Origin of the sequence: Microbispora sp. NPDC088329, from assembly GCF_040685655.1 — a bacterium.
Lineage (GTDB): Bacteria > Actinomycetota > Actinomycetes > Streptosporangiales > Streptosporangiaceae > Microbispora.
In genome coordinates this window covers 55,477-113,147 of record NZ_JBFBIP010000005.1, presented here as the reverse complement: position 1 = coordinate 113,147, position 57,671 = coordinate 55,477, and the positions used below count along the sequence as shown (strand labels likewise).

The 57,671-nt window shown below is 72.1% G+C and carries 46 protein-coding genes (2 of these 46 only partly in view); 18 read left to right on the top strand and 28 right to left on the bottom strand.

The window, feature by feature from the left end:
• Positions 1 to 351, top strand: the final stretch of a protein-coding gene (locus AB0O28_RS12650; RefSeq protein WP_363639357.1) for an FtsX-like permease family protein. It extends 2,277 nt beyond the left edge of the window; the window shows 351 of its 2,628 coding nt (coding positions 2,278-2,628); its start codon lies off the left edge, out of view; the stop codon is at positions 349 to 351.
• 120 nt (positions 352 to 471) lie between these two features.
• Here the strand turns inward: AB0O28_RS12650 and AB0O28_RS12645 are convergent, their stop codons facing one another.
• The 4 genes from AB0O28_RS12645 to AB0O28_RS12630 all read right to left on the bottom strand — a co-directional run bounded on the left by AB0O28_RS12645 (position 472) and on the right by AB0O28_RS12630 (position 4,453).
• Complete coding sequence (locus AB0O28_RS12645) at positions 472 to 1,308, bottom strand: TIM barrel protein (protein WP_363639355.1); 837 nt, start codon at positions 1,306 to 1,308, stop codon at positions 472 to 474.
• An 84-nt stretch (positions 1,309 to 1,392) separates the two neighbouring features.
• Positions 1,393 to 2,226 (bottom strand): carbohydrate ABC transporter permease, encoded by an 834-nt coding sequence (locus AB0O28_RS12640; protein ID WP_363639353.1) that lies wholly within the window; start codon positions 2,224 to 2,226, stop codon positions 1,393 to 1,395.
• Positions 2,223 to 3,101 (bottom strand): sugar ABC transporter permease, encoded by an 879-nt coding sequence (locus tag AB0O28_RS12635; RefSeq protein WP_363639351.1) that lies wholly within the window; start codon positions 3,099 to 3,101, stop codon positions 2,223 to 2,225. Before AB0O28_RS12635 ends, AB0O28_RS12640 begins: the two co-directional genes overlap by 4 nt.
• A gap of 26 nt (positions 3,102 to 3,127) precedes the next feature.
• Positions 3,128 to 4,453, bottom strand: a complete 1,326-nt coding sequence (locus AB0O28_RS12630) for an extracellular solute-binding protein (protein WP_363639349.1) — start codon at positions 4,451 to 4,453, stop codon at positions 3,128 to 3,130.
• Between the two features lie 331 nt (positions 4,454 to 4,784).
• Here AB0O28_RS12630 and AB0O28_RS12625 point away from each other — a divergent pair, with 331 nt between their 5' ends.
• The 3 genes from AB0O28_RS12625 to AB0O28_RS12615 all read left to right on the top strand — a co-directional run bounded on the left by AB0O28_RS12625 (position 4,785) and on the right by AB0O28_RS12615 (position 7,913).
• Entirely contained in the window at positions 4,785 to 5,789 is a 1,005-nt protein-coding gene (locus AB0O28_RS12625) for an SIS domain-containing protein (RefSeq protein ID WP_363639347.1), read from the top strand.
• Between the two features lie 105 nt (positions 5,790 to 5,894).
• Entirely contained in the window at positions 5,895 to 6,794 is a 900-nt protein-coding gene (locus AB0O28_RS12620; protein WP_363639345.1) for a PfkB family carbohydrate kinase, read from the top strand.
• Between the two features lie 12 nt (positions 6,795 to 6,806).
• Positions 6,807 to 7,913: a LacI family DNA-binding transcriptional regulator gene (locus AB0O28_RS12615; RefSeq protein ID WP_363639343.1), complete on the top strand. Its 1,107-nt coding sequence runs from the start codon at positions 6,807 to 6,809 to the stop codon at positions 7,911 to 7,913.
• Between the two features lie 101 nt (positions 7,914 to 8,014).
• Here AB0O28_RS12615 and AB0O28_RS12610 read toward each other — a convergent pair whose 3' ends face one another.
• Positions 8,015 to 9,055, bottom strand: coding sequence for a sulfotransferase (locus tag AB0O28_RS12610; RefSeq protein WP_363639341.1), 1,041 nt, complete (start codon positions 9,053 to 9,055; stop codon positions 8,015 to 8,017).
• Between the two features lie 124 nt (positions 9,056 to 9,179).
• Positions 9,180 to 10,070 carry a CDP-alcohol phosphatidyltransferase family protein gene (locus AB0O28_RS12605; protein WP_363639339.1) on the bottom strand — a complete coding sequence of 297 codons (891 nt, stop codon included), beginning with the start codon at positions 10,068 to 10,070 and terminating at the stop codon, positions 9,180 to 9,182.
• A 155-nt stretch (positions 10,071 to 10,225) separates the two neighbouring features.
• Between AB0O28_RS12605 and AB0O28_RS12600 the strand changes: the two genes are divergently transcribed.
• Entirely contained in the window at positions 10,226 to 11,806 is a 1,581-nt protein-coding gene (locus AB0O28_RS12600; RefSeq protein ID WP_363639337.1) for a stealth family protein, read from the top strand.
• Here AB0O28_RS12600 and AB0O28_RS12595 read toward each other — a convergent pair.
• Both AB0O28_RS12595 and AB0O28_RS12590 read right to left on the bottom strand, forming a co-directional pair.
• Complete coding sequence (locus tag AB0O28_RS12595) at positions 11,773 to 13,323, bottom strand: hypothetical protein (RefSeq protein WP_363639335.1); 1,551 nt, start codon at positions 13,321 to 13,323, stop codon at positions 11,773 to 11,775. The two genes, AB0O28_RS12600 and AB0O28_RS12595, sit on opposite strands and share 34 nt — an antisense overlap.
• Positions 13,324 to 13,394: 71 nt before the next feature.
• Complete coding sequence (locus AB0O28_RS12590; protein WP_363639333.1) at positions 13,395 to 16,343, bottom strand: bifunctional glycosyltransferase family 2 protein/CDP-glycerol:glycerophosphate glycerophosphotransferase; 2,949 nt, start codon at positions 16,341 to 16,343, stop codon at positions 13,395 to 13,397.
• Positions 16,344 to 16,531: 188 nt separating this feature from the next.
• Here AB0O28_RS12590 and AB0O28_RS12585 point away from each other — a divergent pair, with 188 nt between their 5' ends.
• The gene (locus tag AB0O28_RS12585; RefSeq protein ID WP_363639331.1) at positions 16,532 to 17,074 is read left to right on the top strand and encodes an RICIN domain-containing protein; all 543 of its coding nucleotides are present in this window, start codon (positions 16,532 to 16,534) and stop codon (positions 17,072 to 17,074) included.
• Between the two features lie 195 nt (positions 17,075 to 17,269).
• On the opposite strand, the gene AB0O28_RS12580 is transcribed toward AB0O28_RS12585, so the two are convergent.
• Genes AB0O28_RS12580 through AB0O28_RS12570 form a run of 3 tightly spaced genes read right to left on the bottom strand, consistent with a single transcriptional unit; the run spans position 17,270 to position 24,334 of the window.
• Positions 17,270 to 20,815 (bottom strand): glycosyltransferase, encoded by a 3,546-nt coding sequence (locus tag AB0O28_RS12580; protein ID WP_363639329.1) that lies wholly within the window; start codon positions 20,813 to 20,815, stop codon positions 17,270 to 17,272.
• A gap of 10 nt (positions 20,816 to 20,825) precedes the next feature.
• Entirely contained in the window at positions 20,826 to 22,418 is a 1,593-nt protein-coding gene (locus AB0O28_RS12575; RefSeq protein WP_363639327.1) for a glycosyltransferase, read from the bottom strand.
• Entirely contained in the window at positions 22,415 to 24,334 is a 1,920-nt protein-coding gene (locus AB0O28_RS12570; RefSeq protein ID WP_363639325.1) for a glycosyl transferase family 2, read from the bottom strand. The genes AB0O28_RS12575 and AB0O28_RS12570 overlap by 4 nt, the downstream gene beginning before the upstream one ends.
• Positions 24,335 to 24,553: 219 nt before the next feature.
• On the opposite strand from AB0O28_RS12570, the gene AB0O28_RS12565 reads away from it, so the two are divergent.
• The gene (locus AB0O28_RS12565) at positions 24,554 to 25,294 is read left to right on the top strand and encodes a polysaccharide deacetylase family protein (protein WP_363639323.1); all 741 of its coding nucleotides are present in this window, start codon (positions 24,554 to 24,556) and stop codon (positions 25,292 to 25,294) included.
• On the opposite strand, the gene AB0O28_RS12560 is transcribed toward AB0O28_RS12565, so the two are convergent.
• The 4 genes from AB0O28_RS12560 to AB0O28_RS12545 all read right to left on the bottom strand — a co-directional run bounded on the left by AB0O28_RS12560 (position 25,230) and on the right by AB0O28_RS12545 (position 29,788).
• Complete coding sequence (locus AB0O28_RS12560; protein ID WP_363639321.1) at positions 25,230 to 26,450, bottom strand: acyltransferase; 1,221 nt, start codon at positions 26,448 to 26,450, stop codon at positions 25,230 to 25,232. The genes AB0O28_RS12565 and AB0O28_RS12560 overlap by 65 nt on opposite strands.
• 48 nt (positions 26,451 to 26,498) lie before the next feature.
• Positions 26,499 to 28,046, bottom strand: a complete 1,548-nt coding sequence (gene guaA, locus AB0O28_RS12555; protein WP_363639319.1) for a glutamine-hydrolyzing GMP synthase — start codon at positions 28,044 to 28,046, stop codon at positions 26,499 to 26,501.
• A 167-nt stretch (positions 28,047 to 28,213) separates the two neighbouring features.
• Positions 28,214 to 29,083 carry an SAM-dependent methyltransferase gene (locus tag AB0O28_RS12550; RefSeq protein WP_363639317.1) on the bottom strand — a complete coding sequence of 290 codons (870 nt, stop codon included), beginning with the start codon at positions 29,081 to 29,083 and terminating at the stop codon, positions 28,214 to 28,216.
• Between the two features lie 39 nt (positions 29,084 to 29,122).
• Positions 29,123 to 29,788, bottom strand: coding sequence for a helix-turn-helix domain-containing protein (locus AB0O28_RS12545; RefSeq protein WP_363639315.1), 666 nt, complete (start codon positions 29,786 to 29,788; stop codon positions 29,123 to 29,125).
• 101 nt (positions 29,789 to 29,889) lie between these two features.
• On the opposite strand from AB0O28_RS12545, the gene AB0O28_RS12540 reads away from it, so the two are divergent.
• A complete protein-coding gene (locus AB0O28_RS12540; protein ID WP_363639313.1) occupies positions 29,890 to 31,887 on the top strand; it encodes an AAA family ATPase in 1,998 nt (665 codons plus the stop codon).
• On the opposite strand, the gene AB0O28_RS12535 is transcribed toward AB0O28_RS12540, so the two are convergent.
• The 4 genes from AB0O28_RS12535 to AB0O28_RS12520 all read right to left on the bottom strand — a co-directional run bounded on the left by AB0O28_RS12535 (position 31,823) and on the right by AB0O28_RS12520 (position 36,620).
• A complete protein-coding gene (locus AB0O28_RS12535) occupies positions 31,823 to 33,550 on the bottom strand; it encodes a GMC family oxidoreductase (RefSeq protein WP_363639311.1) in 1,728 nt (575 codons plus the stop codon). The genes AB0O28_RS12540 and AB0O28_RS12535 overlap by 65 nt on opposite strands.
• A 14-nt stretch (positions 33,551 to 33,564) precedes the next feature.
• Positions 33,565 to 35,121 (bottom strand): succinic semialdehyde dehydrogenase, encoded by a 1,557-nt coding sequence (locus tag AB0O28_RS12530; RefSeq protein WP_363639306.1) that lies wholly within the window; start codon positions 35,119 to 35,121, stop codon positions 33,565 to 33,567.
• A gap of 72 nt (positions 35,122 to 35,193) precedes the next feature.
• Complete coding sequence (locus AB0O28_RS12525; RefSeq protein ID WP_363639304.1) at positions 35,194 to 36,030, bottom strand: alpha/beta hydrolase; 837 nt, start codon at positions 36,028 to 36,030, stop codon at positions 35,194 to 35,196.
• Positions 36,027 to 36,620: a WHG domain-containing protein gene (locus AB0O28_RS12520; protein ID WP_363639827.1), complete on the bottom strand. Its 594-nt coding sequence runs from the start codon at positions 36,618 to 36,620 to the stop codon at positions 36,027 to 36,029. Before AB0O28_RS12520 ends, AB0O28_RS12525 begins: the two co-directional genes overlap by 4 nt.
• Positions 36,621 to 36,735: 115 nt before the next feature.
• Here AB0O28_RS12520 and AB0O28_RS12515 point away from each other — a divergent pair, with 115 nt between their 5' ends.
• Both AB0O28_RS12515 and AB0O28_RS12510 read left to right on the top strand, forming a co-directional pair.
• On the top strand, positions 36,736 to 38,676 hold the full coding sequence (locus AB0O28_RS12515) for a beta-propeller domain-containing protein (protein WP_363639302.1): 1,941 nt from the start codon (positions 36,736 to 36,738) through the stop codon (positions 38,674 to 38,676).
• Positions 38,677 to 38,732: 56 nt separating this feature from the next.
• Entirely contained in the window at positions 38,733 to 40,211 is a 1,479-nt protein-coding gene (locus AB0O28_RS12510; protein WP_363639300.1) for an ATP-binding protein, read from the top strand.
• Positions 40,212 to 40,230: 19 nt separating this feature from the next.
• Here the strand turns inward: AB0O28_RS12510 and AB0O28_RS12505 are convergent, their stop codons facing one another.
• Complete coding sequence (locus AB0O28_RS12505) at positions 40,231 to 41,979, bottom strand: glycerol-3-phosphate dehydrogenase/oxidase (protein WP_363639298.1); 1,749 nt, start codon at positions 41,977 to 41,979, stop codon at positions 40,231 to 40,233.
• A 211-nt stretch (positions 41,980 to 42,190) separates the two neighbouring features.
• Positions 42,191 to 42,544, bottom strand: a complete 354-nt coding sequence (locus AB0O28_RS12500; protein ID WP_363639296.1) for a DUF6223 family protein — start codon at positions 42,542 to 42,544, stop codon at positions 42,191 to 42,193.
• A gap of 224 nt (positions 42,545 to 42,768) precedes the next feature.
• On the opposite strand from AB0O28_RS12500, the gene AB0O28_RS12495 reads away from it, so the two are divergent.
• The 3 genes from AB0O28_RS12495 to nagA all read left to right on the top strand — a co-directional run bounded on the left by AB0O28_RS12495 (position 42,769) and on the right by nagA (position 45,762).
• Positions 42,769 to 43,884 carry a histidine kinase gene (locus AB0O28_RS12495; RefSeq protein ID WP_363639294.1) on the top strand — a complete coding sequence of 372 codons (1,116 nt, stop codon included), beginning with the start codon at positions 42,769 to 42,771 and terminating at the stop codon, positions 43,882 to 43,884.
• Positions 43,881 to 44,543 carry a response regulator transcription factor gene (locus AB0O28_RS12490; protein WP_363639292.1) on the top strand — a complete coding sequence of 221 codons (663 nt, stop codon included), beginning with the start codon at positions 43,881 to 43,883 and terminating at the stop codon, positions 44,541 to 44,543. The genes AB0O28_RS12495 and AB0O28_RS12490 overlap by 4 nt, the downstream gene beginning before the upstream one ends.
• Before the next feature lie 73 nt (positions 44,544 to 44,616).
• The gene (gene nagA, locus AB0O28_RS12485) at positions 44,617 to 45,762 is read left to right on the top strand and encodes an N-acetylglucosamine-6-phosphate deacetylase (RefSeq protein WP_363639290.1); all 1,146 of its coding nucleotides are present in this window, start codon (positions 44,617 to 44,619) and stop codon (positions 45,760 to 45,762) included.
• A gap of 53 nt (positions 45,763 to 45,815) precedes the next feature.
• Here the strand turns inward: nagA and AB0O28_RS12480 are convergent, their stop codons facing one another.
• Both AB0O28_RS12480 and guaB read right to left on the bottom strand, forming a co-directional pair.
• Positions 45,816 to 46,934, bottom strand: coding sequence for a GuaB3 family IMP dehydrogenase-related protein (locus AB0O28_RS12480; protein WP_363639288.1), 1,119 nt, complete (start codon positions 46,932 to 46,934; stop codon positions 45,816 to 45,818).
• Between the two features lie 33 nt (positions 46,935 to 46,967).
• On the bottom strand, positions 46,968 to 48,449 hold the full coding sequence (gene guaB, locus AB0O28_RS12475; RefSeq protein ID WP_363639286.1) for an IMP dehydrogenase: 1,482 nt from the start codon (positions 48,447 to 48,449) through the stop codon (positions 46,968 to 46,970).
• A 648-nt stretch (positions 48,450 to 49,097) separates the two neighbouring features.
• Here guaB and AB0O28_RS12470 point away from each other — a divergent pair.
• The gene (locus AB0O28_RS12470; protein WP_363639284.1) at positions 49,098 to 50,102 is read left to right on the top strand and encodes a helix-turn-helix transcriptional regulator; all 1,005 of its coding nucleotides are present in this window, start codon (positions 49,098 to 49,100) and stop codon (positions 50,100 to 50,102) included.
• An 83-nt stretch (positions 50,103 to 50,185) separates the two neighbouring features.
• Positions 50,186 to 50,563: a DUF5319 family protein gene (locus tag AB0O28_RS12465; RefSeq protein ID WP_363639282.1), complete on the top strand. Its 378-nt coding sequence runs from the start codon at positions 50,186 to 50,188 to the stop codon at positions 50,561 to 50,563.
• Here the strand turns inward: AB0O28_RS12465 and AB0O28_RS12460 are convergent.
• The 5 genes from AB0O28_RS12460 to AB0O28_RS12440 form a co-directional block, all read right to left on the bottom strand.
• Positions 50,524 to 50,739: an anti-sigma-D factor RsdA gene (locus tag AB0O28_RS12460; RefSeq protein ID WP_346225596.1), complete on the bottom strand. Its 216-nt coding sequence runs from the start codon at positions 50,737 to 50,739 to the stop codon at positions 50,524 to 50,526. The genes AB0O28_RS12465 and AB0O28_RS12460 overlap by 40 nt on opposite strands.
• On the bottom strand, positions 50,736 to 51,362 hold the full coding sequence (locus AB0O28_RS12455; RefSeq protein ID WP_363639280.1) for a sigma-70 family RNA polymerase sigma factor: 627 nt from the start codon (positions 51,360 to 51,362) through the stop codon (positions 50,736 to 50,738). The genes AB0O28_RS12460 and AB0O28_RS12455 overlap by 4 nt, the downstream gene beginning before the upstream one ends.
• Positions 51,363 to 51,683: 321 nt before the next feature.
• On the bottom strand, positions 51,684 to 53,309 hold the full coding sequence (gene groL / locus AB0O28_RS12450) for a chaperonin GroEL (RefSeq protein ID WP_363639278.1): 1,626 nt from the start codon (positions 53,307 to 53,309) through the stop codon (positions 51,684 to 51,686).
• Between the two features lie 66 nt (positions 53,310 to 53,375).
• Positions 53,376 to 53,690 carry a co-chaperone GroES gene (gene groES, locus AB0O28_RS12445; RefSeq protein ID WP_111699864.1) on the bottom strand — a complete coding sequence of 105 codons (315 nt, stop codon included), beginning with the start codon at positions 53,688 to 53,690 and terminating at the stop codon, positions 53,376 to 53,378.
• 167 nt (positions 53,691 to 53,857) lie between these two features.
• Positions 53,858 to 54,700 (bottom strand): NAD-dependent epimerase/dehydratase family protein, encoded by an 843-nt coding sequence (locus tag AB0O28_RS12440; RefSeq protein ID WP_363639276.1) that lies wholly within the window; start codon positions 54,698 to 54,700, stop codon positions 53,858 to 53,860.
• 137 nt (positions 54,701 to 54,837) lie between these two features.
• Between AB0O28_RS12440 and AB0O28_RS12435 the strand changes: the two genes are divergently transcribed.
• The 3 genes from AB0O28_RS12435 to AB0O28_RS12425 form a co-directional block, all read left to right on the top strand.
• Entirely contained in the window at positions 54,838 to 55,443 is a 606-nt protein-coding gene (locus AB0O28_RS12435; protein ID WP_363639274.1) for a MarR family transcriptional regulator, read from the top strand.
• 106 nt (positions 55,444 to 55,549) lie between these two features.
• The gene (locus AB0O28_RS12430; RefSeq protein WP_363639272.1) at positions 55,550 to 56,809 is read left to right on the top strand and encodes a class I SAM-dependent methyltransferase; all 1,260 of its coding nucleotides are present in this window, start codon (positions 55,550 to 55,552) and stop codon (positions 56,807 to 56,809) included.
• 156 nt (positions 56,810 to 56,965) lie between these two features.
• Positions 56,966 to 57,671, top strand: the 5' portion of a protein-coding gene (locus AB0O28_RS12425; protein WP_363639270.1) for a hypothetical protein. 275 nt of this gene lie beyond the right edge of the window; 706 of the gene's 981 nt are visible here — the first part of the coding sequence; it begins with the start codon at positions 56,966 to 56,968; the stop codon falls past the right edge of the window.

Below are 57,671 nucleotides of genomic sequence, written 5' to 3'. Positions count from 1 at the left end.
GCCCGGCCCGACCTGGAGGTCATGGCCGCGGTGGGGGCGGACCCGCGGGTGAGGCGGGCCGTCGTCGCGGGCCAGGCCCTGGTGATCGCGCTGCTCGGCACCACCGTGGGAGTGCTGGCCGGTTTGCCGCCCGGCATCGCCGCGACGCGGATCCCCTCCCGGCGGGACGCCTGGATATTGGTGCGGCCCGACGGGGTGCCCGTGCTGATGCACGGGGAGAAGACTCCCGCGCTCGTCGTCCCGTGGCCGCTCATCGGCCTGCTCGTCGTGGCGCTTCCCCTGCTGGCCGCGCTCGGCGGCGCGCTGTTCACCCGATCACGCCTGCCACTCCCCCGGCGGAGGGCGACGTGACGGTGACCGCGAGAAGCAGCGACCTCTGGGCGGGGATCCTGCTGCCCGCCCAGGCGGCGGGAACGGCGTCGGGCGAGCGGGAGTGGCCGGTCCGCTCGCGAGACTGACCGTGCCAACCGGCTACGGAGCCGCCGTGAGGGCGGCCTCCACGGCGGACAGGCAGCGTTCGACGACGGGCCGGGGGGCGTAGGCGTAGGTGCCGTCGCCGAACAGCTCGAAGGTCATGAACCCGTCGTAGCCCCGGCGGGCGAACGCGGCGAGATACTCGGCGAGCGGCAGTTCCCCGTCGCCCCACGCCAGGTGCCCGGCCGGGCTGCCGTCGATGAGGTGCACGTGGCGGACCCGGTCGCCGAGCGCGTCGAAGTAGTCGTCCACGCTCTCGCCCGCGACCGCCATGCCCACGGTGTCGAGCACGGCGGCGAGGTTCGGCGCGCCGACCTCGTCCAGCATGCGGGCGAGCGCCCGCGAGTCGTTGAGGAGGTTCGACTCCACCCGCTGGAGCGCTTCGAGCACGACCGTCACCCCGAATCCCTCGGCGTACCCGGCGATCTCGCCGATCGCGTCGGCGGACCGGCGCCACGCCGCCTCCACCGGCTCGTCCTCGTATCCCCGGCCCGGCGTGAGCAGGAGCAGCTCGGCGCCCAGCTCCGCGCACAGCTCGGCCGCCCGGCGGAACATCGCGACGCTGGAGGCGCGCAGCCGGGTGTCGGCCGAGGCGATGTTGACCGGGTACATCACCTGCTCCGGGGTCAGGCAGCGCACCCGCAGGCCACGGGAGGCGGCCCGGCGGCGTACGGCGCGGGCCTCGGCGTCGCTCACCTGCGGCACGTGGAAGTGGGGGGCGATGCCCCACAGCTCCACCTCCTCGCGGCCGAGGCCGGCCGCGTCGTCGAGGAACCGGTCGAACGGCAGGTGCTGATAGGAGAAGTTCGATCCGGTGATCCGGGGCAAGGACATCGGCACTCCTGTCGTACGCGAGGATTCCACGATCATTCTCCGGCTCCGACGGAGGAGCTCATTTGCCGACTCCGTCGGCAGTGCTCATTTGCCGACTCCGTCGGCGAGGCCCTTCACGATGTAGCGCTGGCCGGCGAAGAACAGCAGCACCACCGGGACGGCGGCGATCGTCATGCCGGCGAACACGACGGGAAACTCCGTGCCGTGCTTGCTCATCAGGCTCATCAGGCCGACGGGAAGGGTCTGCACGCCGGCGCCGCTGGTGAACACCATGGCGAACAGGTACTCGTTCCAGGCGAACAGGATGTGCAGCAGGACCGTCGAGACAATGATCGGCTTGCACATCGGGAGCGTGATCCGCCAGAACGCGGTCCAGCGCCCGCAGCCGTCCATCTCCGCCGCCTCGTCCACCTCGCGCGGCAGGTCCAGCATGTACGCCCGGATGAGGAAGGTGGTGAACGGCACCCGGAAGGCCGTGTAGAGGATGAGCAGCGCCCAGAAGCTGTTGTACAGCCCCATGGCCTGGAACATCTTCACCAGCGGCACCAGCGCCACGCTCGGGGCGAGCATCAGCCCGCCCAGGATCACGCCGGTGACCAGCTTGCCGAACGGGATGTTCACCCGGGTGAGTCCGTACGCCGCCCACGCGCTGACGAACACGGTCGCGACGGTCGACGTCACGGTGACCAGGACGCTGGTGGTGAGGTAGTTGCTCACCCCGCGGTTCCACGCCTTCCGATAGCTGTCGAAGCTCCAGTGGGAGGGCAGCGCGAAGGGGTTGCCGAAGATCTCCGAATTGGTCTTGAACCCGTTGACCAGCATCCACAGCAGCGGATAGATCACCACCACGGCGAGACAGATCAGGAACGCCCACAGGAACAGGCGGGCGATCACCCCGAGGAAACCGAGACGGCTCACCACTCCACCCTTCTCCTGCGCGCGACCCACAGTTGCGCGACGGCGATGACGAGCGTGATCACGAAGATGACCGTCGCGATCGCGGCCGCGTAGCCGAAGTCGTTGCGGACGAAGCCGCTGCGGTACAACCAGGTGCCCAGCACCTGTGTCGAGTTGTCGGGCCCGCCGCTGGTCATGACCATGACCTCGTTGAAGACCTGGAACGCCCCCGAGATCGTGATCATGATCATCACGCCGGTCATCTCGCGTACCAGGGGCAGGGTCACGTGCCAGAAGCGGCGGACCGGGCCGGTGCCGTCGAGCGCCGCGGCCTGGTAGATCTCACGCGGGATGCGCTGGATGGCGACGGCGAACAGCAGGGTCGAGTAGCCGAAGCCCTGCCACTGGCTCATCGCGATGATCGCCGGCATGGCCGTGCCCTCCTCGCCGAGCCAGGAGTGGCGCAGCCCGTCGAGGCCGATCGCCTGCAGCAGGTGGTTCAGCAGCCCGAGGTTGGGCTCGTAGATGAAGTAGAAGAGCAGGCCGGCGACGGTCAGCGAGATCGCGCTGGGGATGAAGTAGACCGCCCGCAGAGCCCGCTGCCATCGTTCGCTGCGCACGCCCTCGATGAGGGCGGCCAGCACGATCGCGCCGAACACCTGGAACACGATCGACACCACCGCGTAGAGCACGTTGTTGCCGAGCGACTTCCAGAAGACCGGGTCGTCCACGAGCTTTGCGTAGTTGCCGAGCCCGACGTACTTCTGGCTCCCGCTGAAGATGTCCCACTTGAGCGTGCTGAACCCGAAGTTCTCCACCAGCGGGAAGTACACGAACACTCCGACCAGCGCGAGGGCGGGGACCACCCACGCGAGCCCGGCGGCCCGTCTGCTCATGGCGCGCACCGGCCTGCCCTCCCCGGCTACTTCGCCGCAGCCGAGGCCTGGCGGACGCTCTCGACCACCTGCTCGGGGGTCTTGCTGCCGGTGATCAGCGCCTCGCCGCCGGACAGCCACGCGTCGGCGACCTCGGGGACGGTGACCGTGTCGAGCCAGACGGCCAGCTTCGGCGCCTTGTTGACGAGTTCGATGCCCTCGTACACCGCCTTGCTCGAGGTGTCGGGCGTGACGGCGCCGACGACCGTGCTCGGCTGGCCGTACGGCGGCGACGAGAGCGTCTGGGCGTTCTTCGTGCTCGTGACGAACTTCATGAAGTCGACGGCGAGCGGGATGCGCGGCGAGGCGGCGTTGACGAGATACCCCTCGGGAGAGCCCTCGACGATCGCCGGGTCTCCTGCCGCGCCCTGCGGCGCCGGAAGCTGGAAGATGCCGAAGTCGCCGGTGGGGAGCTTGCCCTTGGCGGTCTCGTTGTCGAACTCCAGGATCTCCTGGTAGTACATCGCGGACTTGCCGTCGGCGAACGCCTCCTGCGCCGAGGTGTACAGCACGCCGTTGGTGCCGGTCTTGGTGTCGGTGCAGGTGTCGACCAGGGTCTTGAACTGGCCGAGGGCCTTCACGTAGCCGGGGTCGTCGAGCTTGGCCGTCGCGGGCTTGAGATCGGCGTCGAAGGCGGCCGTCGGCACGTTGTACGCGAAGAGCTGCTGCAGGTAGTGCAGAGCCGGCCAGCCGTCCTTGTTGCCGAAGGAGATCGGCTCGTACCCGGCCTTGCGCAGCGGGCCGCAGGCGGCGATCAGCTCCTCGAACGTCTTGGGCACCTCGACCCCGGCCTTGGCGAAGGCGGCCTTGTTGTAGCCCATGAACTTGCCGTTGCCGTACAGCGGGATCCCGTAGTACTTGCCGTCGTAGGCGAAGGCCGACAGCGCCCCCTCGCTGAAGGTCTTGCCCCACTCCGTGCCGGGCCCGATCACCTTGGTCAGGTCCGCCGCGCGGCCGCCGCGGACGAAGTTCTCCGCCCAGGTGCCGGTCCAGGTGAAGTAGACGTCCGGGAGGGCGTTCGACGCCGTCAGCGTCTTGGTCTTGTCCTTGATGCTCTGGTCGGTCTCCTGGATGAGCTGGATCTTCACGCCGGGATGGAGCTTCTCGTACTCCGCGGCCAGGTCCACGAAGTAGGGCTCGAGAGGGTCGCCGGCGAACTTGGTGAGGATGCTCAACGTGCCCGAGTAGTCGGGTTTGGCGGCGGCGTCGGCCGCGGGAGCCTTGTCCGCCTGGCCGCCGCCGGTGCAGCCGGCCAGGGCGAGCACCGACGTCCCGGCGAGTGCCGCGAACGTCGTCAGTGCGCGAGGGCGCATGGGCTTCCTTTCTCTCTCAGGGGGGAGGAGGGACCGCCGGTGCGGGAGCACCTCAGATCCGCCGGGACGCGCCGCCGGCACGACCCGCTCGATGACGGGTGACTGTACAGAGCATGTGATACCGGTACCAGACCTGTTAACAAGAATTTTTCCTTCGTCGACCTTCCAGATCGGCTTGCCTCAGAGAAACAGCAGGTCACGTTGGTAACGCCAATGAAACTTCGTCCCCCTGTTGACGCCCGCCCGTCGCGTGTGCCAGCGTGACCACCGCGTGATACCGGTATCAGGCAGCAGGGCGCCCCGGTCCGCAGGCAATCCCCGAAAGGACGCGATGATGCTCGGATTCAACGAGCCGGAATTCCTCTCCCAGATGGCGAGCGCGGTGGCGTTGCGGCCCCAGATCGAGGAACTCGTCGATCGGCTCGTGGACGAGGGATTCGACAACCTCTACCTGGTCGGCGCCGGCGGCACCTATGCCCAGATGTGGCCGTACGAGCGGATGGCCCGGCAGCGCTCCACGTTCGACGTCCGCGCGGTCATCGCGGCCGAGCTGATCGCGGCGGGCGAGGCGGCGCTGGGCGAGCGCTCGGTCGCGGTCTTCACCTCGGCCTCCGGCACCACCGACGACACCGTGCGTGCCATCGAGTACTGCAAGGCCAGGGGCGTCTACACCATCGGCATGACGGGCCACCCCGACTCGCCCGTCGCCCAGAAGGTGGACGTCGCGCTGATCACCGAGCCCAAGACGTGGCCCTTCGACCCCCAGATGCTGGTCTTCATGGGCCGGCTGCTGTCCCGGCGGGGCGAGTTCGACGGCTACGAGAAGTTCGCCGCCGAGCTCGACGGCCTGCCCCGGATCCTGGTGGACGTGGCCAGGCAGACCGAGCCGGTCGCCGAGAGGTTCGCCGACGACCACAAGGACACCGGCTACTACTTCCTCATCGGCGGCGGCAACCTGTGGGCGTACGCCTACCTGTACTCCATGTGCGTCCTTGAGGAGATGCAGTGGCTGCGCACCACCCGGGTGCACAGCGCGGAGTTCTTCCACGGCTCGCTCGAACTGCTGGAGGAGGACACCAGCGTCATCGTCTTCCAGGGCGAGGACGAGGCGCGGCCGCTCACCGACCGCGCGGTGGCCTTCGCCAAGCGCGTCTCCAAGGACGTCACGGTCTTCGACACCAAGGACTACCCCCTCGAGGGGATCAGCCCCGAGTTCCGCGGCCTGCTCGGCCCGCTGGTCATGGACGTGGCGACGGGCCGCGTGAGCAAGCACCTGGAGCGGGTGCGCGACCACTCCCTCGAACTGCGCCGCTACTACCGCGTCATGGACTACTGACGGGCGACCGTCGCCGATCCCCCCGATCACGGCGCCGCGCCCGGCCGCGCGCCCCCAGGGCCCCCGCGTCGCTCACGCGGGGGCCCGCCTTGAAGGAGAGAGTCCATGAGAGTCCTCGGCTTCGGCGACAACGTCGTCGACCGGTTCCTCGATCGCGGCGTCGAGTATCCCGGCGGCAACAGCGTGAACGTGGCCGTCTACGCGCGGCGCCTCGGCGCCGACGCCGCCTATCTTGGGGTGTTCGGCGACGACGACCTCGGCGGCTTCATCCGGGAGTCGATCGCCGCGCAGGGAGTCGCCGTCGACCGCTGCGCCGTACGGGCCGGCGAGAGCGGCCTCTCCACCCTGCGCGTGGACGACGGCGACCGGGTCTTCCTCGGCTGGAACGGCGGCGGCGTCACGACCAGGGAGCCGATCGTCCTCGGCGACGACCTCCTCGGGTACGCCGCGACGTTCGACCTGGTGCACTCCAGCGTGTATTCGGGCAGCGAGGGCGAGCTGCCGAAGCTGGCCCGGCTGGACACGCTGGTGAGCTACGACCTGTCCAACGAGGACGAGTACCGCACGCCGGAGTATCTCGACCGGATCTGCCCCCACACCGATCTCGTCCTGCTGTCGTGCTCCCACCTCGGCGAGGACACCACGCGGGCCCTCCTGGCCGACGTCGTACGGCGGGGCGCGTCGCTCGCGCTGGCCACCCGGGGCGAGGAGGGGGCCATCGCGTACGACGGCCGCGTCACCCTCACCACCACGGCCGTCCGCGTGGAGGACCCGGCGCTGATGGCCGACACGATGGGCTGCGGCGACGCGTTCCTCGCGGGGTTCGCGGTGTCCCTGCTGCGCGCCGGCTGGCGAGCGGGCGCCGCGCCGGACGGCGACATGATCGCGGCCGCCCTGCGCGACGGCGCCCGATCGGCGCACGACCAGTGCTTGGTCGAAGGCGCGTTCGGTCACGGGCGGCCGGTGGTCGCTAGCATGTCGCCATCCCGTGATCGCGAGAAGTGAGGGACCCCAGCCATGCCGACTGACCGGGGCCAGGCCGCCGGTCGGCCGACCATCTCCGAGGTGGCGGCCGAGGCGGGCGTCGGCCGGGCGACCGCGGCCCGCACCCTCGGGGGGTACGGGCACGTCAGCCCGGAGCTGCGCAAGCGCGTGCTGGAGGCGGCCGAGAAGCTCGGTTACCGCGCCAACGCGCTCGCCCGCAGCATGTCGACCGGGGTGAGCCACACCATCGGGGTGATCGTCGCCGACATCGGCAACCCCTTCTTCGCCGGCGTCGTGCGCGGCATCTGCGACACCTCCCGAGCCCGCGGCTTCGACACGATCGTGCTGAGCACCTACGAGGAGCTCGACGAGGAGATCGCCGCGATGAACGTGCTGATCGACAAGCGCGTCGACGGCATCGTCGTCGCCTCGGCCGCACTGAGCGGCCGGGACGTCGGGCACGTCAAGGAGGCGCTGAACCGCGGCATCCCGGTCGTCCTCGTCGACCGGGCGGTCCCCTCGCTCGATCTCGACGCGGTCGTCATCGACAACCGCGACGCCGCCCGTGAAGGGGTCGAGCGGCTCATCGAGGCCGGGCATCGGCGGATCGGGTTCGTGTGGGGGCCGCCCGTGGCGGAGCCGCCGGCGACCCGGCGCGAGCTGCTGGCCGCGGCGTCCCGCAACCTGTGGACCGACGGCGAGCGCCTGCGCGGCTACCTCGACGCGCTCGACGACGCCCGGATCCCGTTCGATCCCGCGCTGGTGATGGTCGGACGCAAGGTCGAGGAGCGGGCGACCGAGGAGGTCGCGCGCATGCTCGCCCTGCCGGACCGCATCACCGCGCTGTTCTGCACGGAGGCCGAGGCGGTGACGGGAGCGCTGCGCGCCCTGCGGGCCGCCGGGCTCTCCTATCCGCGCGACGTCGCGCTCATCGGGTTCGACGACAGCGCCTGGGCGGCGGTCATGGACCCGCCGCTGACAATGATCGCGCAGCCGGTGCACGAGCTCGGCGCGAAGGCGGCCGAGGTGCTCCTCGACATCGTGCGCGGGGCCGAGCCCGGCCGGGAGACGCACACGCTCCGCTCACGCCTCATCGAACGATCCTCCGTCGCTCCCCCACCCGCGAACATCCCTTTGTGATCATGTAGTTTGCCGCCGCCGCATAAAAGTGCGTGATCACGACGGCCCGGGCAGGCGCGTTCTCTGCGGCAAACCACACGATCACGGCGCGGGGGTGGAGGTCAGCGGGGGAGCAGTTCCGGGGTGCGCTGCTGGGGCAGGCCGGCGAGCCTCCGCTGGCCCTCGGTCAGCAGCGCGGCGATCGGGCCGGGCTCGCGCAGCCGGGTGAGCCGGTCGCGGTTGTACTTGCGCAGCCGCGCCGCGCGGCGCTTGGCCACCGCCGCCTTGAACGCCGCGACGTGCTCACGGTCGGGCTTGCGCGCGCCGCTCAGCTCGTAGCCGTACGCGGTGAGCCGCTCGCCGAGCACCTCCTCGCACAGCGAAACCTCCCAGGGCTCCAGCCGGGAGGCCCACTTGCCCGAGTGGGCGGTGGTCACCTCCTCGTGCGTGTTGCTGTGCCACACCTTGTGCTTGGGCACGGCCAGCTCCGCCATGTGGCGGGGCTCGCACATCCCGGGGTCGTACTCCTCGCCGAGGAACACGCACAGCTTCTTCAGCTCGGTCTGCGGGTCGGCGGTGAGGTCCTCGTAGCGCAGCTCGTAGAAGCTGTCGGCCGGCAGCTTGCGGGCGTGCCGGCGGCCGAAGTCGACGGCCTCGGCCCAGTTGGCCATGGCGTGCACGGCGTCCGCCTTGTACCAGGGCATCTGCTTGAGCGAGGCGACGCAGTCCCGGCCGTCCCTGACGAGGTGAACGAACTGCGCGTCGGGGAACATCCGCATCAGCATCTCGACGTGCCGGTAGTAGCTGGGCCGCTTGTCGCCCCAGCGCGGCTTGCCGAAGCGCTCGGCGTAGCACTTGAAGACCATGCCGATGACCGAGCCGAAGCTGCCCGGGCCGAGCATGGCCGCCTGGACGAAGTCGGGACGGCTCAGCCCGAGCTCGTGGAACTTGGTGGTCCGGCCCTCGGCGATCCAGGTCGCCAGCCTGCGCCTGTTGTCGGCCAGCCGCATGTCGCCGTACGACCGCCGGGAGAAGTAGGCCGGGACGAGGAACCGCGTCTCGGGCGGGACCGCGATGCGCGGGTGCGAGTGCAGCATGAGCTGCAGCATGGTGGTGCCGGAGCGCGGGCAGCCGACGACGAAGACAGGTCTGTCCGAATGCATGAGTTCTATCCCCCGTGGTGAAATTGCCGGACGCCCGGCCGCCGCCCTCCCCCGGGCGCGGCTCGTGACGCGGGTCCTACGGCGTCACGCCGTACGAGCGTGTGGGTGCGGCCGAGACGGCCGGTCAGATAAGGATCTTCTCTCTTTCGTCGGCGGTGCCGGGCACCTGGCGCGACGCCAGCCAGACGCGGTAGACCAGGCTCATCTCGAACGCCAGCAGCAGCGCGCCGGCCACGAGCGAGACCGGCACCAGGGCCGCGGCCCCGAACAGCGGGGCCACGACGAAGACCGCGGCGTGGAACTCGATGCCGCTCACCACGTGGGTGCGCACCCGCCGCCGCACCAGGGCGACGCGGAACCGGTCGTACCAGGGGAAACGGGCGTGGAACGCCTTCTGCAGGTCGACCACGGTGGCGCCGGTGTCGTCGGCGACCTCGCCGAACTCCGCGGCGGCCTGCCCCAGCTCGGTCCGCGGCCGGGCGCGCAGAACGCTCTCGGCGAGGACGCACTGCCCCTCGAGCCGCGCCTCGACCAGCGCACGCGTGGCGTCCTTGACCCGTTTCAGCTGCGGGCCGTTGATGTAGCGGAACAGATCGAGCACGACGACGCCGACGGCGGCGAGCACCACGTCCGTGTCGCCCGTCCGGGTGTACTCCCCGAATCCCCAGCCGAAGGCGCAGGAGACCACCCGCACCCGGTCGCCGACGTAGTCGAGCCACAGGCCGAAGGGCGTCCCCGTGCCCTTGAGCCTGGCGATCTTCCCGTCCATGCAGTCGACCGTGAAACTCAGGTAGAACAGCACCGCGCCGGCGACGAGCGTGCCCTCCGCGAACGCGGCCGCCGAGGCGAAGCCGATCAGTATGGACAGTCTGGTCAGTCCGTTGGGCGTGATCGAAGTGTGGTTAGCCACGAGCAGCGCGAGCCGGCAGGCGAGCGGATCGACCATGAAGACGGTCCACCACGAGTCCCTCGGTTTGCGCGTCGCGAGTATGTCGTCCAGCGTGAAGCCCCCCATGCAGGCAAGAATGACTACAACGGGTAGCCGTTGGCCTGCTCTTCGGTAACAGGCGGGGCATCTCATTGCCGGTTCTTGACCGTCTCCCTCATCTACGTAAACCATCCGCCAATCCGGTCGCGGATCGGTTACAGTCCGTGGTCAAGGGGGAGACCATGCCCGTTGTCACGTTGTACCGGCGGTTGCAGGGGCGGCTGCCGTCGTGGGAGCCCGCACCGCGGGCCGCACTCATCCGGGCGGACGCGGGTCCGCTCCAGGCCCAGCGCGAGACGCTGGATGTGGTGTGCGCCCTGCTGACCGAGTCGGGTGTGCCGTACTTCTGTGTGCGCCCGTTGCCCAACCGGCCGCCGGTGGTGGCCGTGCCGGAGGACGAGCGCACACGCGCGCTCGCCGCGCTCGCCGCGGGCCGTCATCCGCTGTTCGCGGCGCGACAGCCGTACGGCAGGCAGGGGGCACGGGCCCGCCGGGCGGACGCCGGCCGGATGCGCCCGGTGCGGCGGGCGGCGGCGCTGCTCGGCGACGCCAGGGTCGTGCGGCTGGCCATGTATTTCTCCAGCCCTTCGCGCACGCTGACGCTCGGCCCGGAGAACGGCTGTGACCTGGAGTTCTGGGCGCGGGAGGGCGACGAACTCGTCGCCCCGCGGCCGAACCCGGCCTGCGACCGCGTTCCCGCCGACGGCCCCTCCGTGGACGGCGGCGAGGAGCTGTTCACGCCGCTGGCGTGCGCCGCCCGCAGGGCCCGCTCCTACCGCACCCGGCCCGAGTTCGTCCGGCGGCTGCTTGACGACATCGACTTCCCGATCGACGCCGTCTACACGTGGGTGGACGGCGCCGACCCGGCCTGGCGGGCCCGCCGGGACCAGGCCGAGCGCGACGAGGCGCTGCGCTCCGGCGGCCCACTGAGCGAGATGGCGACCACGGAGGCGCGGTTCACCAGCAGGGACGAGCTGCGTTATTCGCTGCGCTCCCTGTTGATGTACGCCCCGTGGATCAACAGGATCTGGATCGTCACCGACGGCCAGACGCCGCCGTGGCTCGACACCTCCCACCCCATGGTCTCGGTGGTCGACCACAAGGAGATCTTCGCCGACCCGTCGGTGCTGCCGGTGTTCAACTCCCACGCCATCGAGACGCAGCTTCACCACATCGACGGACTCAGCGAGCACTTCCTGTACTTCAACGACGACTTCTTCCTGGGGCGGCCGCTGCCTCCCCGGACGTTCTTCGAGGGCAACGGCATCACCCGCTTCTTCCCCAGCACCGTCCATGTGCCCTTCGGCCTGCCGGAGACCGAGGAGTCCCCGGTCCACGCCGCCGGCATGAACAACCGGCGCATCCTGGAGGACCTGACCGGCCGTACGATCACGCAGAAGCTCAAGCACGTGCCGTACGCGCTGCGCCGGTCGTTGATGTACGAGCTGGAGGGGCGTTTCGCGGCGGAGTTCACGGCGACCGCCCGCAGCAGGTTCCGCACGTCGCGGGACATCTCCGTGGTGTCCTCGCTGGCGCACTACTACGGCTACCTGAGCGGGCGTGCGGTCCCCGGCACGGTCGACTACACCTACGTCGACCTGTCGCTGCCGAAGACGCCCGCCAAGCTCCGCCGCATGCTGGCCCGGCGCAGGCACGACGTGTTCTGCCTCAACGACACCGCCCCCACCACCCCGGAGCAGGACGCGCTGCTGGCGCGGTTCCTCGAGGCCTACTTCCCCACCCCGGCGCCGTTCGAGCGGTGAGCGTGCCGCGGGACGTACCTGTCCACGAACAGGCCGCGGAAGATCCAGCGGCCCGCCGGGGCGAACGAACGGGCGACGAGGGCGCGCCGCCGGGCGGGCATCGCGTCCTTGCCCGTGTGGCCGACGACCCAGAGCGTACGCAGCCCGGCGAGCCGGGCGGCGAGCGCCCGGGGGCCCACTTCGCGGCCCGGGAAGCTGCCGTCGCGCTCGGGTGACAAGGCCAGCGCCACGTCGCGGAGCCTGCCGAAGACCGCCGGATAGACCACGGCGTATTTCCTGACCTTGGCGGGGACGAACAGCACCCCGTCTCCCGGCCTCGCCTCGGACGCGAGCAACGTCATGACCGGCCGGGGATCGTCCTGCCTGCCGTCCGGCCCGCGCGTGGCGATCTGCCCGGGAACAGACAGGCCGAGCCAGGCGGCCAGCATCGCGGCGGCGAGGCCGGGGGGCAGCGCGGCCAGGCCCGCCCCGGCGAGCAGCGCCGCCGCCGGAACGCAGCAGAAGACATACCGGAACACGTAGACGGGATGGACGGCCCAGGAGACCGTGAGCAGCACCAGCGCGGGCGCCAGCAGCCACGGCACCGTCAGCCGCACGAGCGCCCCCGCTGCGGCGGGAGGCGTTTCCCCGGTGGCGCCGATGGCCGGGGGATGCTCGGCGCGGCAGGCGGCGGCCTCCCCGCCCCGCATGGCGGCGGGCTCTTCACCGCAGCGGGCGACGCGGGCCCGGCGGACGCCCACGACCGCGGCACACGCGAGGCCGAAGAGCACGAGCGCCCAGGTCAGCGGGGCCACGCCGGGGCCCGTCGCGCCTCCCAGATCGCCGGACAGCTGAACGGCCAGCCTGCCCACGTCCGCCGCCTCCGGCCGGGAAATCCACCCCACCTGCGCGCTCTGCCCGGAGCCGAGCCAGGCCAGCGGCGCCACGGCCGCCAGTGCCGGCGTCGTCGCGCACGCCCACCGGAGCAGCGGTCCCCTGGACAGGATCAGGGTGACGCCGTGCGCCCCCGCGATCAGGAACGCGAACAGGTTGAGGTAGGCCAGCACGGTCAGCGCCGCCGCGTACGCCGCCAGGACCGCCGATGTGGGCGACCGCTGCAGGCGCAGGAACAGCAGGGTCACGCCGACCCCCGCCGCCGCCGTCATCGCATATGGCCGGGCCTCTTGGACATACCTGGAGAAGATGGGCATGAGGGCCAGCAGCACACCGCCGTACAGGCCCGCCCGGGGGACGCCGAGCGCCCGGCCGAGCGCGCCGGTCCCGGCCGCGGCCAGCGCCCCCGCGACGACCGACGGAATCCGCAACGTCACCTCGGCGGTGCCGTACAGGCCCGCGACGATGTGCATCAGCGCGTAGTAAAGGCCGTGCACCGCGTCGACCGACTGCAGCAGGTGCGCCAACTGGGGCAGGGTGCGGCCGGCCGCGCTGACGGTGGCCGCCTCGTCCCGCCACGGCGGCGGCCCGCCGAGATCCCACAGCCCGGCGGCCAGGGCGAAGACGGCCGGTACGACGATCACGACACCCGGCCGGTCCGGGCGCGCGCTCCGCCCGGGCTCCTCGCCCGGGCACGGCGGGAGCGGCGCGGGGGTCATGGCCGCATGCGCGCGACCACGCGCGCCGAGGCGTGCCCGTCGTCCCAGGGGCAGTATCTGCGGGCGAATCGCTCGTAGCGCGCCGCGAAGGGCCCGAGGTCGCCGTGCCGCAGCACGTCGAGCACGTCGTCGCCGGTCCTGAGGACGGGCCCGGGAGCCTCGTCCTCGAAGTCGAAGTAGAAGCCGCGCACCTCGTCCCGGTAGCGCTCCAGATCGGGTGCGAAGAACACCATGGGCCGGCCGGTGCACGCGAAGTCGAACATCGCCGACGAGTAGTCGGTGACCAGCACATCCGCCGCGGCCAATAGATCCGCCATGTCGGGAAATTTCGAGACATCGTGGATGCGGTCGCCGTTCGGGATCGCCATGTCCCTGGCCACCAGGTAATGCGCCCGCACGAGCAGCACGTCGTCGTCGCCCAGCGCCCCGGCGGCCCGGACCGGGTCGAGCGCGAGCCTCCCCGCGGCGTCGTCGTCCCGCCACGTCGGCGCGTACAGGATGACCCGCCGGTCCCCGGCCAGGCCCAGCCGCCTGCGGGCCGCACGGGCGCGCGCGGGGTCGAAGAGCACGTCGTTGCGCGGGTAGCCCGACTCCAGAATCTCCCCCTCATAGCCGAAGGCCCCGCGCAACGCGGAGGTGGCGAACGGGCTCGGCGACAGCAGCAGGTCCCACGTCGCCACCTGCCGCGCCAGTTCGTCGCGCGGCACCCGCTGTGCGTACGGCATGCCCTCCAGGTCGAGGCCCAGCCGCTTGAGCGGCGTGCCGTGCCAGGTCTGCACGACCGTCTGCCCGCGCGGCTTGCGATACCACCCCGGCTGCGTGCGCCGGTTGGCCACCACGAAGCGGCTGGTGCGCAGCGCCTCCTCGTGCTCGCGCGAGCCGTACAGGACCAGGCGCACGCCCGGCGGAACGGCGAACTGCCCGTCCCGGGTGACCCAGACGATCTCCGTGTCCGGATGGCGGCGCGCCAGTTCCTCCGAGACGGCCCGGGGATTGCACGAGTACTGTCCGCCGCCGTAGCTGTCGAACACGGCCGCGTTCCGCAGGGCGGTGCGGCGCGGCGCCGCCGCCCGCCGTCTGCGCGTCGCGTACGGCCCGCGCTCGTGCGGGCCGAGCGCGGGGCGCACCGCGAGGCTCAGGTCGCCGTCGCGTGAGGTGCGGACGGAGATCTCGTGGAACCCGGTGACACGCGGCCGCGGCGGGTCGGCGATCACGGCCGGGCTCAGGCGCACGCGCTCGTCCCCGCCCGCCGGTGACAGGGCGAGCACGCGCCAGGTCCCGCTGCGGAGCGGAAGTCCCTCGGCCGTCCTGCCGATGGCGGCCGTCCATGTCTCCTCATCCCGGCGGACCGGCCAGGAGTGCCGCTCCGCGCCGCGTTCCAGGACGATCCGGCCGCCCGGGCACGGGCCCGTCCCCTCCAGGACCAGCTCGCCGGACTCCGACCACCGGACCGCGTTCACCTGGCCGGCGGACTCAGTCCGCCGAGCCGTGTCCGCGCGGCCGTCGGGCTCGGGAGACGGGCTGGCAGCGGCGCGGGGGCCGAGCGTGAGCCCCCGGTCGCGGGTGAGGCTGACGCGCACGTTCCCGGCGTCGAAGACGCGCTCGCCCGAGGTTCCGAGCGCCCGGCCCGCCCGGGTGACGCCCCGCGCCCGGACCCGCGCGTGCAATGCCCACCGGCCGGACGGCAGGGCGTCGATGGCGACCACGGTCTCGAAGCCGGAGTCGTCGTGGCAGGCGACGGACTGCCGGGAGTCCGCGGTCACGTCGGGCCTGCTGGTCCGCCGCACCTGCAGGGTGATCCGCTCCTCTCCGCGCTGGAGCCACAGCTCGATCCGGCTGCGCCCGCTGTCCAGATGCGCGATGTACGCGTGGCCGGCCAGGACGAGCCTGCCGTCCGTGTGACGTACGTCGTCCACGCAGGCGACGAGCCGCAGGTCGCGGGAGGCGTCGAACAACGAGCGCGGCAGCCGGGGGTCCCTGCGGAAGGGGTAGTCGAGATACCAGCGGCGGCGCCTCAGCCCCCGCCGCAGCACGCCCCGGTGTCTGATCTCCGACGCGGCGAACATCCGCAGCTCCGCCAGTTCGCCGGTCATGTCGTGCGCGGCGAGGTGGATCCGGAGCCGCCTGAGGACCGGCAGCCGTTCCAGCGCGCCGGGGTCGAGACGGCCCAGGGCCTCGGCGAGCCCGTCCGGGACCCGGTCGCGTACGGCGTCAAGCACCGCTTCGAGGTCGGGCCCCTCGGCGAGGCGCAGGTCGTAGGCCGTGCGCAGCTCGGGCGCGTGCCGCCGGAGCAGGTCCGACACCTCCAGCATCGCCCGCAGGCGGCGCAGCGGGTCGGTGGACGGCCGGGACCCACGAGTGAGGCAGACCACCTCGCCGAGCACGTCGGCCGAGGTGGACAGCACGTGCGCGGGGATCGTCACCGGGAAGTCCTCGCCCAGCCCCGCGGGGAAGGCGAACCCGTGCCGGTTCCAGAACTCCCGGCGGAACACGGTGCCGCCCGCCCGAGGGTCGTCCAGCAGCTTCGGATGCCGGGTGATGTGCGTGCGCAGGAACTCCCTGGCCTTCACTGCCGCGCCCGTCGCGTGCGGCGTCCAGGTGCGGATCCGGCCGCAGGCGAGGTCGGAGCCGGTGTGATCGAGGGCGCCGACCAGCGCGCGGTAGGCGTCCGCGGGGACCACCGAGCCGGGGTCGGCGAAGGTGAGGTAGCGCCCGGTGGCGAAGGCCGCTCCCGCGTTACGCGCCGTTCCGGGGTCGTCGCCGCCGTCGCCGAGCGTGAGGAGCGTGAACCTGTGGTCGGGGGGGCGAACACCCCGCGGGCGACCGGCGAGGATCACTTCCAGGTCGTCGAGGGTCTGGTCGCGTAGGGATTCGAGGCACTCCTCGGCGTGTTCCTCCCCGCCGTGCAGGGGGACGACCACCGAGAGCCTGGGAGGCACGGTCACGCCGCCAGGATGCCGACGCACGGCGGATGACACCGGGCCGATCCCCATTGCCTTACGGTCACTTGCCCACCTCTTGACCGTTCCGACCTCGGCAGGATGGTCACAGTCAGTGAAAGATATCGTTACAGTCAGTAATACTCCATGGTAGATAAGGGCTTGCTGGATCTCCCACAAATTCAGGAGGCTCGATGGCACTCACGCTGACCGGTCGGACACTGGCGGTGGCCGCCTGTCTGCTCACCGGCTCCCTCACCTTGGCGGCGCCGGCCATCGCCGCCGGCGGCGACGGGGCCGGCCGGCTGAAGGCGAAGTTCGTCGCCAACCTGGTCGCCCGCCACAGTGGCAAGTGCCTGGACGTCTACGGCCGGGACACCGCCGACGGAGCCAGGGTCGTGCAGTGGACCTGCGGCAACGAGTGGCCCAACCAGGAGTTCAGATTCGTGGCGACCAGCGACGGTTACTACACGATCCGCGCCGAGCACAGCGGCAAGTGCCTGGACGTCTACGGCCGGGACACCGCCGACGGAGTCAGGGTCGTGCAGTGGACCTGCAACGGCGCCGCCAACCAGGAATGGCGGCTCGACCAGAAGGACAACGGCTACTTCACCGTCGTCGCCCGGCACAGCGGCAAGTGCCTGGACGTCTACGGCCGGGACACCGCCAACGAGGCGAGGATCGTGCAGTGGTCCTGCGGCAAGGGATGGTCCAACCAGGAATGGCGGCTCGCCTGACCGCCCCACACGTGACGGCGCGCTGAAGCTCGGCGGACCGGCGTTCCGCCGGTGACGTCGGCGACTCGAGAAGGCCCGGCAGTCGTACGGCTGCCGGGCCTTCCCCCGATCCCAGAGTTCCCGCTCGTGCGGCGTAGGCCCTCGATTTCGGCCGCCCACCTGTCGTCACGGCCCGGGCGGGTCAGGCGGGGCGGGTCAGGCGAACAGGGCGTCCACCGCCCGGCGGGCGGCGTGGCCGTCGGCCATGGGGCGGTACCTCTCCAGGAACGCGCCGAGCGCGTCCGCATGCTTGTCCTCGATCTCGTCGAGGTGCGCGACCGCGTCGAGCACCTCGGCCTCCGCCCCGGCGCCACGGCCCAGCACGGGCCCCGGCGCCTCGGGGTGCGGCCACGGGTCCTGCCGCCCGCCCGCGTGCAGGAGCACGGGGCGTCCCGTGACCGCGAAGTCGAACACCGCCGCCACGTCCCCGGCGATCAGGACGTCGGCGGCGAGATACAGCTCGTGCGGATCCGGGTGGCCGGTGACGTCGCGCAGGCGCGCGTCGCCCGGCCCGGCTCCGTGCCGCACCGCACCGCGATGCCGGACGACTCCCTCGGAACCGGCGGCGCCGTGCGGTCGCCGGGCCGGCGTCCCCACGGCCTCGGGCGAACGGACCAGCAGCACATGGTCGCGCGGCAGGCCCGCCGCCACGCGTGCGGGGTCGAGCGTGTCGTGCCTCCCGGCGGCGTACAGCAGGACTCTCGCGTCCTCCGGCAGGCCGAGGCGGCGCCGCACCTCTGCGGCGCGTTCCCGGGCGCCCGGCCCGGTCAGCAGGTCGTCGCACGGCAGGCCGGTCTCCAGCACCTCCCCCTCATAGCCGAACGCCCGCCGCAGCAGGGGCGTCCACCACGGGCCCGCGCCGACGAGATGGGTCCACTGGTCCGCCCCGAAACCGGCACCGAAACCGGCACCGAAGCCCGCCCCGGGACCGGCCTCGTGACCCCAGGCCGGCTCCCGCTCCGTGAAGGACTGCCGGTCGTACACCGGCTCCTGCCAGGTCTGCACGACCACCTGGCCGGGCCTGCGGTCGAACCACGGCGGCAGCGGCGCGTCGGTGACGACGTAGCGGCATCGGGCCAGCGCCTCGTAATACTCACGTCCCAGCGTGCGCACCGGTTCGACGTCGCCGGGCAGGGCGACCTGCCCGTCCCGCACGTTCCACAGCAGCGGCAGGTCGCTCCCCCGGCGGCGCAGTTCCTCGCAGACCGCCCTCGGGCTGCCGCCGAAGCGGGTGCCCGCGCCGCCGTCGAACAGGACCGCGTCCCGCAGCGGCCTGTCCCTCATCTGGGGATAGGTCCTCGTGCGCAGCACCCGCTGGGCCTTCTTGCCACGCTCGTCGGCGGTCAGGTCGCCGCTCACGGTCAGCACCGCCCGCCCCGGACCCGACGTGACGATCCCGAACGTACGGCGGGCCGTCTGGTGGGCCGCCGGCACGTCCGTGTCGAACTCGAGCGGCAGGTCCGCCCATCCTCCCCCGGCGGCGCGCGCCCTGATCGACAGGGCGTACCGGCCGCGCGGCAGCGGCAGCGGCCCCACGGGCGAGCCGGCCTGCTCGGGCGTCAGGCGGGCCCGGAACCGGGTCCCGGCGCCCTCGATCGGCAGCAGCCACTCCCCCGGGCCCGGGATGACGGGGGCGAGAGAGGTCACCACCAGCGCCGACACCTCGTGCGGCACCGCGAGGCCGCCCTCGATGAGCAGCTCCCCCCCTCCCCCTCGACGCGCGGGCAGCCACTCGGCGAGGTCGGCGTACGCGGCGACGGGCTGGTCCCGCAGAACCAGGCCGCCGGTGCGGTCGCGGGCCACGACGATCTCCCGGCCGGCCAGGCCGTACCGGCCGGTGGGCACGTCCTCGGCGAGCGTCACGGGCGTCACCGTGCCGTCGGCGGCCCGCACCTCGACCTCCCACCACACCTCGGGGTCGGCCACCTCCGCCGGCACGGTCACCTCACGGAACACGGGGGACCGTGAGGCGGGCTGCAGATCGCGCAGGTCGACGGCGGCCTCGAACGTGCGCCGGTCGACGTTCACGGGGTAGGTGCGGGGAACACCTCCCGGACGCCGGGTGACCTGGAGCACCGGGCTCGGGCCGAGGTCGTTGACGATATGGCCCACCAGGCGCAGACGGCCGTCGCGCACCTCCCGGGTGACGACCCGGGCGGTCTCCCGCCCGGCCCGGAGCACGAGGTCACCGGTCTCCCCGAGCAACGGCGCGACATAGTGATCGGAGCCCACGGCGCGGTAGCCCGCGTGCTCGACGACCGAGGTGCCGGCGCGCGGATCGGACAGCCGTCCGCGCCGCAGGACGCCCCGGTGCAGCACGCGCAGCTCCACGTGCCACCGCCCGAGGCGGCCCGGCCTGGTCAGCGCGGCCGGGTCGATCGCGAGCCGGAACCCGCCCCAGTCGCGCTCCTTCGACTTCGTGGACACCCTGGCCCTGGTGACCGACGCCGGCACGCGGACGCGCCGGCCGGTCCGTTCGTGGACGAGGGCGGCGAAGACCTGCTGGTGAACCCGCCGGGTGGGCCGCAGGTACGGCGGGGCCGCCCGGCCCTCCACCACGAGCACGCCGTCCTCCCATCGGACCGCGTCGATGCGGTGCCTCGGCACGAGTTCGTCCCTGGCCCTGGTCACGGTGGCGGGGATCTCCCGGTCGGAGGATCGGGTGAGGGGCGGGTTCAGGTGGTGGCCGCCCACCCTGCGCACGAGCCGCCGGTCGGGCCTCACCTCCCGGTCCCATGCGAGGACCTCCAGCAGGTCGGGCAGGCGGCGCAGGCGCGCGAGATGCCACTGCAGACGTCGCAGCGCGGGCAACCCGTCGAGCACGGGGACCGCCACGTCCTCCAGGTACAGGCCGGCGAGGTCGAGGAACCGCTCCCGGAACGCCGGGGACGCCTGGTCGAGCACGTCGAGGAAGTTCGTGAGGTCGCCGTCGAGAACGGCGTGATCCCAGGCGTGGATGTGCGCGGTGAAGTGGTGCTCGCTCAGGAAGCGGCGGACCTCGGTGACGGCGGCGAACCGGTCCTCCAGGTGCACGGCCCGCGCCTTGTCCTGGGTGATCGATCGGCCGCCGCCCTCGCGCCGCCGCCACAGGTAGACCGGTGCGGGCAGCACGTCCACGGCCCGCGCCAGGAAGTGGGCGCGCAGGGCCACGGCGATGTCCTCGTACAGCACGCCCTCCGGGAAGGCGAACCCGTGGGCGTCCCAGAACGAGCGGCGCCACAGCTTGTTGGTGACCAGGCGGTCGCGCAGGAGCGTGTGCGTACGGGTGATGTGGGTGCCCGCGGCGGCGTCGGCGAAGACGGCCCGGTGCATGGCCGACTGGCGGGCGCCGCGTCCGTCGAGGCGCAGCACGTTGCCCGTGGCGAGGTCCGACCCTGTCCGCTCGAGGGACGCCAGGAGGTATTCGAGGGCGTGCGCAGGCAGCAGGTCGTCGCTGTCGAGGAACATGAGGTAGTCCCCGGTCGCGTGCCGCACTCCCGTGTTGCGCGCCGCCCCGAGGCCGGTGTTGGCCTGGTGGACCAGCCGGAACCGGCCGTCCCGCGCCGCGAATCCACCGGCGATCCCGGCGCTGCCGTCCGGCGAGCCGTCGTCGACCATGACGACCTCGATGTCCTCCCACGTCTGCGCGGCGACCGAGGCCAGGCAGCCGGCGAGGTACGGTTCCACGTCGTAGATCGGGATGATCACACTGAGGCGGGGCACGGGCGCTCCTTCAGGTCGGCGAAGCGGCGGACGGAGACACGAGCGCGCGCAGGCGCCGGCGGATCAGACGGGCGGTACGGCGCAGCGGCCTGGTCAGGGGGCGGCGGGAGCCTCCGCCGGCCACGCCGGGGGCGCCGGCCCGGACGCGGCCGGGCACCGGCGGGGCGGTGGTCGCGGCGATCGCGGCAGGCAGGAATCCCCACGTGGAGCCCGCCTCCCACACCGTGCCGTACATCTCGTGGACCAGGTCGTCGAGGTCGTCGCCCGGTCCCGCGCAGCGGCGGGCGCGGCTCATCGCGGCGGTGCGCTCCAGCCGGGCGCGCACGACGCGGCCGTCCTTCCGCTCGTCGAGCGCGAGCGATACGATCCCCAGCCGCTGCCGGTCGGCGTGCTTCACGATCGATCCGAGGGTGCCGCGCGACGGCACCCAGCCCGGCGGGCAGTGGAAGCGGAACGGCACGGGGAAGCAGTCGTCCGGCACGGCCTCGTGGAACCGCACGCGCGGCTCGCCCTGGTAGCAGGCGAGCACCAGCCGCAGGTCGAGCGAGGGGTCGCCGAGCGGGTCGCGCCGCCCGCCGCCGAGCCGCCCCCAGGGGCCGACGACCGTCACCCGCACGTCGGGCAGCCGCCCGGCGAGCACGGCGTCGACGGTCGCCCTGACCTCCTCGAACGACGCGTCCCCCACCTCGATCACGACCTCGACGTACGGCACGAGGTAGGTGCGGCCGGGGTGCCTGCGCAGCCAGCGGAAGCTCGGGATGCGCTCGGCGAGGTGGGGCCAGTTGTGCCGCTTCACGTCGGGTTCGCGGCGCATGACGGTGGACCGGCCGAGATGCCAGCACCGGCTGCGGCGATCGGGCACGAACACGGCGCCCGCCTGGGCCAGCCGGTAGCCGAGCTCGGTGTCCTCGCCGAGGACCAGCGAGGCGTCGAGCCCTCCGGCGGCGCGCAGCAGGGCGGCGGGCAGCGAGGCGGTGGCCCCGACCATGACCGAGAACGCGCCGAAGCCGGCCGCCCGCAGGTCGTCGGTCTGGTCCCAGCGCCGCTCTGTCCACTGCGGCGTGGCCTCGTCCTCTGCGAAGAGCTTGGGCACCGCGCCCGCCTCGACGGCCGCGAGCACCTCGCTCGCCGGGATCTCGTCGAGGCCGGGCACGAACCTCAGGTGCCCGAGCACGACCAGGTAGTCGGCCAGGTGGTGCCAGCGCATCTGGGCCTCCACGTGCTCGGGGAACAGCACGAGGTCGGCATCCAGGAAGAGGATCACCTCACCCTCGGCCGCCTCGGCCCCCGCCGCGCAGGCGCTCGCCCTTCCCCACGCCCCGTCACGCGGGCGGACCACCCGCAGCCGCTCCGGCAGCGCCCCGGCCGACGACATGGGCGGCGGCTCCATGGGCCGCTCGCCGTCGTCCACCACCACGACCTCCATGAGGTGGGCCGGGTAGGTCTGCCGGGCCAGACCGGCCAGCGTCAGCGGCAGCGTACGCTCCACGCGGTAGGCGGGGATCACCACGCTCACCGTGCGCGTGGGACTCCATTCCCCCGGCTCGGGCGGCTCCCCGAGCACCCCGTAGTCGTTGAGCGGGATGCGCACAGGCCCCCTCACGTCCTCACCTCCGCTCGGCATCGGGCACCGTCCTCCATCAGTTCGTTGAAGACCAGCCCGCGCCACTGCTCCTGGTAGGACGCGAGGAACGACTGAACGGGCTGGCGCCAGGTGTGGCCGTACGCACTGCGGCGGCGCAGCACGTAACCGAGGCCGTGGGTGCGGTAGATCCGGCCGCCGGCGGCCTCCACGGCCTGCAGCAGCTGACCGTCCACGGTCCTCGCCAGGGGCCGGAAGCCGCCGGCCGCTTCGAACGCCGCCCGGGCGATCAGCATGGTGCCCCCGGCCACCAGCGGCGCGAACCGCTCGGTGCCGATGCACCTCCTGATCGTCACGTCGAGCGACTCCAGGTAGACGAACTCCGCCGCCGACCCGACGAGGTCGGCGCCGCTGTAGTGGCGGGCGAGCAGGAGGTCGGCGAGGTGGTCGGGCCCGTACCAGTCGTCGTCGTCCACCTTGGCGAGGTACGACCCGGAGGCCACGGCCGCCATCCGGTTCAGGACCTCCCCGAACGGCGTCACGGCGGGGGCCTCGATCACGGTGAGCGGCAGCCGCGTGCGGGGGATCGCCGCCTCCCGCGCGGTGAAGCCGTGGAGCCCCACGATCAGCTCGGCGGTCACCCCGCGCTGGCGCTCCATCTGCCCGACCGCGAACGGCACCATCTCCGGGCGGCGCGTGCACAGCAGGATCGAAACCCTCGGCTCCGGCGGCACCGGCAGGCCGGCGCCCAGCGCGAGACGCCGCCAGCGGGCGGCGGCCCCGTGCTCGCGCAGCGCGGCCCTGCGCAGCCGGATGCTCAGCTCCTCGCGGCGCAGGTCGGACGCGAGCGCCTCGCCGGTCACGGCGGCGAGCGCGGCGGCGAGGCCGGGGCCCAGCGCCCGGTCGCGGGCCGGATCGGGCGCGGCGAGCACCGGGATCCCGGCGGCCGCGAGGGCCGCCACGACACGCGCGGCCGTCTGCGACCGTCCGGCGAGCGCGGGCACCTCGACCCCCCGCACGTCGCGCAGGCGGGCGACGTCCACGTCGGTGACCCGCCCCGAGGCCGGAAGCCGGACGAGTCTGCCCTCGCCCCGGGTGACGACGAACCCGTCCCGGTGCGCGGCGAGCGCCGCCACGCCGCCCGAGGGATGCTGCCGGAACCCGATGGGGTTCACCACGGCCTCGTCCAGCGGCGGCACCATGTTGTCCGCGAGACCGCCGGCGCCGTCCGGAAGATCACCGGCGCGCAGCAGCAGATCGCAGCCGGGGGCGTCGCGGCGGTCCGGCACGGGCCCGCCGGGCGGCGACAGCGTCACGTTGGGGTCGCCGGGCCGCCAGTCGGCCGTGCCGCCGCCCTCCAGCCCCGCGACGGGACCGGTCGCCTCGCACGCGCCGAACAGGCCGAGCGCGACGTGGGCCACGACGTCGCCGGCCCGCACGGGCTCGGTGAAGGCGGCGTCCAGGTGCCAGCCGCGCCCCCGGCGTACGACCCGCATCTCGGTCAGGTGCCGCCAGCAGGCGCCCGGTGCGGCGGCCGGCAGCGGCTGGGCCGCCCAGGGCGGCACGTCGGCGACGGCGATCCGAATCCGCGTCGCCGCGGGCAGCAGGCCGCGCAGCGGCACCGCTCTGCGGAGATCGGCCGGGGACCGCGCCGCGAGCACGACACATCCGAGCACGACGCGTCCGAGCGCACCGGTCTCGCCCGGCGCCCGGCCGGCGCGGTCCGCGCTTGCCGGAAGGGTGCCTCCGGCGTCGGCGCCGTGACTCGTGTCCCGGCTCGCGTCCACGTCGCCCGCCGGAACCGGAGGCGGGACGGGGACGTCCTCCAGCGGGGTCCACGGACCGGCGAAGCCCTCGACGAGGCGGCCGGGCAGCGTGGGACAGGATTCGAACCCGATCCACGTCCCCCACGCCGACCGGGTGGCGGCTCGCGTCACCCGCCCTCCTCACGCTGCCCGGTTCCTCATCCGACCGGCCCAGCATCGCGAACGCCACTCGCGCCGGGGCAGCCTTGGCCCCTTCCTTGGCCGAAGGTTTAATCGCCTCCACCCCAGGTGGACGCGGGTTTCCGGCCGACACCAAACCGGACTGACGAGGAGGAAGTGCCGCGAAGCACGTTACGATGCCGCGTTATAGATCCCCCCGAGGAGTACCCCATGGCTGTACGCCGTCTGATCCCCGTGGCCGTCGCGTGCGCCCTCGCCGCGGCGACCGCCACCCCTGCGCAGGCTCGCGGGACCGATGAACCGTACTGCGCGACCCACAAATGCATCGCCCTGACCTTCGACGACGGGCCGGGACCGTACACCCAGACGTTGCTGAAGACGCTCGCCGAATACAAGGCGAAGGCGACGTTCTTCGTCATCGGGACGGAGGTGAAGAAGCATCCGAAACTCACCGCCCAGATCGCGAAGGCGGGCCACGAGATCGGCAACCACTCGTGGGACGCCAGCTATCTGACCGAGCTCACATACGCTCAGATCAACAAGAAGATCGGCGACACCCAGCGGCTCATCAAGAAGACGACCGGGAAGGCGCCGGTGCTCTTCCGCGCGCCCGGGGGGCTGCGCAACGGCGGAGTGGAGGAGATCACCGCCAAGTTCGGTCTCATCCAGGTGCCCGGCACGACCGCCACGAAGGACTACATCAAGAGCTACCGGCACGTGGACCTCCTCACCGACCGGGCCCTGGATGTGGCCGGAAAGGGCGAGGTCGTGCTGATGCACGAGACCGTCAAGGAGACCGTGCAGTCGATGCCCGAGGTGCTGCAGGTGCTGACCTCCGAGGGCTACCACTTCGTGACGGTGTCCACCCTGCTGGAGGGCCAGAAGCTCACCCCGGGACAGGTATATCCCGACCTGCCGGGGACGGCGGAGATGACGACCTACGTCGACTGACCCTGCGGCCCAGCGCCTGGGCCGGCGCCTCCACGAAGCGGTAGGTGAGCCAGCTCAGCGCCAGCAGCGCCACGAGGTAGCCGAGCGCGGCGGCCGTCCGCCACGTCGGCGTGAGTGACCGCAGGTCGCCGGCGAGCACGTTCAGGTATTTGAGCAGCGGGTGGTGGACGAGGTAGACCGAGTAGCTGATCAGGCCCAGCCAGGTCAGCACGCCGGGGACGCGCCGCCCGCGCAGCGCCATGCCGAGCGCGAACGTCCCGCCGGCGAGGACGATCGTGGTGATCCACACGTCGGGCTGCACCCACCACCAGCCCGCCTGGATCGACCACACGGGCGCGGCGGCCACCAGGGCCGCCGCGGCCACGACCGGGCCGAGCCCGCCCGTGCCCCGCTCCCACCGGTACAGCGCGGTGCCCGTGAACATCACCGCGAGGATGGCCGCGCCGAACCACGGCACGAAGCTGCCGAACATGAGCAGCACGAGCGCCATCAGGCCCAGCGCGTACGCCGCGACGGTGCGGAACCGGCCGGTGATCAGGCAGGCCAGGCCCGCGACGAACAGCACGCCGGTGACGACGGCCGGCCACGGCCCCGGCAGCAGCGGCGCCGACAGCACCAGCCCTGCGGCGACCGCCACGACGCCGAAGACGATCGCCAGCGCTCCGCTGCGCCGGTGCGCCCCGCCCATGAACAGCGCGGTCACCAGCAGGTAGAACACCATCTCGTACGACAGCGTCCACATCGGGTCCGCGAGGGCGCCCGTGTGAACGACGTCGAGCAGCATGCTCACGTGCGCGGCCACAGCCGACGGGTGCCGGGGCACCTCCTGGCGCACCGGAACCCAGAACGCCATGACGAGCACGGCGGCGATCACCAGCAGATAGAGCGGATAAAGCCGGAACACCCGGCTGATCCAGAACCCGCCGACGTCGCCCCGCTTCTCCAGGGACGCGGGGATGATGTATCCGCTGACCAGGAAGAAGACCAGCACGCCGTACATGCCGAGGCTGAACCAGTAGGGGCGGAGCGACGGCATGAGCCAGGGCAGCGCGTGCTCGGCGACCACCGCCATCGCGCCGATCCCCCGGAGGGCGTCCAGCCAGGCCAGGCGGGTGACCTGTTGCGACGCGGCGGTGACGGGCTGAGTGGCAATCACCGCGCCACACTATCCAGAGCGGCCGGATCTATGCCCGTTGATCCCGGATCACTCCCACTCGATGGTGCCCGGCGGCTTGCTCGTCACGTCGAGGACCACCCGGTTGACTTCGCGGACCTCGTTGGTGATCCGGGTGGAGATGCGCGACAGCACGTCGTACGGCACCCGCGCCCAGTCGGCGGTCATGGCGTCCTCGGAGGTCACCGGCCGCAGAACGACCGGGTGGCCGTAGGTGCGGCCGTCGCCCTGCACGCCGACCGAGCGGACGTCGGCGAGCAGCACGACCGGGCACTGCCAGATGTCGCGGTCGAGACCGGCGCGGGTGAGCTCCTCGCGGGCGATGGCGTCGGCCTCGCGCAGCAGTTCGAGGCGCTCGCGGGTGACCTCCCCGATGATCCGGATGCCGAGGCCCGGTCCCGGGAACGGCTGGCGCCAGACCATCGCCGCAGGCAGGCCCAGCTCCTCGCCGGCCCGCCGCACCTCGTCCTTGAACAGCGTGCGCAGCGGCTCGACCAGCTCGAACTTGAGGTCCTCGGGCAGCCCGCCCACATTGTGGTGGGACTTGATGTTCGCGGTGCCTGTGCCGCCGCCGGACTCGACGACGTCGGGGTAGAGCGTGCCCTGCACGAGGAAGTCCACCGGCCCGTCGGCGAGGATCGCGCGCTGCTCGTCCTCGAAGACCCGGATGAACTCCCGGCCGATGATCTTGCGCTTCTCCTCCGGGTCGGTGACGCCCGACAGCGCCTTGAGGAAGCGCTCCGAGGCGTCCACGACGCGCAGCTTCACGCCGGTCACCTCGACGAAGTCGCGCTCGACCTGCTCGGCCTCGCCCTTGCGCAGCAGCCCGTGGTCGACGAAGACGCAGGTCAGCCGGTCGCCGATGGCCCGCTGGACGATCGCGGCGGCGACGGCGGAGTCGACGCCGCCCGACAGCGCGCAGATCGCCCGGCCGTCGCCCACCTGGGCGCGCACGGCCTCGACGGCGTCCTCGACGATGTTGAGCATCGTCCACGAGGGGCGGCAGCCGGCCGCCTCCAGGAAGTGCTTGAGCACCTGCTGCCCATGCTCGGAGTGGAGCACCTCGGGGTGGAACTGCACACCGTACAGGCCGCGTGAGGGGTCCTCCATCGCGGCGACCGGCGTGGCGTCGGTGGCGGCCGTGACGGCGAACCCTGCGGGGGCGCCGACGACCGAGTCGCCGTGGGACATCCAGACGGTCTGCCCCACCGGCAGTCCGGCGAACAGCAGGCCCTCCTGAAGGACCTTGAGCGCGGTCCCGCCGAACTCGGCGGCGCCGGTCCTGGCGACCTCGCCGCCGAGCGCCTGGGCCATGGCCTGGAAGCCGTAGCAGATGCCGAAGGTCGGCACCCCGGTCTCGAACAGGCCCTGCGGGACCGGCGGCGCGCCCTCGGCGTACACCGACGAGGGACCGCCGGACAAGATGATCGCCTTGGGCTTCTTCTCCAGCATCTCGGAGACCGGCATGGTCGACGGGACGATCTCGGAATAGACGTGGCACTCACGCACCCGTCGCGCGATCAGCTGCGCGTACTGCGCGCCGAAGTCCACGACGAGGACCGTGTCGAACTCGGACACTGGAAAGGACCCCCATGAAGGCAGCGAGGCGGTTGAAGGGAGCGGCGGTAACGCCAGTCTATCGGCGCGGTGACGCGTCCCGCCCGCCCGCGCCTGTGGCCCTCCGGGCGGCGGTCGCCTCCCGGTGAGGCGCCGGCGGCGGGGCCCGGCCACCGGCCGGGGAGCGTTCAGCCGGCCCGCCGCCCGGCTCTTCTCCGCGCGTGGGTGATCACCGAGATCTCGCTGCTGGCCAGGGCGTCCGTACGCTCCCGGAGGGCTGGGCCCGCGGCGTCGCGCTCCGGCACCTGCTCGATCACCTCGAAGCCGTGCTCCTCCAGCAGGTCCGCCGCCTCTCGCGGGCTCAGGAACGTCAGCCAGGGCTCGCCGCCCCCCGCCACCAGCGGCATCAGGGCCTCGGCGTACGCCCGGGCGCGCGGACCGCGCAGGGCCTCGGGCAGCACGTGGTCCACGACGATCTCGCTGCCGGGGGCGAGGCGGCCGAGCCCGGCCAGCGTACGCGCGACGGCCTCGCCGGTGAGATAGGCGGTCACGCCGAGCCAGCTCACGAACGCGGGCCGGGCGAGGTCGAACCCGTGCGCGACGAGCCGGTCCACGGGACACTGCCCGGATTCCATGTCCGCGGGGACGTACGTGAGGCGGGGCGGCGCCGGAAGGCCCGCGCGGGCCAGCGCCTCCCGCTTCCAGCTCTGGGTGCCCGGATGGTCCACCTCGACGACCTCCACCGGCCCGGACGACCGGCAGGCGTAGGTGTCCAGCCCCGCACCCAGGATCACGTACTGGCGGACGCCCCGCCGTACGGCGCGGGCCAGGCGGTCCTCGGTGTAGCGGCTGCGGCTGACGACGGCCGCACGCAGCCCGGCGAGGACGGGGTGGTCCGCCATCTCGCGGTGCAGGCGCACGTAGTCCTCGGCGCACTCGCCCAGCAGGGCGTACGCGAACGGATCATGGAAGACGACCGGCTCCCCGTCGACGATCAGGTGGGCGGCGCGCGCCGCCGCCGTGTGGAGCGCGGTCCCGCTGAATCCCTCGGTCTGCACCCGTCGAGCGTAGACCGCCTCAGCGATCTTGACGATAGGTCACAGGCCGTGTGCCCGCGCGCCGTGCCGCAGCAGTTCGAAGGCGGTGCCGGCGGCGGCGACGGCCTCGCCGTACACCTCGCCGGCCGTCCGGCCGGACGCCAGCGCCGCGTAGTTGTCCCTGGCCAGGATCTGCCGGACGGTGACGTACTGCGCGGCCACCAATCGCGGCGTCAGGTGCGGCACCGGCCGGGACGCGCCCGCAGGAGCGCGGGGGGCGAATCCCGCCGCCTCGCCCATCGCCTCCGCCAGCGCCTCCGTCTCCGCCGCGGCGTACTCGGCCACGCGGGACGCCAGGCTGGGGGTGTCGAAGACGAGGCGGTGGTAGGCCAGCACCGCCGGGTGGTCGCACAGGCCGGTGGTCGGCTCGCGGGCGTCCAGCCCGGCCATGAAGGCGTCGTGCAGCGCGTCCAGCGGGGCCCGCCCGGCCGGGCGGGCGCGCACCACGGCGGCCGCCTCTCCCCTGTGGTCGGCGATCCGCTGCAGGACCAGATCCTCCTTGGAGGGGAAATACCGGAACAGCGTGGGTTTGGAGACCTCCGCCGCGGCCGCGATCTCGGCCACGCCCACCCGGTCGAAGCCGTGCTCCAGGAACATCGCGATCGCGACCTCGGAGATGGCCCGGCGGGTCCGCTCCTTCTTCCGCGTCCGCAGCCCCTCGACCATGCGCACAGGCTAGCAGCACCGTCAAGAAAAGTTAACTCGGTTGCATTTGTGACCGAGTTGCTGTTCCATGCCTCTACGGAACCCGGGGAAGGAGACGGCGGATGACCCCGCTGGAGGAGGAGCAGGCGTACGCCGAACGCTGCGAGGAGGGCCTGCGCCGGATGCTGGACGGCGCCCGGCACAACGTGATCATCGGCGAGACCGTGGCGGGTGACCGCTACAGCGCCGAGCGGCTGGGCCGCCATCTCAAGAGCCTGGCGAAGGAGCTGAGCGAGGACGACGGAGGGCCGCCGTTCTTCGGGCGCCTCGACTTCGGCCCGGGCGTGGGCGAGCACGCCGGGCGTCGCTACCACATCGGCCGCCGCCACGTCTCCGCCGACAGCGGCGGGCAGCCTCTGGTGATCGACTGGAGGGCGCCGGTCTCGCGGACGTTCTACCAGGCGTCGGCCCGGGATCCGCGAGGCGTGACCGTACGGCGGCGCTTCGGCTGGGCCGGCGGCGAGCTGACCGGCTTCGAGGACGAACACCTCGATCGCGGGCCGGATCGCGGGATGGACTCCGGTGGCGCGGGCCGCATCCTGACGGCCGAGATCGAGCGCCCCCGGGTCGGGCCGATGCGCGACATCGTCGCCACCATCCAGCCGGAGCAGGACGACCTGGTCCGCGCCGACCTGGACACGTCCCTGTGCGTGCAGGGCGGGCCGGGCACCGGCAAGACCGCCGTCGGCCTGCACCGGGCCGCCTACCTGCTCTACGCCCACCGCAAGCGGCTGTCGCGCGGCGGTGTGCTCGTGCTCGGCCCCAACCGGGCCTTCCTCGGCTACATCTCCGCGGTGCTGCCGGCCCTGGGCGAGGTCGACGTCGAGCAGACCACGCTGGACGCGCTCCTCGCCCGGGTCCCGGTCAGGGGGACCGACGGCACGGACGCCGCCGTGGTCAAGCACGACGTGCGCATGGCCCGGGTGCTGCGCAGGGCACTCTACCTGCGTGTCCGCGAGCCCGCGGAACCGCTCGTGGTGGCCGACGACTCCATGCGCTGGCGGGTCGGGCAGGACGAGCTGCGCCGCGTGGTCGAGGAGACCCTGCGCGAGGCGATGCCGTACGGCGTGGGCCGCGAGCGCGTCATCGCCCGCACGGCGTCACTCGTGCGCAGCCGGGCCGAGTCGCGCGGCCGGACGATCGACACGGCGTGGACGCGCCGGACGACCCGGGCCGTCGTCTCCGCCGTGGACGCCTTCTGGCCGGCCGTACGCCCCGAGGAGGTGCTGTCCGAGGTGCTCGGTGATTGCTCGGAGGCCGCCGAGGGCGTGCTCACCGCGGCCGAACAGGCGGCGATCACCTGGGCGAGACCGCCGCGCACCTACCGGAGCGCCAAGTGGACGACCGCCGACCTGATCCTGCTCGACGAGCTGGCCGGCCTGATCGAGCGTCCGCGGGGACACGGCCACGTGATCGTCGATGAGGCGCAGGACCTGTCGCCGATGCAGTGCAGGGCCGTCGCCCGGCGCAGCGAGCACGGCTCGCTCACCGTGCTCGGCGACCTGGCGCAGGGCACGACCCCGTGGGCCGCCCGCGACTGGGGCGAGCAGATGGCGCACCTGGGCAAGCCGGACGCCACGGTCATGGCGCTCACCATCGGCTTCCGCACGCCCGCCGCCGTCGTCGAGCTCGCCAACCGCCTGCTGCCGGAGCTCGCGGTGGACGTGCCGCCCTCCCGGTCCTTCCGGCGCGACGGCCGGCTGCGCGTGCTGCGCGGGGACGACCCCGCGGTCGTGACGGCGGTGCGCGAGGCGCTCGGCCACGAGGGCTCGATCGGCGTCATCGCCGCCGACGCGTCGGCCGGCCGCGTGCGCGCCGCGCTCATCGACGCCGGTCTGGCCGTCGCCGAAAGCCTCACACCCGGCCGGTCCGTACGGGTCTCCGTGGTGCCCGCCACCCTGTGCAAGGGTCTGGAGTACGACCACGTCGTGCTGGCCGAGCCGGCCGAGATCGTCGAGGCCGAGGAGCGCGGGCTGGGCAGGCTCTACGTGGCGCTCACCCGCGCGGTGTCCCGTCTCGACGTGGTGCACTCCCGTCCGCTGCCGTCCCCCCTGACGTGACGCCCACGATCGGCAGGCGCAGCGCGCCCGGCGCCGACGCGGGGACGACCGGCCGCGCGGGCGCGACCGGCGTGAGCCGCACGTACGCCGAGCCGAGGGCGGGACGCGGGTCCGGCTCGCCCTTGTTGGGCCACAGCGCCATCGCGCGCTCGGCCTGGGCCGTGATCGTGAGCGAGGGGTTCACGCCGAGGTTGGCCGACACGGCCGAGCCGTCCACGACGTGCAGGCCCTCATAGCCGTAGACGCGGTGGTAGGCATCGATCACACCGTTGTCCGCCGAGTCTCCGATCGCGCAGCCGCCGAGGAAGTGCGCGGTCGCCGGCTTGTCGAACAGGTCCAGCCAGGAACCGCCGGGCAGTCCGCCGATCTCCTCGGCCGCCATTCGGACGGCCTCGTGCCCGGCGGGGATCCAGGTGGGATTCGGCTCGCCGTGGCCCGGGCCCGCTCTGAGCTTGCCGCCCCGCAGCGAGAGCGTGATCGAGTTGTCCTTGGCCTGCATGACCAGGGCGATGATCGTGCGCTCGGACCATCTGCGGTGGTTGAACAGCCGGGGCAGCAGGTGCGGCCGCCGCAGCGCCGCCCCGAGGAACTTGAGCCAGCGCGGCGCCCGCCCGCCGCCGTCCACGAGCAGCGTGCGCAGCAGGCCCATGGCGTTGGAGCCGTCGCCGTACCGGACCGGCTCGATGTGCGTCTCGGCGTCCGGATGGATGGAGGAGGTGATCGCCACGCCGTGGTTGAGCTTGCCGCCCTTCGCCGTCAGCCGCTCGAAGCCGAGCAGAGCCTCGGAGTTCGTCCGGGTCAGCGCGCCGAGCCGCGGCGAGATCCGGGGCAGCGTGGTCGCCCTGAGCCGGTGGAGCAGGTGCTGCGTGCCGTACGTCCCGGCGGCGAAGACCACCTGGGCGGCGGTCAGCGTGCGGGTGGGCCCGAACGGCCCGGTGCGCTTCACGGTGATCTCGTAGCCGCCGTCGACCGGCCGTACGCCGGTCACGGTGGTCTCCGGGTGGACCTTCGCCCCGGCCTTCTCCGCGAGGTAGAGGTAGTTCTTGATCAGCATGTTCTTCGCGCCGTGGCGGCAGCCGGTCATGCACTCGCCGCACTCGACGCAGCCGCGGCGGCGCGGGCCCACGCCGCCGAAGTAGGGATCGTCGACCTCGACGCCGGGCTCGCCGAAGAACACCCCGACCGGGGCGAGGCGGAAGGTGTGGCCGACGCCCATCCGCTCGGCGACCTTCTTCATCACCTCGTCGGCGACCGTCACCGTCGGGTTCTCCCGCACGCCCAGCATCCGTCGTGCCTGGTCGTAGTAGGGCGCGAGCTCGGCCTTCCAGTCGGTGATGTGGCTCCACTGCGGGTCGTCGAAGAACGGGTCGAGCGGCTCGTAGAGGGTGTTGGCGTAGACGAGCGAGCCGCCGCCGACCCCGGCGCCGGCCAGCACCATGACGCCGGCGGAGCCGCGCAGGACGTGGATGCGCTGGATGCCCTTCAGGCCGAGCGCGGGCGCCCACAGGAAGTCCCTGACCCGCCAGGAGGTCTTCGGCAGGGTCTTCTCGTCGAACCTGCGGCCGGCCTCCAGGACGCCGACCCGGTATCCCTTCTCGGTGAGCCGCAGCGCGGTCACGCTGCCGCCGAAGCCCGATCCGACGACCACGACGTCGTAGTGCACCGCCCCGCCCTTTCTCACTTGAGGTGGAGCCGTTTCATCGTCTTGAGCAGACCCGCGAGCGTGTCGGCGTACTTGTCGTAGGTCATGCCGAGGATCGGCTCGAAGCCCAGCCAGGTGGCCTGGCTGGCCACCGTCTGGACCTCCGTGTACTTCAGCAGGCCCTCGGCCCCGTGGCGGCGGCCGAGCCCGGACGTCTTCATCCCGCCCATCGGGGCGTCGTAGGAGGCGTACGCCGAGCCGTACCCCTCGTTGATGTTGACCGTGCCCGCCTTGATCCGGGCGGCGAGGCGGCGGCCCCGCGCGACGTCCTTCGTCCAGATCGAGGCGTTCAGCCCGTACGCGGTGTCGTTGGCCAGGTGCACCGCCTCGTCCTCGTCCCTGAAGCGGTAGAGCGACACGACCGGCCCGAACGTCTCGTCGCGGCAGACGTCCATGTCCTCGTCCACGCCGTCGAGGATGGTCGGCTCGTAGAAGAACGGGCCGAGGTCGGGGCGCGGCCGTCCGCCCGTCAGCACCGTGGCGCCCTTGGCGACCGCGTCCTCGACGTGCGCCGCGACCCCGTCGAGCTGCCTTCGGGAGGTGAGCGACCCCATGTGCACGTCCCAGTCGAGACCGGGGCCGATCTTCATGTTCCGCACCGCCCGCACGAACCTGTCGCGGAACGCGTCGGCGACCGCCTCGTGCACGTAAAGGCGCTCGATGGAGATGCACAGCTGCCCGGCGTTGGCGAAGCAGGCCCGGATCGCGCCCTGGGCGGCCACGTCGAGGTCGGCGTCGTCGAGCACGATCATCGGGTTCTTGCCGCCGAGCTCGAGAGAGCAGCCGAGGAGCCGCTTGGCCGCCTCCTCGGCGATCCCGCGCCCGCCGCGCGTGGAACCGGTGAACGCGACGTAGTCGGCGCCGTCGATCAGCGGCTCGCCGATGTCCTCCGGATCGCCGAGCACGACCTGCCAGATGTCGCGCGGCATGCCCAGCTCGGCGAGCAGTTCGATGGTCCACAGCGTGGACAGCGGGGTCTGGATGTCGGGCTTGTGCACGACCGCGTTGCCCGCGAGCAGCGCGGGGACCACGTCGGTCACGCCGAGGGCCAGCGGGTAGTTCCACGGGCTGATCACCGCGACCGCGCCCTTGGGGTGGCGCAACTCGGCCGTGCGGGTGGCGATCGGGAAGATGCCCTGCCTGCGCTGCGGCTCCAGCAGCCCGGGCGCCCGCCGCGCGTAGTACAACGTGCAGCCCGCCACGTCGAGGAGTTCCTCGTACGCGTGACGCCGCGCCTTGCCGGTCTCCCACTGCACGATGTCGAGCAGCTCCTGGCGGCGGTCGAGCATCGCGTCGTGCAGCCGCAGGAACGGCCTTATCCGCTCACTGACCGGCAGCGCCGCCCAGGCCTCCTGCGCCGCCCTCGCCCTGGCGTACGCCGCGCGGACGTCCTCGAGGGTGGAGATCGGGACCTCGGCCAGGACCTGGCCGGTGAACGGCGCGAGGATCTCCCGTGTCTTGCCCTCGGAGGAGACGTGCGTGAGGATCCGGTCGACCATGGCCGCGTCGAGCGTCCGATTCATGGCACCCATGGCGGAAGAATATTCCGGCCCTCCGCTTGTGACTACCGGCAAGTAATGATTCGGGCGCCGACGTCCTTCCGGTCAGGTGGTCAGCACCGTGCGGAGGAGCTCACCGAACTCGGCGGGGTGCGTGGTGAGCCCCGTGTGCCCGCCGGGGAAGTGGACGAGCTCCGTGCCGAACCGCTCGGCGAGGAAGGCCGCGGGACGGTAGGGCAGTTCGCCGCGCGAGTCCGCTCCGGCCGCGAGTACGAGGCGGTCCGACAGGGCCTCCAGACGGTCCACGTCCGGCCTGTACGCCATGAAGCTCGGCACGATGCGCCCGAGGAAGTAGGGCATGTCCGCCATCGTCCGCTCGGCTCGGGCCGCCGCCTGCGGCGGTAGCTCCACGGCCGCCGGGGGCTCGACGGGGTCGCCGGGCCGTCTGAGGCCGGCCGCGAACACCGCGGCCGCGGGCATCGGCCCCTCCCTGCGGAAGGTGTCCCGGACGCGGGCGAGCAGCGCCCGATGCTCGGCGGCGTCCGGCAGCACCTCCACCACCGGCGGCTCGTGCGCCACGAGGCGTTCGATCCGCTCGGGACGAGTGGTGAGCAGATGCAGCCCGGCGATCGCGCCCGAACTGCAGCCGACGACGCGGGCGGGCGCGTCCGGGGACAGCAGGTCCAGCAGCCGAGACGCGTCTGCGGCGTGCCGCTCGACCCGCTGCTCGGCCTCCGGGTCGTCGAGGGGGCTGCGGGACAGGCCGCGCGGGTCGTAGGACGCGACCGTGTAATCGGCGGCCAGGGTGTCGGCGACGCCGTCGAAGGCGGCCGCACCGCCCGTGCCGCCGGGGATCAGCAGCAGGAGCGGGCCCTCGCCGCGCACCTCGTAATGCAGAGTGGCGCCGTCGACGCGCAGGCGGCCGATGGTCGGGCCGGTCATGCCGGGTCTCCTTCGTCGTGTGCGGGCCAGTGCCGCAGGAGGGTGTGCAGGGCGTCGAGGCAGCGGATCCAGGTGTCCTCCGCCGGGCGCGCGTACGCGAACCCGCCCGCGGCCTCGAGGCTGGTGAAGCCGTGCAGGGTGCTGCGCATCAGCCGGACCGCGTCGGTCAGGTCGGGTTCCGCCAGCGCGTAGGCGCGCAGCATGCCGTAGGTCAGCTCGACGGCGCGTCGCGGCCCGGGCGCCCGGGCCGCGAGCTCGGGATCGATCTGTATCGGGATCTGCGTCGCCATGTATCGGCCCGGGTGGTCGTGGGCGTACTGCCGCCAGGCGTTCGCGTACGCCACCAGCGCGTCCTTGCCGGCCCGCCCGGCGATCGCCTCCGCGATGAGGAGGGTCTTCTCGTCCGCCGCCAGCAGCGCGATCCGCCCGCGCAGGTCCTCGAGGTTGCGCACGTGCGCATAGAGGCTGGCGTCTTTCACCCCGAGCCGCCGCGCCACCGCCGACATGGTCACGTGGTCGAGCCCGACCTCGTCCGCCAGCTCCGCACCGGCGAGCGTCACCCGATCCGCCGTCAACCCCGCCCGCGCCATGCCCGCACCACTCCCTAGGGCCATTTGCCTCTGCCTAATACTCCTAGATATTACCTTGAACTCCAAGGAACGCGGAATCGTCGAACCGCGCCGGGACGTGATCCGTCTTTGGGGCATGAGGACATCGATGCGTACGGCGGGCGTTCTCGCCGCGCTGCTGGCCACGGGAGCCACGGGCTGCGCGGGTGGCCGTACGGCACAGGACTTCCCGCCCTCTCCGGCCGACCTCACCGGCAACGTGCGGCTCGTCGCGTACACCGGCTGCGACGAGATGACGGAGGGGCTGCGGCAGGCGGCCGCGCGGAACGTGACGCCCTGGGGCTTCGGGGAGAACATGCTCTACGCGGCCCGCTCCGACGTCGCCACCGCCAAGCGGGCGACGCCCGAGCAGGCGTTCTCGACCACGAACACGCACGAGGCGGGCGTGGACGAGCCCGACCTGGTCAAGACCGACGGCACCCGGGTCGTCACCGTCACCAGGGGCGTGCTGCGCGTCGTGGACGCGAGGACCCGGAAGGTCACCGGGACGCTGCGGCTCGTGGCCGAGGACCAGTCGTGGGCCCAGGCCGACCTGCTGGTGCACGGCGACCGCGCGCTCGTGCTGTTCCAGGGCGGCGGGATCATCCCGTTCGGCGCGACGGCCAAGACCCGGGCCGGCTTCGGCGGCCCGAGATACGTGCTCGTGGACCTGTCCGGCGAACCGCGCGTCCTCGGCTCGATGACCGTGCGGGGGCAGCATGTCGACGCCCGGCAGTCCGGCTCCACGGTGCGGCTCGTCGTCCGATCCCAGCCGGAGATCGCCTTCCCCGCGCCGAAGGAGAACGAGCCGGAGAAGGAACTGCTCGAAGGCAACCGTCAGGCCGTGCTGTCCGCCCCCGCCGACGCGTGGCTGCCGGCATACGACGTCGAGTCCGGCGGCGCGAGCCGCACCGAGCGGGTCGGCTGCGACCGGGTCAGCCACCCCGGTCAGTTCACCGGCACCTCGATGCTGACCGTCCACACGATCGACCTGGCCGCCGCCACGCCCTTCGGCTCGCTCACGCCGATCGCGGTCGCGGCCGACGGCGACACCGTGTACGGAACGGCATCCAGCCTCTACGTCACCAGCAACCCCCGCTGGTGGGACGCTCGCCCGGTCGACGTGGTGCCCGCCTCCGGCCCGTCGGCCACACCCACCCCCGCGGCGCCGCCCGAGCGCACGGAGGTGCACCGCTTCGACGTCTCCGCCCCCGGCGCCCCGCGCTACGTCACCTCGGGCTCGGTGCCGGGACGGCTGCTGAACCAGTACTCCCTGTCGGAGTACGACGGCCATCTGCGGGTGGCGACGACCAGCGGCGCGGAGGTGTTCGGCGCGAGCCCGGGCACGAGCGAGAGCGGCGTGTACGTGCTCGACGCCGGCACGCTCGCCCAGACGGGCTCGGTCACGGGCCTCGGCAGGGGCGAGCGGATCTACTCGGTCCGGTTCATGGACGGCCTCGGCTACGTCGTGACGTTCCGCCAGACCGACCCCCTGTACGCGCTGGATCTGCGTGACCCGGCCGCGCCCAGGGTCACCGGCGAGCTGAAGATCACCGGCTTCTCGGCCTATCTGCACCCCGCGGGCGAGGGACGGCTCATCGGCATCGGCCAGGAGGCGAGCGGGGAGGGCCGCATGCTCGGCACGCAGATCTCGCTGTTCGACGTCGCCGACCCGGCCGCGCCCGCCGTGCTGTCGCGGTTCCACCAGGGGCAGTCCGGCTCAGAGGCCGAGTGGGACCCGCACGCCTTCCTCTACTGGCCCGCCACCGGGCTGGCCGTGCTCCCGCTCGCGAACTGGGCCGACGGCGGGATCGCGGGGAGCGCCGCCCTCGCCCTGCGGGTGGGCGACCGCGAGATCACCAAGCTGGGCGTCGTCAGCCACCCGCGGCAGCCCGCCAGGAGCGACTTCGCCCCCGCCGACCAGGGCATCCGCCGTTCCCTTGTCATCGGCGACGACCTGTGGACCCTGTCCGACGCCGGTCTCAAGGTCAGCGACGCCGCCACACTGGCCGACCGGGCGTGGATCCCCTTCGCCTGACGACGCACCCGCTACTGAAATACGGTTGAGCGATTTCAGTAGCGGGGTGATCGCTCATGGTGACCAAGCCGGGACACATCTTCGCTCGGGACTGGGAGTGGGAGGCACTGACCTCCTTCGCGACCGGCACCCAGGCGGAGGTCGCCTTCGGCGTCGTCAGTGGCCGCTGCAGGCAGGGAAAGACCTTTCTGCTCAAGAACCTGGCCGAGGCTCTGGGCGGCTTCTACTTCGAGGCGACGGAAGGCACGGAGATCGAGCTGCTCCGCCTGTTCGGGATGGCCTTGGCCAGGCACACCGGCTCCCCTGTCGGCTACCCGTTCGCGGACTGGCGGGACGCGCTCACCTTCTTCTTCTCGCTGGCCGGGGATCGTCCGACACCGCTGATCATCGACGAGTTCCCGTACCTGATGAAGGCGAACCCGGCGCTGCCGTCCATCCTCAAGCAGGAGATCGACCTGCGCGGACGCACGCACGGAGGCGCGAGCAACGCACGGGTGCTCATCTGCGGCTCCGCGTTGTCGGTGATGGGCAAGATCTTGTCCGGGCAGGCGCCGCTACGGGGACGGGCACGCCTGGAACTCGTGATCCAGTCGCTGTCCTACCGGGACGCCGCCGCGTTCTGGGGTGCGCAGGACGACCCGCGTCTGGCGGCGATGCTCCACGCGGTCGTCGGCGGCACCCCGGCCTACCGGGACGAGTTCGTGCTGGGCGACCGGCCGGAGTCGGTCGAGGACTTCGACCGATGGGTGGTCCGTACAGTCCTCGACCGGAGGACGTCACTGTTCCGGGAGGGGCGCTACCTGCTGGCGGAGGAGCCCGACATCCGCGACCCCGCCCTCTACCATTCGGTTCTCTCCGCGGTCGCGGCGGGGAACAACACCTGGGGAGGCATCGCCGGTCACATCGGGTACAAGTCCTCCGACATCGCCCATCCGCTCAACGTCCTGGAGGACTGCGGGCTGCTGGTCAGGGAGAAGGACGCCTTCAAATCGGGACGAACGCGGTACCGGATCGCGGAGCCGCTCATCGCCTTCTACCAGGCGATCATGCGTCCGGAGTGGTCGGACCTCGGCCTCGGCCTCGCCGAGGAGGTCTGGCGGCGCTCCCGCCAGCGCTTCCTGTCGAAGGTGATGGGGCCGCACTTCGAGACGCTCTGCCGGGAGTACGCGGTGCGCCACGGCCGGGAGCACTTCGGCGAGGGCGGCATCGGCGAGGTCGCGGCCGGCACGGTGGCCGACCCCGGCGCCAGGACCCAGATCGACGTGGACGTGGCCGTCCTCGGCCCCGCCTATCCCGGCGAGCCGCGGGCTGTCAGGTCCCTGGGCGAGGCCAAGTGGGACAAGATCCTGGGCGTGCGCCATCTGGAGCGCCTTCGCCGGGCCCGCGACCTGCTGTCGGCGAAGGGCTACGACACCTCGGAAACCGTACTGGCTTGCTACAGCGGAGCCGGCTTCGACGACGACCTCCGGGCCGAGGCCGGGAAGGACCCCGCCGTGCTCCTCGTGGACCTGCCGGCGCTGTACGGCCGCGACTGAGTCCCGTCCGCCCGGCGGGTCAGCCCGCGTCCCCGCGCGCCTTCGCGAGATCACGCGGAGGCGCGACGGGCACGATCTCCGGAGCGCCGAGGCGGATCGCGTCGGCCTCCTGGTCGGTGTCCTGCTCCTGGGAGGCACGCTCCGCCTCGACCCGCTTGGTGTAGTACTCGACCTCGCGCTTGACCTGATCGGCGTCCCAGCCGAGCGGGCCGGCCATGAGCTCGGCGGCCTCCTGGGCGACCGCGGTCCCCCGGTGGAAGGTCTCGATAGAGATGCGGGTGCGCCGGGTCAGCGCGTCGTTGAGGTGCCCTGCGCCCTCGTGCGTCGCCGCGTACACGATCTCCGCGCGCAGGTAGTCGTCCGCGCCGTCGAGGGGCCGGCCGAGCGACGGGTCCTCCTCGACGAGCGCGAGCACCTCGTCGATCAGCGAGCCGTACCGCTCCAGCAGGTGCTCGATCCTCGCCACGTGCAGCCCGGAGGAGCGCGCCAGGCGGTGGCGGGAGTTCCACAGGGCCTGGTAGCCCTCCGCGCCGGCGAGCGGCACCTGGTCGGTGCAGGACGGCGGCACGCGCTGGTCGAGGCCGAGCGCGACCGCGTCAACGGCGTCGGCCGCCATGACCCGGTACGTCGTGAACTTCCCGCCGGCCACCATGACCAGTCCCGGCACCGGGTGGGTGACGACGTGCTCGCGCGAGAGCTTGGAGGTCTCCTCGGACTCCCCGGCCAGCAGCGGCCGCAGCCCGGCGTACACGCCTTCGACGTCGTCCCTGGTCAGCGGCACCGAGAGCACCGAGTTGACCCGCTCGAGCAGATAGTCGATGTCCGCGCGGGACGCCGCGGGGTGGGCCTTGTCCAGGCTCCAGCGGGTGTCGGTGGTCCCGATGATCCAGTGCCGGCCCCAGGGGATGACGAACAGCACCGACTTCTCGGTGCGCATGATGAGCCCGCTGAGCGCGTGGATGCGGTCGCGCGGCACCACGAGATGGATGCCCTTGGACGCCCGCACGTGGATCTGTCCCCGCCCGCCGACGAGCTGCTGGATGTCGTCGGTCCACACGCCGGTCGCGTTGACGACCTGGCGGGCCCGCACATCCAGCTCCGCACCGGTCTCCAGGTCGCACACGCGCACCCCGGTGACCCGCTCCCCCTCGCGCAGGAAGCCGACCGCCTGCACCCGCGAGGCGACGTGCGCGCCGTACGTCGCGGCGGTGCGCAGCGTGGTCATCACGAAGCGGGCGTCGTCCACCTGGGCGTCCCAGTACTGCACGGCGCCGCTGAACGCCGACCTGCGCAGCGAGGGGACGACGCGGAGGGCCTGGCGGCGGGTCAGGTGGCGGTGCCCCGGCACGCCCCGGGTGAGGCCGAACGACAACCCGAGCGTGTCGTAGAGCACGAGCCCCGCCCCGATGTACGGCCGCTCCCAGCCCGCGTGGGTGAGCGGGAACAGGAAGGGCACCGGCCTGACCAGGTGCGGCGCGATCCGCTTGAGCAGCAGCGACCGCTCCCGCAGGGCCTCCCTGACCAGGTCGAAGTTGAGCTGCTCCAGATAGCGCAGCCCGCCGTGGATCAGCTTCGACGAGCGGGACGACGTGCCGGAGGCGAAGTCGCGCGCCTCGACCAGGCCCACCGAGAGCCCGCGGGTCGTGGCGTCGAGCGCGACGCCGGCGCCGACCACGCCGCCGCCGATCACGACCACGTCGAGTTCCTGCGCCTCCATCCGCGCCAGGGCGGCGGTACGTTCTGCCGGACCGAGTCGCGCCGTCCCCATCCTCGCCGTCATAAGGCTCCCTCTGTACCGCTTTCGCCTCTGCTGAGTAAATCTACCCGCGAGTAGTCACCCGGGAATCCGTCTTTTCTGCCCCCTTTCCCAACGATCTCCGTAAATGTCTGCCAACGTGCGCCGAGGCCGGTGCGCGCCTCGACGACGGTCTCCGCGATCGGGGCGCCCGTACCGCGCTCCGAGCGCTCCCGCCGGCCGGTCAGTCGGTGCGGCGGGAGCGGGCCAGAGCCAGCCCGCCGAGGACGACGGCGCCCAGCCCGACCACCAGGGCGATGTAGCCCCCGACGATCCCGTAGCCGGTGCCGGGACCGCCTTCTGCGGCGGCGACGACCACCCCGCCGATGACCGCGCCGGCCGCCCCGGCCACCAGGGTCACGAGGGCTCCGCTTCTCGCGTCGCCGATGCCGATGCGACCGGCGGAGCGGGCCAGAGCCAGCCCGCCGACGACCACGCCGGCCACTCCCAGCAGCATGGCCGCCAAGGCCCAGAGACGTCCGGCGGTCATGGTGTAGGCGCCGACGCCGGCGTCGGCGAGCAGGTGATGGACGGGCATGAGGTGACCTCTCCTCCGATGAACGGGAACGGGACTTCGCCTGATCATGTCCACCGGACCCGCCGCCGGTCGTCCGGCGTGAGCGGGTGATTCGCGCTGCCGCCGATGCCGCAGGCGGCTGCCGCGAACGCCGCAGGAGCCGCCGAAGTACCGCATGTGCGGTAGGCGGCCCATCGTCCGTGCGGAGGAGCCGACCCCCCGGGCATCCCCGCTAAGGTGCGCGCATGGGGACAGGCCTGTCCGGCGTCAGAGACTGGGCGATCGCCGTCTGCGTGGCGGCGGCGTTGCTGGTGACCGGGCTGTCCAAACAGAGTTCCGCCACGGAATCCGACCTGCTCGGCTACGCGCTGCTGGTGGCCGGAGGTCTAGCGCTGGCCGCGGGCCGCCGGGCGCCGGTCCCCGTCCTGGCCGTCACCGGGCTGTGCGCGGTGGGTTACCAGGCGGCCGGTTTCGACGTGCCCGCCGTCGCGTACCTCTTCGCGGTGTACGCCGCGGTGCGGGCGGGGCACCGCGCCGTCACGGTGGCGGCGAGCGTGACGATGCTGGCCGCTCTCCCGCTCGCGGCCCTGGCCGCGGGCCTGCACGACACGGGCGCGGCGCTCGCGCAGGCCCGGGGCGCCCTCGAACTGGCCTGGCTGATCGCGGCCGGCGCCGCGGGGGAGGCGCTGCGGCAGGCCGAGGGCCGGGCGGACGAGGCCGAGCGCACCCGCGAGGAGACCGCGCGGCGCCGCGCCGACGAGGAGCGGCTGCACATCGCACGGGAGCTGCACGATTCGCTGACCCATCAGATCTCGGTCATCAAGGTGCAGGCGGAGGTCGCCGTCCACGTGGCCCGCAAGCGGGGGGAAAAGGTGCCGGAGGCCCTGCTGGCGATCCGGGAGGCCGGGCGTGAGGCGGCCCGGGAGCTGCGTGCGACGCTGGAGGTGCTGCGCGACGACGCCACGACTCCGCCGCACGGGCTCGACCACGTCCCCGAACTGGTGCGGCGGGCCCGGACGACGGGCCTGGACGCGACGCTGACGATCGAGGGGCACCGGGACGACGTGCCGGCCAGGGTGGACCGGACCGCGTACCGGATCGTGCAGGAGTCGCTGACCAACATCGCCCGGCATGCCTCCGCCACCACGGCGTCGGTCCTGATCGGTTACCGTCCCGACACGCTGGTCATACGGGTAGACGACGACGGAAAGGCCACGGCCGGCACCCCGCCCGTGCCCGGCGTCGGGCTGCTCGGCATGCGCGAACGCGTCACCGCACTGGGCGGTCGCCTGCGTGCGGAGCCGCGCGGCGAGGGCGGCTTCACCGTCCATGCCGAGCTCCCGGTGGGGCGGACGTCGTGATCCGGGTCCTGCTGGCCGACGACCAGCCGCTCCTGCGCAGCGGATTCCGCGCGATCCTCGACCTCGAAGACGACATCGAGGTGGTCGCCGAGGCGGGCGACGGGCTGGAGTGCCTGGCCCTGGTCAGGCGGCACCTGCCCGACATCGCCCTCGTCGACATTCAGATGCCGGGCGTGAACGGCATCGAGGCGACCCGGCGCATCTCCGCGGACCCGGCCCTGGCCGGAGTGCACGTCGTCATCCTGACCAACTACGGTCTGGACGAGTACGTCTTCGACGCGCTGCGCGCAGGCGCCGCCGGGTTCCTCGTCAAGGACATCGTGCCGGAAGACTTCCTGCACGCCGTACGCGTCGCCGCGCGCGGCGACGCCCTGCTCGCTCCGTCGATCACCCGCAAGCTGATCGACCGGTACGTCGCCCAGCCCCTCCGCGCCGGCACCGAGAAGGGGCTGGAGGAACTGACCAACCGCGAACGCGAGGCCGTCGCCCTGGTCGCCCAGGGCCTGTCCAACGACCAGATCGCCGAGCACATGCTGATCAGCCCGATGACGGCCAAAACCCATGTCAACCGGGCCATGGCCAAGCTGCACGCCCGTGACCGCGCCCAGCTCGTGATCTACGCCTACGAGTCCGGCCTGGTGACCCCGCGCACCCGCTGACGTCCGGGCTCCGCCTCCCCCGCCGGACGGCCCCGGAGCGGCGGGCACACGCCGCACCCGGAAGGATGGCGGCATGAGCGTGACTCTCTCCGATGCCCGCATCGTCACTCCCGACGACGTCCACGACGGCTGGCTCACCATCGAGGACGGCAGGATCACCCACATCGGACGCGGGCGGGCCCCGCGCGACGGGCTCGGGCTTGGCGGGCGCACCGTCGTCCCCGGTTTCGTCGACATCCACACGCACGGCGGCGCCGGCGGGAGTTTCCCCGACGGGGACCCGGAGACCGCCGCCGCGGTCGCCGCCTTCCACCGCGGGCTCGGCTCGACCACCGTTGTGGCCAGCCTGGTCACCGCCGCGCCCGGCACGCTCGCACGGGCCGCCGCCGTGCTCGCGGATCTGTGCGAGCAGGGCCTGCTCGCCGGCATCCACTTCGAGGGGCCGTACATCGCCGAATCGCGCTGCGGCGCGCACGAGCCCACGCTGCTGCGCGAGCCCGACGTGGCGGAGTTCCGCGCGCTGGTCAAGGCCGGGCGGGGCCACGTCCGGATGCTGACGATCGCGCCTGAGCTGCCGAACGCGCTCGACGTGATCAGGGACGCCGTCTCCGAGGGCGTCGTCGCCGCGCTGGGCCACAGCGACGCCACCTACGAGCGGACGATCGAGGGGATCGACGCCGGGGCGACCGTGGCCACCCACCTCTACAACGCGATGCCCCCGCTCGGCCACCGCGCGCCCGGGCCGATCGCCGCCCTGCTACAGGACGAGCGGGTGACCGTCGAACTGATCAACGACGGCGTCCACGTCCACCCGGCGATGCTGCGCCTGGCCATGGACGCCGCGGGCGCGGGCCGTACGGCGCTGATCACGGACGCGATGGCGGCGGCGGGCATGGGCGACGGGCGCTACCCGCTCGGCCCGATGACCGTCGACGTGGTGGACGGGGTGGCCCGGCTCGCCTCAGGCACCGCCGGCGGCGGCTCGATCGCCGGCAGCACGCTCACGATGGACGTGGCCTTCCGCCGCACCGTGCGGGAGGTCGGGCGCTCGCTGGTGGACGCGGCGCTGATGGCCTCGCTCACCCCCGCCCGCGTCCTCGGCCTGGACGGCGAGATCGGCTCGATCGCGGTCGGCAAGTACGCCGACCTCGTGGTGCTGGACGACGACCTGAACGTCGACGGCGTGATGAAGCGCGGCGCCTGGGTCCGTCACCCCTGACTCCGGGAAAGCCGAAGGCCGGGCCCGGCGGCCCGGCCTTCCCTGGCGACGGATCAGCGCTGCGGCGGGGCGACGACCACCTCGACGCGCTGGAACTCCTTGAGGTCGGAGTAGCCGGCCGTGGCCATCGTGCGGCGCAGCGCGCCCAGCAGGTTCATCGAGCCGTCGGCCAGCGACGACGGGCCGTGCAGGATCTCCCGCAGCGTGCCGATAGTGCCGAACTCGACCCGCTTGCCGCGCGGCAGCTCGGGGTGGTGGGCCTCCGACCCCCAGTGGAATCCGCGCCCGGGGGCCTCGCTGGCCCGCGCGAGCGGCGAGCCCACCATGACGGCGTCGGCGCCGCAGGCGATCGCCTTGGCGATGTCGCCGGAGCCGCCCATGCCGCCGTCGGCGATGACGTGGACGTAACGGCCGCCCGACTCGTCCATGTAGTCGCGGCGGGCCGCGGCCACGTCGGAGATCGCGGTGGCCATCGGCACGACCACGCCCAGCACGTTGCGGGTGGTGTGCGAGGCGCCGCCGCCGAAGCCGACCAGCACTCCGGCCGCTCCGGTCCGCATGAGGTGCAGCGCCGCCGTGTACGTCGCGCAGCCGCCCACGATCACCGGGACGTCGAGCTCGTAGATGAACTGCTTCAGGTTGAGGGGCTCGGCCCGGCCGGACACGTGCTCGGCGGAGACCGTCGTGCCGCGGATCACGAAGATGTCCACGCCCGCGTCGATCACGGCCTTGTGGTGCTGCACGGTGCGCTGCGGCGACAGCCGTACGGCGGTCGTGACACCGGCCGCGCGGATCTCCTCGATGCGGCGGCCGATCAGCTCGTCCTTGATCGGCGCGGTGTAGATCTCCTGCAGCCGCGCGGTCGCGGCCGCTGTGTCGAGGGTGGCGACCTCGTCAAGGAGCGGCGCCGGGTCCTCGTAGCGGGTCCACAGCCCTTCGAGGTCGAGCACGCCGAGGCCGCCCAGGCGCCCGATCTCGATGGCCGTCTGCGGCGACACGACGCTGTCCATCGGGCTCGCCACGAGCGGAGAGTCGAAGCGGTAGGCGTCGATCTGCCAGGAGATCGACACCTCCTCCGGGTCGCGGGTGCGCCGGGAGGGCACGATGCCGATCTCGTCCAGCGCGTAGGCACGCCGCCCGCTCTTGCCGCGCCCGATCTCCACCTGTGTCATATCGCCTGTTCTTTCCGTTTCTTCCGGTACGACTCAGCGCCCGTGGTAGTTCGGAGCCTCGACCGTCATCTGGATGTCATGCGGGTGGCTCTCCTTGAGCCCGGCCGCGGTGATCGGCATGAGCTGCGCCTTCTCGTGCAGCTCCTCGACCGTCCGGGAGCCGGTGTACCACATGCCCTGCCGCAGGCCGCCGACCAGCTGGTGGGCCACCGCCGCGACCGGGCCGCGGTAGGGCACCTGGCCCTCGATGCCCTCGGGGATGTACTTGTCCTCCCCGGACACCTCGGCCTGCGCGTACCTGTCCTTGCTGAACGACGCACCGCCGCGCTCGCGGTTGCGCACCGCGCCCAGCGAGCCCATGCCCCGGTACGACTTGAACTGCTTGCCGTTGATGAAGATCAGCTCACCGGGCGACTCCTCGCAGCCGGCCAGCAGCGAACCGAGCATGACCGTGTCGGCCCCGGCGGCCAGCGCCTTCGCGATGTCGCCCGAGTACTGCAGGCCGCCGTCGCCGATGACCGGGACGCCGGCCGGGCCGCACGCCAGCGCGGCCTCGTAGATGGCGGTGAGCTGCGGGGCGCCCACGCCCGCGACGACCCGGGTGGTGCAGATCGAGCCGGGCCCGACACCCACCTTGACCGCGTCTGCGCCCGCGTCGACCAGCGCCTGCGCGCCCGCGCGGGTGGCGACGTTGCCGCCGATGACGTCCACCCGGCCGTTCGCCTTGATCTTGGCGATCATGTCGCACACGCCCCGCGAGTGCCCGTGCGCGGTGTCGACGATGATGACGTCCGCGCCCGCCTCGATCAGCGTCATGGCGCGCTCCTCGGCGTCGCCCGCGACGCCCACCGCCGCGCCGACCATCAGACGGCCGTCGGCGTCCTTGGTCGCGATCGGGTACTGCTCGCTCTTGGTGAAGTCCTTGACCGTGATGAGGCCCTGCAGGCGACCGGCCTCGTCCACGAGCGGAAGCTTCTCGACCTTGTTCTGCCGCAGCAGCCGGAACGCCTCGTCGCGGTCGACGCCCACCGGCGCCGTCACCAGCGGCATCGGGGTCATGACGTCGCGTACGGCCCTGCTCTGGTCGCTCTCGAACCGCATGTCGCGGTTGGTGACGATGCCCACGAGCACGCCGTCCGCGTCGGTGACCGGGACACCGGAGATCCGGTAGGTCGCGCACAGCCGCTCGACGTCGGCGAGGGTGTCCTCGGGAGAGCAGGTCACGGGGTTGGTCACCATCCCCGCCTCCGACCGTTTGACCAGGTCGACCTGCTGCGCCTGCTCTTCTATGGAGAGGTTGCGGTGCAGTATGCCGATGCCGCCCTGCCGGGCCATGGCGACCGCCATGCGCGCCTCGGTGACCGTGTCCATCGCGGCCGACACCAGCGGAATACGCAGCGTGATGCTTCGCGACAGCCGGGTCGTCGTGTCGGCGTCACCCGGCTGCAGGTCCGAATACGCGGGAACGAGAAGCACGTCGTCGAACGTGAGCCCCGCCTCGGTGAACTTGGCCATCTGCTGCACCCCTCCTGCGCTGTGGGTCCTTACGCGTGGGTCCTCGCGCGTGGGTCCCTCGCCAGACCCGAGGTCAGTCTAGTGCTCGCCACAAACCGCAATCGGCAGACCTGTCAAGAGGGACGGCACAAAAAGTGGGGGGACCGGCTTCCGGCCCCCCCACTTACCCGCGTCGCGCCTGCCACGCCCGTCGAGCCCCCCTCCGCGCCCGGCAGACGCGGCGTTTCCCGGCTAACGCTGGGTCAAGGATGCGTCACGGTGGGTTCCCGCGCAATGGCGTAACGTGCAACTGCACAAAGATGCATTTCCCGCTCTTTCGAAACTTCGACCGAAACAAATGCGAACCTTCACGTCCATACAACAGCCGGCACGTTCGGCCGTGCCAAATGTGCGAACGGGACGGACAGCGCGGAAAAGCCGAGCTATTCTCGCGACGCGGAGCGAGGCGGAGATGAGGCGGAAGTCGGCGGGCCGGACGACGGGAAACGTTTTCCCCAATGAAATGAGCCACCCGGCGAAGCAATGCGACCGGCGATCAAGGCGACCAGAGCGACCGGGGCGACCGATACGAACAGGGCTAACAGGGCTACGAACAGGGCGCAGTGAGATCGGCGCTGTGCGACCAGTGCGACCACCGACGGAGCGAGCATGAGTACGACGCGCAACGCCGCCCCTCAAGCCGACCCCTTCGAAAGCCTCGGCCTGTCCCCCGGCCAGGCGGCCCTCTACACGGCCGTGCTGCGACTGCATCGTGCCACGCTGACCGAGCTGGCCGAGGCGGTCGACCGGCCCGCCGAGGACGTGCTCGACGCCCTGAACGGGCTCGTACGGCTCGGCGCGGTGAACCGGCGGCGGGAGGAGTTCCTCGCCCGGCATCCGGCCGCGGCGATCGGGCGGCTGGTGGCCGAGAGGCTGGACCGCATGGCGCGGGAGACCCGCCAGATCGACGAGGTGCTCGCCGCCGCCGGACGCCTGGCCCATCACTACGACGCCGGCCGCGACTGGCGCAGCGGGCGGTTCTCGGTGGAGCCGGTGAGCGGCGCCGACGAGCTCTACGAGAGCGTGATCGGCCTCGCGCTGCAGGCGCCCCCCGCCGAGCTGGTCATGGCCGTGCCGGACCTCCGGACGATGGCCCGGCTCGCGGACGGGTACGGCGGCCAGTGGATCCGGGCCGCCGCCGACGGCATCCTGCGCGTGCGGATGGTCGTCACGCTCGACGCCGTGTCCACCCCCGCCGTACGTGAGGTGTGCGCGCGGTTCTGCGAGGCGGGCGCGGGGCTGCGTACCCTCGACGCGCTGCCGAGCTGGTTCTTCGCGCTCGGCGACGGCACCGCCGGGCTGCCCGCCGAGTGGGGCGTGCCACTGCCCGAGCACTCCTACAACTGCTACCTGGTCCACGCGCCGGTGGCCGTGGGAGCGCTGCGCACGCTGTTCGAGGAGCTGTGGGCCCGGGCCGCGCCGATCTCCCCGCACAACACCGTGCTACAGGTGCTGCGCCTGGCCGGGCGCGGCCTGTCCGACGACGCCATCGCCCGTCACCTCGGGGTGTCCGTACGCACGGTGCGGGCCAGGTTCGCCGAGGCGATGTCGGAGCTGAGGGCCCAGTCCCGTTTCCATGCCGGAGTGGAGGCCGCCCGCCGCGGCTGGCTGTGACACCCGTGGCGCGGATCACCCGGGCGAGCGGATGAGGCGCACTTTCGCTCGGCGGAGGGGGCCGTGGTCATAAGGTGGGATGCGTGCTGGAAGACGTCCCCCGCGACCCGTTCGCGGATGACCCCGACGACCCCGCGGCGGAGCTTGGAGAGCCCGACGACGTGGAGCCGCTGACGCTCGCAGAACGCGACGAGGCGCTGACCGATCTCGCCGACGTGGAGGTCTTCCGGTCCCTGCTCGAACCCCAGGGCGTGCTCGGGCTGGTCCTCGACTGCCCGGAGTGCGGCGAACAGCACTACTTCGACTGGGACCTGCTGCGCGGCAACCTGCGCCAGATGATCGACAACGGCCGGCCGCAGGTCCATGAGCCCGCCTACCAGCCCGACCCGGCCGACTACGTCAGCTGGGAGTACGCCCGGGGCTACGTGGACGGCGTGATCGACACGGAAGAGAGCCGCTGACTGTCCACGTCGGCCACGAGCGCACCGAGCAACCGGACGGCGGCGTCCGTGCCGCCGACCGGCTCGCGGCGGGCGAGCGCGTCGAGGACGGCGTCCGTCCGCATTACGTCGCCCTCCACATCGGCATCGCCGTACGACCGCAGGTGGCGGGCCGTACGACGACGTTTCGTGGTCACGCAATCGACTCCAACTCGGCCAACTGCCGGAGCCTGGCGAGCGCGCGATGCTGCGCGACCCGGACAGCCCCCGGTGACATGCCGAGTACATTACCCGTCTCCTCGGCGGACAGACCCGAGATCACCCGCAGAATGAGGAGCTCGCGCTGCGTGTCGGGGAGCCGGGAGAGCAGGTCCCGGGCGTGCTGCGCCTCGATGTAGCGGACCACCGTCTCCTCCGGTCCCGGGCCCTCGTCAGGCCCGTCCGGCAGGTCCTGCGTCGGCACCGCCGAGCGGACCGAACTCCGCAGGGCGTCGGCCACCTTGTGCGAGGCGATGCCGAAGACGAACGAGGCGAACGGGCGGCCCATGTCGCGGTAGCGCGGTAGCGCCGACAGCACGGCGATGCACACCTCCTGGGCCACGTCGTCGGCGATGTGGTATTGACCGGACACCCTGCCCAGTCGGGCCCTGCAGTACCGGACCACCATCGGGCGCAGATGTCCCAGCAGTGATTCGATCGCGGTGCGGTCTCCCTGTACGGCAAGGCTGGTCAGTTCCCTGAGGTCGGACTCATCCGATCTCGTCGCAAGCCTTACCCCAGTTGCGGCGTCGGCGACGCATCCCTCGGTCACGTTAGGCATGATGCCCGCCGCGATCGTTCATGTCGTCATGGTTGACGGCTACGGATTGGTCACATTGATGCGCAGATAACGCTCCGTAATCATCAGATCACTCGCCCGTTGGAACATTCCAACCAGAATGCCCAAAAACGAGAGATATACGCCTGATGGCTTGACAGGGAAAAAGAAGTATGCCAATCAGATGCCCTTTGCCCGCGGCTCCGCTTCGCGTGCCGGCGCCCTCTCCCGGAAAGCGGAGCGCCCCGCGGTCCACCCTTGCGGGCGGGCGCGGGGCGCGGGGTACTGCGGGACGAGCGGCCGGCGGCCGCCACCCGGTCTCGATCAGTGGCCGTGACCGTGTCCGTGGCCGTGACCGCCGTTGGCGGCCGGAGCCTCCTCCTCGGGCTTGTCCACGACGAGGGCCTCGGTGGTGAGCAGCATGCCGGCGATGGACGCGGCGTTCTGCACGGCCGAGCGGGTCACCTTGACGGGGTCGATGACGCCCTGGGCCACCAGGTCGCCGTACTCACCGGTGGCGGCGTTGAGGCCCTCACCCGCGTTCATGGCGGCGATCTTGGTGGTGACGACGTAGCCCTCCATGCCCGCGTTCTCGGCGATCCAGCGGGCGGGCTCGACCAGCGCCTTGCGGACGATCGAGACGCCGGTGGCCTCGTCGCCGGTCAGGCCCAGGTCGTCGAGCTCCTTGGACACGTGCACGAGCGCGGAGCCACCGCCGGAGACGATGCCCTCCTCGATCGCGGCGCGGGTCGCGGAGATCGCGTCCTCGAGGCGGTGCTTCTTCTCCTTCAGCTCCACCTCGGTCGCGGCGCCGACGCGCAGCACGCACACACCGCCGGACAGCTTCGCGAGACGCTCCTGGAGCTTCTCGCGGTCCCAGTCGGAGTCGGACTGCTCGATCGCCACCTTGATCTCGCGGACGCGGTCCTCGATCGCCTGGGCGTCGCCGGCGCCGTCCACGATGGTGGTGGTGTCCTTGTTGACCACGACGCGGCGGGCCGTGCCGAGCACCTCGAGGCCGACATGCTCCAGCTTGAGGCCGATCTCCTCGCTGACGACCTGGCCGCCGGTGAGGATCGCGATGTCCTGCAGCATGGCCTTGCGGCGGTCACCGAAGCCGGGCGCCTTGACGGCGACGGAGGTGAACGTGCCGCGGATCTTGTTGGTCACCAGGACGGCCAGGGCCTCGCCCTCGACGTCCTCGGCGATGACCAGCAGCTGGCGCTTGCTCTGGGCGATCTTCTCCAGCAGCGGCAGGAAGTCCGCGATGGAAGCGATCTTGCCCTGCGTGATGAGGATGTAGGGGTCCTCGAGGACCGCCTCCATGCGCTCGGAGTCGGTCACCATGTAGTGCGACAGGTAGCCCTTGTCGAACTGGAGGCCCTCGGTGAACTCCAGCTCCAGGCCCATCGCGTTGGACTCCTCGACGGTGATGACACCGTCCTTGCCCACCTTGTCGAACGCCTCGGCGATCAGGCCGCCGATCTTCGCGTCCTGCGCGGAGATCGTCGCGACGTTGGCGATCTCCTTCTTGTCCTCGACGTGGCGGGCGCTGCCGAGCAGCCGCTCGCTGACGGCCTGGGCCGCCTTGTCGATGCCGCGCTTGAGTCCCAGCGGCTGCGCGCCGGCCGCGACGTTGCGCAGGCCCTCGCGGACCATGGCCTGGGCCAGAACGGTCGCGGTGGTGGTGCCGTCACCCGCGATGTCGTTGGTCTTGGTCGCCACTTCCTTGGCGAGCTGGGCGCCCAGGTTCTCGTACGGCTTGTCCAGCTCGACCTCGCGAGCGATGGTCACACCGTCGTTCGTGATCGTCGGGGCACCGAACTTCTTGTCGATGACGACGTTGCGGCCGCGCGGGCCGAGGGTCACCTTGACAGCGTCGGCGAGAGCGTTGACACCACGCTCGAGAGCGCGCCGCGCGTCCTCTTCGAACTCCAGGATCTTCGGCATTCAGGTCTCCTTGTGAGCGCGCGGAGCCCCGGGCGCGTGTCCCGGGGCTCCACTGGCCGACGCGGCCTACTTCTCGATGATGGCGAGCACGTCGCGGGCCGAGAGCACCAGGTACTCCTCGCCGCCGTACTTGACCTCGGTGCCGCCGTACTTGCTGTAGAGGACGACGTCGCCCTCCTTGACGTCGAGCGGAATGCGCTTCTCGCCGTCCTCGTCCCAGTTGCCCGGACCCACAGCGAGGACGCGGCCCTCCTGCGGCTTCTCCTTGGCGGTGTCCGGGATGACCAGGCCGGAGGCGGTGGTCTGCTCGGCCTCAAGCGGCTGGACCACGATGCGGTCGCCAAGCGGCTTAACGGGAACCTTGGTGGCGGTCGTCACGATCGGACCTCCCCTTCAGATTGCGATGAATGAGCTGAAGAGGCGACCAGCGGCCTGCCGTCGCGGGTGTCAGACCTGTCTCGTCGCTATTGGCACTCTCGATGGGAGAGTGCCAACACGAAACAGTATGCAAGTGGCGCGTGACAGTCAACACGAACCGGCATCGCAGGTCAGACGCGGGAGGCGTACGACCCGGAGCGGACGTCGTCGACGATGCCGGGGCGGCTCGGCTCCCAGCCGAGCACCTTCCTGGCGAGGTCGCCGCTCACCACCTGACTCAGGGCCAGACCCTCGGCGAACGGACGGCCGAGCACCTCGCTCGCCTCGTCGATCGGCCAGGGCACGGCCCTGCCCGTGCGGCCCGCCGCCGCGGCCGCGTCCGCGACGCTCACCGCCTCCTCGGCGACGGCGTGGAAGAGGCTCCCCGGACCGGCCTTCTCGATCGCGAGCACGAGCAGGTCCGCCAGGTCGTCGACGTGCACGGTCGCCCAGGTCGGCACCGGGCCGCCCGCGTGGACGTACCGGCCGTCCTCCCCCTCGGGGGAGGCGAGCAGCGTGGGGATTCCCGCGCCCCGGCCGTACACGATGCCGGGCCTGACGACGACGCCGCCGGCGTCCAGCACGAGCCTCTCCAGGCGCGGCCGGTAGCGGGAGGCGAGGATGGGGTCCAGCGGGGCGTCCTCGTCCGCCGCCTCGGTGGTGGCGCCGAGCACCCAGACGCCACTGGTGTAGACGAGCCGCGCTCCGCCGCCGGCCAGCGCCTCGATCGCCGCGACGTCCACCGCCTCGTCCCCGACGGGGTTGGCGGCGTGCACGACGACGTCGATGTCCGGCGTCACCGCCGCGCGGAGCGTCCCGGGTTCGTGGATGTCGCCGTGGCGCACCTCTCCGGGTACCGCGGTCTCGCGGGCCTTCGGACGGACGAGCGCGACGACCTCGTGGCCGCGTTCGGTGAGGCGCTCCGCCAGCACCGAGCCGATGTACCCCGTCGCGCCGAGCACCAGCACCTTCATTTTTCCACCTCGAACACTTTGATGTTTTACTGTTCGACGTAGACGGTAACGTATGCCCGGCCAAAACTTCAACGTCGAAGTGTCGGTTACGATGGCGGGTGGAGGAGGAGCGGCGGAGAACCCAGGCCGCACGCGCTATGAACGACACCCTCGCGAACGACACCGCCGGCGGGGACGCCGCCGGCTCGGACATCACCGGTACGAACCCCACCGGCACGGGCACCACGCGCACGGGCACCGCCGGCGACGACGCCGTCGACCAGATACTCGGCCAGTGGGCCCGGGCGCGTCCGGACGTGGACTGCTCGGCGATGGGGGTGGCGGGGCGGATCTCCCGTGCGTCCCGGCTGCTGGAAAAGGGCATCAAGGAGTATTTCTCCGGACACGACCTGGAACCGTGGGAGTTCGACGTGCTCGCGACTCTCTTCCGGTCCAATCCCGATCATCGGCTCTGCATGAGCGAACTCGCCACGGCCGCGATGGTCAGCTCGGCTGCGCTCACCAACCGGGTGGACCGCCTCGTCGCCAAGAGGCTGGTGCACCGGGAGGTCTCGCCCTCCAACCGCCGCATGGTCCTGATCACCCTCACCGACGAGGGGCGGACGGTGGTCGACGCGCTGCTGGAGGGTCATGTGGCCAACGAGGAGCGGCTGCTGTCCGGCCTCACCGACGACGACCGGGCACAGCTGTCCGGACTGCTCTGCAAGCTGCTCACCTCCCTCGGCGACGTCCGCTCCCGCTGACCGAGGGACACGGCCCGCGTGACGCCCTCGCGCGGCCTTCCCGCTCCCGTCGCGCTCCCCGGCCCACAGCCGGAGCACTACGGACGAATCCGATAGCGTCGCGGGCGTGGACCTGGACGCCTTCCGCACGCTGCTCACGCCCGCCGGGCACGGGGCCCTGGACGAGGCCGTGAAGATACTCGCCGACGGCGCTGATCCGGTGGCCGCCGCGAGCGCGCTGCGCCGGAGCCACCCGGCGGACCTGGCGGCGGCGGCGCTCACCCAGGCGTCGCTGCGGCGGCGGGCCGAGGCCAAGTTCGGCCCCGACGCCGCCGTCATGTACTTCACCCCGCACGGACTGGAGCAGGCCACGCGCCCCGAGGTCGCCGCACACCGCGCCGCCAGAATCCAGGCCGCCAGAATCCAGGCCGCCAGAATCCGCGCCGCCGGAGAGGCCGCCGCGAAGGCCGCCGGGGAGGCCGCCGGGGAGTCGGAGGGCGGCCCGGCCGTGCTGGACGTCTGTTGCGGAATCGGCGGCGATCTCCTCGCCCTCGCGAGGGCGGGCTGCTCCGTGAACGCCGTGGATCTCGACCCGCTGACCGTGGAGATCGCCCGCGCCAACGTGGCGGCGCTCGGCCTGTCGTCCACGGTCGAGGTCCGCACGGGCGACGCCGCGCTGGCCGACCCGGGCGGGTACGACCTGCTGTTCGCCGACCCCGCCAGGAGAGGCGCGAGCGGACGGACCTTCGATCCGAAGGCCTACTCCCCCACCTGGCCGGTCGTGCTCGACCTGGTGGCCCGCGCCCCGGCGGCCTGCCTGAAGGTGGCCCCCGGCATCCCGTACGAGTTCATCCCGGAGGGCGCCGAGGCCGAGTGGGTGTCGTACCGCGGCGAGGTGAAGGAGGCGGCGATCTGGACCGGGATGGGATCGGGCGGCCGGCGCGCCACTCTGCTGCCGTCCGGGGCCACGCTCACGGAGTCCGGCGCGGAGGCGGAGACCGGGCCGGTGAGCCGTTACCTCTACGAACCCGACGGCGCCGCGGTGCGGGCCCATCTGGTCGCCGAGGTCGCCGCTCTCGTGTCGGGCCGCCTCGTCGACCCGCGGATCGCCTACATCACGAGCGACCGTCTCGTACGCACGGAATGGGCGTCCCGTTACGAGGTGACCGACGTCATGCCGTTCTCGCTCAAGCGGCTGAGAGCGGCACTACGCGAGCGGCGCGTCGGCACGGTGACCATCAAGAAGCGCGGGTCCGCCGTCGACGTCGAACGACTGCGCAAGGATCTGCGACTATCCGGAGACAATTCCACGGTGATCGTGCTCACTCGCATCGCGGAACGGCCGTTCGTCCTGCTTTGCCAGCCCGTGACCAGCACTGACGGGTGAAACCGGAGCAATTCAGCGGCAATTACCGCCTTTCTCATTCCACGCCTGATGGCCGCGGGCCAGGGCCTAAAGTTGGCCGTCGGGCATGCCGCCTGTTCGTTCATCTGCGCGAGACCGGGCCGAACCGACGTTTCGGCGAGTGAAGGAGCATTCTCGGTGGAGCATTCCAGCCACAACCTCCTCCAGGCGGGCAGCCAGACCGCGATCTCCGATCGGATGCGCGAACTGCTCGCCCGGGCGGCGCAGGACCACGTCTACGAGCAGCGAACGCAGGGCGCCGTGCTTGACGAGATCCGCCAGCGGCTGGAGGGCATGGAGTGGCTGCTGCGCGAGGTGCGCGAGCGCGAGCTGGGCGGCCTCGGCGCGGCACTCGAAGCGATCACTCAGCGGCTCGACGACATGGCGGTCAGGCCGCCCGCCTGGGCCGAGGGGCTGGCCCAGCATGTGGAACTACTGCGCGACCATGTCGACGAGGCCGGCGGCCGGACCCAGGGCCTCGCCGACCGCATGGCGGACTTCACCCACCGGCTCGGCAAGGTCCAGGGAAGCATGGAGGCCGCCGCCGGGCGTTTCACCCGGATCGACAAGACCCTCACCGCACTCACCGAGCGCACCGAGCGGCTGGAGGCCGTCGTCGTCGAACGGCTGGACGCCGTCGGAGGCCGGATCGAAGCGGTGGAGAGCGGCGTAACGACGGTCGGCGAGCGCGTCGGGAGCCTGCCCGCCGATCTCGGCATCGGGGAACTGCGCGGCACCGTCGCCGGTCTCGGTCACGCCGTCGAGGGCATGGACGCCACGGTGACCGCGCTCGGCGCCACCGTGGACGGCATGAACACGACGGTGGCCGGGTTGAGCGCCGGCG

Bases quoted from the DNA above. Each gene is read 5' to 3' on its own strand.
- AB0O28_RS12645 (WP_363639355.1), bottom strand. From the start codon at position 1,308: ATGTCCTTGCCCCGGATCACCGGATCGAACTTCTCCTATCAGCACCTG.
- AB0O28_RS12635 (WP_363639351.1), bottom strand. From the start codon at position 3,101: ATGAGCAGACGGGCCGCCGGGCTCGCGTGGGTGGTCCCCGCCCTCGCG.
- AB0O28_RS12630 (WP_363639349.1), bottom strand. From the start codon at position 4,453: ATGCGCCCTCGCGCACTGACGACGTTCGCGGCACTCGCCGGGACGTCG.
- AB0O28_RS12625 (WP_363639347.1), top strand. From the start codon at position 4,785: ATGATGCTCGGATTCAACGAGCCGGAATTCCTCTCCCAGATGGCGAGC.
- AB0O28_RS12620 (WP_363639345.1), top strand. From the start codon at position 5,895: ATGAGAGTCCTCGGCTTCGGCGACAACGTCGTCGACCGGTTCCTCGAT.
- AB0O28_RS12615 (WP_363639343.1), top strand. From the start codon at position 6,807: ATGCCGACTGACCGGGGCCAGGCCGCCGGTCGGCCGACCATCTCCGAG.
- AB0O28_RS12610 (WP_363639341.1), bottom strand. From the start codon at position 9,055: ATGCATTCGGACAGACCTGTCTTCGTCGTCGGCTGCCCGCGCTCCGGC.
- AB0O28_RS12605 (WP_363639339.1), bottom strand. From the start codon at position 10,070: ATGGGGGGCTTCACGCTGGACGACATACTCGCGACGCGCAAACCGAGG.
- AB0O28_RS12600 (WP_363639337.1), top strand. From the start codon at position 10,226: ATGCCCGTTGTCACGTTGTACCGGCGGTTGCAGGGGCGGCTGCCGTCG.
- AB0O28_RS12585 (WP_363639331.1), top strand. From the start codon at position 16,532: ATGGCACTCACGCTGACCGGTCGGACACTGGCGGTGGCCGCCTGTCTG.
- AB0O28_RS12565 (WP_363639323.1), top strand. From the start codon at position 24,554: ATGGCTGTACGCCGTCTGATCCCCGTGGCCGTCGCGTGCGCCCTCGCC.
- AB0O28_RS12545 (WP_363639315.1), bottom strand. From the start codon at position 29,788: ATGGTCGAGGGGCTGCGGACGCGGAAGAAGGAGCGGACCCGCCGGGCC.
- AB0O28_RS12540 (WP_363639313.1), top strand. From the start codon at position 29,890: ATGACCCCGCTGGAGGAGGAGCAGGCGTACGCCGAACGCTGCGAGGAG.
- AB0O28_RS12530 (WP_363639306.1), bottom strand. From the start codon at position 35,121: ATGGGTGCCATGAATCGGACGCTCGACGCGGCCATGGTCGACCGGATC.
- AB0O28_RS12525 (WP_363639304.1), bottom strand. From the start codon at position 36,030: ATGACCGGCCCGACCATCGGCCGCCTGCGCGTCGACGGCGCCACTCTG.
- AB0O28_RS12520 (WP_363639827.1), bottom strand. From the start codon at position 36,620: ATGGCGCGGGCGGGGTTGACGGCGGATCGGGTGACGCTCGCCGGTGCG.
- AB0O28_RS12515 (WP_363639302.1), top strand. From the start codon at position 36,736: ATGAGGACATCGATGCGTACGGCGGGCGTTCTCGCCGCGCTGCTGGCC.
- AB0O28_RS12510 (WP_363639300.1), top strand. From the start codon at position 38,733: ATGGTGACCAAGCCGGGACACATCTTCGCTCGGGACTGGGAGTGGGAG.
- AB0O28_RS12505 (WP_363639298.1), bottom strand. From the start codon at position 41,979: ATGGGGACGGCGCGACTCGGTCCGGCAGAACGTACCGCCGCCCTGGCG.
- AB0O28_RS12500 (WP_363639296.1), bottom strand. From the start codon at position 42,544: ATGCCCGTCCATCACCTGCTCGCCGACGCCGGCGTCGGCGCCTACACC.
- AB0O28_RS12495 (WP_363639294.1), top strand. From the start codon at position 42,769: ATGGGGACAGGCCTGTCCGGCGTCAGAGACTGGGCGATCGCCGTCTGC.
- nagA (WP_363639290.1), top strand. From the start codon at position 44,617: ATGAGCGTGACTCTCTCCGATGCCCGCATCGTCACTCCCGACGACGTC.
- AB0O28_RS12480 (WP_363639288.1), bottom strand. From the start codon at position 46,934: ATGACACAGGTGGAGATCGGGCGCGGCAAGAGCGGGCGGCGTGCCTAC.
- guaB (WP_363639286.1), bottom strand. From the start codon at position 48,449: ATGGCCAAGTTCACCGAGGCGGGGCTCACGTTCGACGACGTGCTTCTC.
- AB0O28_RS12470 (WP_363639284.1), top strand. From the start codon at position 49,098: ATGAGTACGACGCGCAACGCCGCCCCTCAAGCCGACCCCTTCGAAAGC.
- AB0O28_RS12455 (WP_363639280.1), bottom strand. From the start codon at position 51,362: ATGCCTAACGTGACCGAGGGATGCGTCGCCGACGCCGCAACTGGGGTA.
- groL (WP_363639278.1), bottom strand. From the start codon at position 53,309: ATGCCGAAGATCCTGGAGTTCGAAGAGGACGCGCGGCGCGCTCTCGAG.
- AB0O28_RS12440 (WP_363639276.1), bottom strand. From the start codon at position 54,700: ATGAAGGTGCTGGTGCTCGGCGCGACGGGGTACATCGGCTCGGTGCTG.
- AB0O28_RS12435 (WP_363639274.1), top strand. From the start codon at position 54,838: ATGAACGACACCCTCGCGAACGACACCGCCGGCGGGGACGCCGCCGGC.